This window comes from Sphingobium sp. SG1 (genome assembly GCF_057063145.1).
The window spans coordinates 223,893-279,672 of sequence record NZ_JBVVOJ010000006.1; the positions used below are offsets into that span (position 1 = coordinate 223,893).

Here is a 55,780-nt window from a genome sequence, read left to right on the forward strand (position 1 = left end):
GGCATGGCAACCGGCCGGATCGCGCTGGCCGAATTCCTGCTGCTGCTCGGCGCCACGCTGGTCGGCACGATCATGGCGCTGATGGGGATCGGCGCGCTGCTGAGCCCGATTCATGCGCTGGCCGATACGCTGCGCCCCGACAGTCCGGAGGCACCGGTCCTGCCCGAAGTCGGCGACGTGATCCGCACCCTCTATGCCGGCGTCCACCGCGCCGCGACATCGACCCGCGCGCAGATGGACGAATTGCAGGTGGCGGCGCATGAAGATCCGCTGACCGGCATCGCCAACCGGCGCGGCCTGCTGGCGCAGATCGACGAGCTGCCGGTCGAAAAGCGCCAGGGCTGCATCGCGATCATCGACATCGATCATTTCAAGCAGGTCAATGACCGGCTGGGCCATGACGAGGGCGACCGGGTGCTGCGCGATTTCGCCACCCGCCTGTCGGCCCAGATCCGGCGCATCGACATGGTCGCGCGCTGGGGCGGCGAGGAATTTGCCGTCTTCTTCCAGCATTGCATCGAGGATGAGGCGAGCTGGTCGCTGGCGCGCCTGGCAGAACAGATTCGCGAGCATCCGCTGGGCGATGTCGATGGCCGCCCGATCACCTTTTCCGCCGGCATCTGTCGCTGGAAGGGCGAGGAGATGGACGAGGTGCTGCGCCTTGCCGACCAGGCGCTGTACGAAGCCAAGGCCAATGGTCGCAACCAGCTGCGCCGTGCCCGGCCGGAGCGCACCGCCGCCTGATTCTGCGCCGCGCCAGGGCGGCAAGGAACCGACCTGCCCGGTCATGCGCTTACCCCTTGCGAGAGCGGTGCAACCGTATCGAAAGGGGTGTGCATGGCCAAAATCTGGATCCAGCCCGGACAGGACGCGCTGGCGGAACGCTATCGCGCCGTCCGCGCCCTGACGCAGGCGCTGGCGACGCCCCTGTCCGACGCGGATGCCACGGTGCAGTCGATGCCCGAAGCATCGCCCGCCAAATGGCATCTGGCCCATGTCAGCTGGTTCTTCGAAACCTTCGTCCTGCGCGATCATGTCGAGGGCTATCGCCCCTTCGACGACCGCTTCGCCTATCTGTTCAACAGCTATTATGAGGCCGAAGGGCCGCGCCATGCCCGGCCGATGCGGGGCATGCTGACCCGGCCGAGCCTGAACGACGTGCGCGCCTATCGCGCCCATGTCGATGCTGCGCTGCTGGCCGCCATGCCACATCTGCCGGAGACCGCCTGCACGCTGGTAACGCTGGGGCTGCAGCATGAGCAGCAGCATCAGGAATTGCTGCTGACCGACCTGCAGCATCTTTTTTCGCTCAATCCCATCGCGCCCGCCCTGTTCGATGCACCCAGGGCGATGCCCGCGCCGGTCCCCGGACCGTTGCACTGGATCGAGGGACGCGAGGGGCTGGTCGAGATCGGCGACGACGGCAAGACCGGTTTCGCCTTCGATTGCGAGGGGCCGCGCCACAAGGTCTTCCTGCGCCCCCATGCTTTGGCCCATCGGCCCATCACCAATGGCGAATGGATCAGCTTCATCGAGGATGGCGGCTATCGTGATCCGTCTCTGTGGCTGTCGGATGGCTGGGCCTGGGTCCAGGCGGAAGGGATAGAGGCGCCGCTCTACTGGCAGCGCGGCGAGAAGGGCTGGACCCGTTTCGGCCTGGACGGACGCCAGCCGGTCAATCCCGCCGCCCCGGCCTGCCATATCAGCCTGTATGAGGCAGACGCCTATGCCAGTTGGGCGGGCGCGCGCCTGCCGACCGAGGCGGAATGGGAAAGCGCGGCGCTCAACATCGCGCCGACCAGTGGCGAGCAACTGGACGGCGCCGCCTGCCCGCGCGCCCGCGCCGCCGAAGACGGCACCAGCCTGACCCAGATGTTCGGCGATGTGTGGGAATGGACCGGCAGCGCCTATCGCCCCTATCCCGGTTTTCGCACCGCCCCCGGCGCAGTCGGCGAATATAATGGCAAGTTCATGTCCGGGCAGTTCGTGCTGAAGGGCGGCAGCTGCGCCACCCCGCGCGGCCATGTCCGCGCCAGTTACCGCAATTTCTTCCACCCCCATCAACGCTGGCAGTTCACGGGACTGCGGCTGGCCAAGGATCTGTAAGCCCCATGCTGCTGACGCACGACATGCCCGCCGCCCGCGCCATCGACCCGGCATTCCGCCGCGACATATTGGCCGGCCTTGCCCGATCGCCCAAGGCGACCCCGCCCATCTGGTTCTATGATCGGCGCGGATCGGAATTGTTCGAGAATATTACCGACCTGCCCGAATATTATCCGACCCGCACCGAAACCGCGCTGCTGGCCGGACATGGCGATGATTTCGCTGCCGCGATCGGCCCCGGCCGGGCGGTGGTGGAATTCGGCGCCGGCAGCGCGCGCAAGACGCCGCACCTGCTGCGCGCGATCAATCCCGCCGCCTATGTGCCGATCGACATCAGCGGCGATTTCCTGCGCACCAGCAGCGCCGAATTGGCGAGCGTCTTTCCCGGCCTGCCGGTGCTGCCGCTGGTCGGCGACTTCACCGGCACATTGGCCCTGCCCGACGCGATCGACGGCCTGCCGCGGCTCGGCTTCTTCCCCGGCTCCACCATCGGCAACAGCGAGCCGGACACCGCCGTCGACCTGCTGCGCGCGATGCGCCGGCTGCTGGGCGACGAAGCGATGCTGCTGATCGGGATGGACCGGATCAAGGATCGCGACCGGCTGATCGCCGCCTATGACGATGAAGCCGGTGTCACCGCCGCCTTCAACCGCAACCTGCTGGTACGGATCAACCGCGAGTTGGAGGGCGACCTGCCGGTCGATGCCTTTGCCCATCGCGCCATCTGGAATGACGAGAAGGCGCGGATCGAGATGCATCTGGAAGCGACCGAGCCGCTGCATTTCCATGTCGCGGGCCAATGTTTTCACATGAAGGCCGGCGAGACCATTCATACCGAGAGCAGCCACAAATATGGCGCGCGCGATGAACGGCTGCTGCTGCGCGCGGGCGGGTGGGAGCCCATGGCCGAGTGGATGGACCCGGACGGCCTGTTCGCGCTGGTGCTGGCGAAGGCGGGGTAGAATCTGCCGGGGAATTTCACGCGACAGTCGAAGTTCACAGTGTCGTGGGGCTGATTCCGGCCAAATGCGCCGGCTATGCGCCTGCCCCGCGCCGGTGAAGCGACAGGGACGCGACAATCGGGTCAGGGCGACGCGCCTTCGACGCGACACGGACGCGACAGCGAGGCGACAGTGAAGCGACACTGGGCGGCTGGAGCGCAACGGCGCGGGGTGGGACTGGGGCACGGCTTCCATTGCCGATGGTAGATCAGAGAAAGGCTGAGTAGGAAAGCGAGGGCGAAACTCTTGTTTCGACCATTCCCGTCATGCGGGGGTTTTGACGGTTGGCGGCCATGAGCGGACCCGTTCCCCCTCCCGCAGGCGGGAGGGGGTTAGGGGGTGGGCTGGACGTCGCGAAAGCCCACCCCGCTGCGACTAATGCGCTGCGCGCATAAGTCTCGCTGCCCCTCCCGCCAGCGGGAGGGGAATGGTAGGAATCCACCCAACTCCACCATCCCAGCGGAATGACGCCCCCAGCCTATTCCGTCGCGAGCAGCAGGTCGCGCAGGTCGTGCAGGCTGGGCAGGACGGCGCTGGCCGCCAGGACCAGTTCCTCGGTCGGCGGCAGGAGGTCGGGGATCATCACCGTCGCCATGCCCGCCGCCACGCCGGCGCGGACGCCGGCATGGCTGTCCTCCACCGCGACGCAATCGGCCGGATCGACGCCCAGCCGCTCAGCCGCCAGCAGATAGGGCTGCGGGTCGGGCTTGGGCCGGTCAACGTCATTGCGGGTGACGACGGTCTGGAAATAAGGAAGCAGCCCGGCCTTCTCCAGCCGCTGCTGGGCATAGGGGGCCATGGTCGAAGTCGCGATCGCCATCGGGATGCCGGCCCTGGCGAGATGATCCAATATCACCTCCGCGCCCGGCCGCAGCGGAATGCCCGCCTCCAGCGCGGCGACGAACAGCGCGTCGCTGTCGGCATAGAATTGATCGACCGGAAAGTCCGGCCCCATGCGGTCGGCCAGCATCCGCAGATTCTCGTCGCGGTGGATGCCGACCATCGATAGCAGCATCTCGTCCGACATCGGCCAGCCCATCGTCGCGCCGGTGCGGGCGAAGGCGTCGCGATGCGCGGCCTCCGTATCTAGCAGCGTACCGTCCATGTCGAAGATGACGGCGCGGATCGGGTTGGGCAGCGCGGCGGCGGCTTGCGGCGGCGCGTCGGAAAGGGATGCGGTGCTTGCCATGCCATTCATATGGTGTGTGCGCTGCAATATTTCCATTGCAAAGCGCGCCATCGGGGCTGCAATTTTCCCATTGCAGCCGCGTCCTATTCGACGACCTGCGCGGTCCAGACGGGTATCCAGCGCCAGGCACCACGGCATTCGCCCATGCTGGTCGCTTCGGTCAGGCGGAAGCGGCTGCCATCCCAGACATAGGTCTGGCTGGTGCCGCAATCGCCGATGCCGCGCCCCTTGGCGAAGCTTTGCAACAGCGACTTTTCGGGCGCCCAGCCGGCATTGACCAGGGTAGGATGGCCGATCTCCTCCGTGCCCCAGCCGGGTGCATAGTCGAACGGCGCGAAGCGGAAGCTGCGGCGGCCCGGAATGCCGCTGGCGATCACCGGCACGGTAGTAAAATTATAGGCGCCAGAGCCGCAGGGAACCAGGATCAGCGTGTCATTCTTTGACAGGCGATGCAGTTCGGACTGGCCATTGGCCATCTCGTCGGTGCAGCCGGTGAACTTGCCGAGCGCGGTCCGCTCCTCGCGCCACAGCGCGGCCGGGGCATCGCCCGCCGCGATGATCGCGCGATGGATCGCCGGCGTCGGCGGCGCGACGCGCACGGCGAGCGGACCGAGCGGCCCGGTCGCGACCAGCGCTGTGGTGGTGCCGGCCCGGCCCTGGCGCGCATCCATGTAGCGGATCGCCGCGCCCGCACCCGCGAGCGAGGGACGCCCGAGCGACCGGTTGCCGGTGCGCACTTCCATCGTGCTGCCGCGCGCCATCGCGATCGCCAGCGCCGACGCCTGCGGCCCGCGCAGGGTGGCGTCGCCATCGCGCGCGGGCACCGTCGCGACCTTGCGGCCATCGACCAGGAAGCTGACGTCGGAGGAACCCTTGGCATCGCGGCTGACCCAGACTTCGGCCGCGGCATCGGGACCGGCCGAACGGGCGACGCCGACCATCACCGGATTGTCGGGCCAGTCGCCACCGGGCAGCAGCGACACCGCCTCGCACCGGTTGCGATTGTCGCAACCGATGGTCCAGTCCTTGTAGGTTTCAAGCGTGCCAGGCTTGGGCGCGGGCGCGTTGGTCTGCGCCGTTGCCATGCCAATGGTGCCGATGGCCGTTAAGACGGCCGCGAAAAATCTAAGTTCCCCCATCGGTTAACCATAACCGATTTGTTAAGCCGGGGGTAGGGCCTCTGTTAAGTAATCGAAATGATTTGGTTAAAGGCTTAACATCAACCCGGCCAGCGCGGCGCTCATCAGATTGGCCAGGCTGCCGGCGACCAGCGCCTTCAGCCCCAGCTTGGCGATCATCGGCCGCTGATTGGGGGCAAGGTTGCCGGTCACCGCCATCTGGATCGCGATCGAGCTGAAATTGGCGAAACCACATAGGGCAAAGGTGATGATGGCGATGGTCGAGGGCGAGAGGCCGTCCTGCACCTGGCCAAGGTTGATATAGGCAACGAATTCGTTGAGCACGACCTTGGTACCGAACAGGCCGCCGGCTACCTGCGCCTCGTTCCACGGGATGTTGAGCAGATACATGACCGGCGAGAAGACATAGCCGAGCAGTTGCTGGAAGCTGAGTTCGGGATAGCCGAAGATGCCACCGATTCCGCCGAGGATGCCGTTGGCGAGCGCCACCAGCGCGACGAAGGCCAGCACCATGGCGCCGACGGCGACGGCCAGCTTGACGCCGGTCTGGGCCCCCTGCGCCGCCGCCATGATGATGTTGGCGGGCTTTTCCTCGTCATGGGTGGCGACGGGCATGGGTTCGCCCGGCGTGGTTTCCGCATTCAACACCGCCGCGACCGCAGCTGCACGGCGCGTTTCGGGCAGGTGGATATCATCCTCCAGCGGCAGTTCCGGTTCGCATTCCGGTTCGTCGGGCATCATGATCTTGGCCATCAGCAGGCCGCCGGGCGCCGCCATGAAGCTGGCCGCGAGCAGATAGTCGATCTTGATCCCCATCGAGGCATAAGCGGCGAGGATGGTGCCGGCGACGCCCGCCATGCCGCTGGTCATCACCGCGAACAGCTGCGGCCCGTTGAGGCCGGCGAGATAGGGACGGATCACCAGCGGGCTTTCGCTCTGGCCGACGAAGATGTTGGCGGCGGCGCACAGGCTTTCCACCTTCGACACGCCCGTCACCTTCTCGATCGCGCCGCCGACCCAGCGGACGATGAACTGCATGATGCCCAGATAATAGAGGATCGACACCAGGCTGGCAAAGAAGATGATCACCGGCAGCGCCGCGATGGCGAAGCTGGCGCCGCCGATTTCGGGCTTCGCCAGCGGGCCGAAGATGAAATTGGTCCCCGCCTGCGCATAGCCCAGCAGATTGGCGACGCCATGCGACATGCCCGCGATGATGGCGCGTCCGGCCGGCACATAGAGCACCAGCAGCGCGATCCCCGCCTGCAGCAGGAAGGCCGCGCCGACCACGCGCAGCCGGATCGCGCGGCGGTTGGAAGAGAGGGCAAAGGCAATGGCAAGAATCAGCAATATGCCGGCGAGGCCGATAAGAAGATGCATGAAGCGCTTTCGCGGGAATGGGCAAACCGCGCGACTATACAGGGCCAGCGCGCGGAAACCAGCAGGGAATCCCGCCCCGCGATATAAATGAGATAACCTCGCTTTTTGTCGGCAAATCGATCAGAACCATGACGACACAGAAGATGCGATGGGGAGAGGCGATGCTGATGGAAACTGACAAGCCCGGTGCCGCTACGGAATGGCGGCGTCATTATATGCTGCCGATCGCGGCCGCGCTCGGCTATGCCACCAGCGTCATCCATATCTATGGGCTTGGCCCCTATATCCAGCCGATCAGCGACCAGTTCGGCTGGACGCGGACGCAGGTGACGGTGGGCCTGACCCTGTCCACCCTGGTCCAGGCAGTCTTTTCCGTGCCGATCGGCCTGATGGTCGACCGGCTGGGGCCACGCATCTTCGGGCTGGTCGGCGTGCTGCTGACCTGTGGCGCCTTTGCCCTGCTGGGCACGGCGACCGGCAGCCCCGGCCAATGGTATCTGCTCTGGGCGCTGCTGGCGCTCGCGACCCTGCCGGTGCAGGCGACGATCTGGACCAGTGCCGTCGCCACCCGTTTCGAGGCGTCACGCGGCCTGGCCTTTGCCATCACCCTGTGCGGCGCATCGATCGCGGTCGCCATCTTTCCGCTGATGGGCAGCTGGCTGATCGGCCAATATGGCTGGCAACGCGCCGCGCCGATCCAGGCGGCGATCTGGGCGGCGTGCAGCTTCCCGCTGATCTTCCTCTTCTTCCGCGGCGCGCGAGATCGGCGGCGCGGCGAGGCCGAGACGGCCACCGCTGCGGCACCCGCAGTCGGCGCCACACTGGCCGAAGGGGTGCGATCCTCCATCTATCATCGCCTGCTGCTCGCCAGCCTGCTCTTCACCTTCACCATCATCGCGCTGGTCGTGCATTTCTTGCCGATCCTGACCGATCGCGGCGCGGACCCGATGCGGGCGGCCGGCATAGCCTCGGTCGTGGGCCTCTGTTCGATCATCGGCCGGCTGGCGACCGGACTGCTGCTCGACCGGTTCCGCGGATCGCTGGTCGGTGCGGGCGTCTTCCTGCTGCCGGCGGCTGCCAGCCTGTTGTTGCTGGGCGCGGGGAATAATGTCGCGCTGCTGATCGCGGCGGCAGCGCTGATCGGCCTGACACTGGGTGCGGAGGTCGATGTGATCGTCTATCTCACTACCCAGCATTTCGGCCTCAAGACCTTTGGCGGCCTTTATGGCGGGCTGCTGATGGCACTATCGGTCGGCACCGCCACCGGGCCATTGGGCGCGTCGGCGATTTTCGACCGCTTCGGCAATTATGCGCCCTTCCTGTGGATAACGCTTGTCCTGATGGTCGGCAGCAGCCTGGCGCTTGCCAGCCTGCCGCGCCCGGCCTTTGCCCGGCCGCGCGGCCATTGAAGGGACCATTGACATAAAGCGCTACAAAGCCGCCACGTCGAGACATCGCGGGGATATATGGCGCGCCTAGTCCTGCCCTTCTGACAGTCCACAGACGACAGAAGGGTAGAGCGAGATGATGCAGGATGGCGCGCATGACGACCATGGCCATGGCCTGGCCGATGACCTGGCGCAGATGCGCAAGCTGGCCGGCGAGGCGATGGGCCGGCGCCGCACGTTGCGCCTGCTCTTTTCGGCCGGCAGCGCCGCGCTGATCACCGCCTGTGGTGGCGGCGGCAGTGACAGCGATAGTGACACGTCGACCGCCACGCCGACGCCCACCCCTACCCCGACGCCAACACCCACGCCGACCCCGACGTCGAGCAGTTGCATCGCCGATCCGGAGGAAACCAACGGCCCCTATCCGGCGGACGGGTCCAACAGCAGCAATGGCAGCGTCGTCAATGTGCTGGACGATACCGGCATCGTGCGCACCGACATACGGTCGAGCTTCGGATCGTCGAGCGGCACCGCCGAGGGCATCTATATGCAGCTCACCATCACGGTGGTGAACGTCAATGGCAGCTGCGCGCCACTGGAAGGCTATGCCGTCTATATCTGGCATTGCACCCGCGACGGCCTCTATTCGCTCTATACCGTACCGGGCGAAAATTACCTGCGCGGCGTCGGCGTCACCGATGCCAATGGCCAGGTGACCTTCACCAGCATCTTCCCCGGCTGCTATGACGGGCGCTTCCCGCATATCCATTTCGAGGTCTATCCCAGCCTGGCCAAGGCGACCAGCTATGCCAATCGCGTGCTGACGTCGCAGTTCGCGATGCCGACGGATGCTTGCAACACGGTCTATGCGACCAGCGGCTATTCCAGCAGCAAGACCAATTTCGCCAAGATCACCACCAGCAGCGACAATGTGTTCGGCGACAACACGTCGGCCCAGGTCGCGGCGATGACGCCCACCATGACCGGCGATACGACCAATGGCTTCACCGGCACGGTGACGGTCGGCATCGCCATCTGACAGGAATTATGCGGATGACTTTGCAGGGATCGCCTTCAATCGATATGCTGACCGCCAATATGGACGGATCGCGCATATTGGTGGTCGACGATGATGCGGACATCCGCATCCTGTTGTCGGATTTTCTGGAGCAGCATGGCTTTGCCGTGACCGCGGTCGCGGACGGCGTGGCGATGGATCAGGCGCTGGCGGCGCAGACTTTCGACATCGCCGTGCTGGACGTGATGATGCCGGGCGAGGACGGGCTGTCGATCCTGCGCCGACTGGCCGCGAACGGCGACCTGCCGATCATCATGCTGTCGGCGATCGGCGGCGATATCGACCGGATCGTCGGGCTGGAAATGGGGGCGGAGGATTATCTGCCCAAGCCGTGCAATCCGCGCGAACTGCTCGCCCGCGTCCGCACCGTGCTGCGCCGCAATCGCCGCCAGACATCGGAACCGCAGGTGCCCGCCGGGCAGCGGCTGCGCTTTGCCGGCTGGCAGGTCGACATGGGCGTGCGCCTGCTGACCGACCCTGACAATGTCGTCGTCACCTTGACCGATGGCGAGTTCCGCCTGCTGCGCGCCTTCATCGAACATCCGCGCCGGGTGCTGAGCCGCGACCAGTTGCTCGACTATTCGGCCGGCAGCGACGCGGAAAGCTATGACCGGGCGATCGATGTCCAGGTCAGCCGCCTGCGCCGCAAGCTGGAACGTGGCGAGATGGGCGACGAACTGGTCCGCACGATCCGCAACGAAGGCTATATGTTCACCGCCGAGGTCCGCCCGGCGTGAGCCCGGCGATGCTGCCGGGCGCCGGCGAGCGGGGACGCTACAATCCCTCGATCCTGACCCGGATCGTCTTTCTGGTCGCCGCCACCCTGTTGCTGGCGCTGGGCGCGATGATGCTGGTCGCCTTTCGCGGCCCCCCGCCCCATGCCCGGCCGATGATGCTGGTGGAGGCGACCGGCCTGCTGCGCGGCGGCACCCAGCCGCCCGGAAGCTGGCAGATCAGCCGCTATCAATCCGATCGCGCCCCCGCGCCCGACGCGGGGCAGGAAAGCAACCGTGCGGGGGCCGAGCGCATTGCCGGCCTGCTGGGCGTGCCCGCCAATGCGGTGGCGTTGATCCAGGAACGACCGCCGATCGGCATGCCGCGTCCCGGACCGGAGATCGAGCCCCGGCCCGACATGGGGATGGAGTTCGACCCCGGCCGGATGATGCTGCGCGGTAGTTTTGCGCTGGCCGTGCGCGAGGATGGCAGGAACTGGTCGGTGCTGCTGGGGCGGCAGGGGCCGAACTGGCGCTGGTACGCGATCACCCTGTCGCTGATGGCGGGCATCTTCATCCTGCTGCTGCTGCCGGCCTATTGGGTGGCGCGGCGCATTACCCAGCCGATCCGCCTGCTGGCCGAAGGGGCCGCGCGCGAGCGGCCGGAACGCGCCGAGCCGCTGCCGATCGGCGGCCCGCCCGAAGTGCGCGCCATGGGCATCGCCTATAATCACATGCGCGCGCGGATCGCCGATTATGTGTCGGAACGCACCGCCATGCTGGTGGCGATCGCCCATGACCTGCGCACGCCGATGACGCGCCTGTCCTTCCGCCTGGAACAATTGCCCGATGGCCCGCGCGCCAAGGCGCAGGCCGACGTGCAGGAAATGCGGGCGATGGTCACCGACCTGCTCGATTTCATGCGCGAAGGGACCGAAGGGCGCCAGCGCGCGCGCATCGACCTGTCGGCGATCGTCGAGACGCTGGCCGACGATCTGGCCGACATGGGCCATGATGTCGTCGTCACCGCCAGCCAGCGCGCGGTGATAGAGGGCGACGCGCTCGCGCTGCGCCGCTGCATCGGCAACATGGTCGAGAATGCGGTGCGCTATGGCGGATCGGCGCGGGTCAGCCTGCGCATCCAGGGCGCACGGGCGATCGTCGATGTCGAGGATTCCGGCCCCGGCGTTCCGCCCGAGATTCTCGACCGGCTGTGCGAGCCCTTCTATCGCGGCGAAGCGTCGCGCAATCGCGAGACCGGCGGCGTGGGCCTGGGCCTGTCGATCGCCCGCACCATTGCCGAGGGACATGAGGGCAGCATCGGCTTTGCCAACCGGGCCGAGGGCGGATTGCGCGCCACGGTGATCCTGCCGCTCGACCGCTAAAGCATCATCCCCTTCAGTTCCTGCAGCACCATCGCAGTCGGCATCGACAGGAACATCGCCACCAGAAAAGGTGCCAGCGTCGACGCGATCAGGATCAGCAGGCTGCGCAGGTCGACCGGCAGGAAACGCATGGCATAGACGTTGGAGACCACGCCATAGAGGTCGGCCGCCGCCGAAAAATCCGGCGCGGAGAGAAGATCGGGCTGTTCCTTCGCGCTGCCATCGAACCAGCGATCCTCGAACGACCGACCCAGCGCCACCGCCAGCGCGCCATAATGCATCGCGTTGCGCCGCCAGGCCCGCGCCATGACCGGGCGGAACACGCCCAGCGGCGCAACGCACAGCAGCAGCACCAGCGCCACCGTGCCACCGATCAGGAAGCCGCCGGTCATCGGCGTCGCAGCGCCCTGGAGATGGACGTTGGCGAAGCGGCCCGCGGTGATGCAGCCGATCCCCAGCGCAAAGGTGCCGAAGGCCCGGACCGACTGGGCCAGAAAGCCCAGGCCGCCGGCATTGTCGGGATGGGCGACGACCAGCCGCAGGTCCATGGCCGCGACCTTGTGCAGCAGCCGCGTCCAGATGAGGATGCGCCAGAGCCAGCCCATGAGCAGCGTCAGCAACAGCGGCAGGCTGACCAGCATATGCCACCAGCCGGCCGCCGATAGCCGCCCCGGCCCGGCGATGGTCCAGGCCGGCAGGCCATGGTTCGAAATGCCGGTCGCGAACAGCCACAGGATGATCGCATAGGCGGCGAGCAGCACCAGAAGTTCGGCGACCGGCGCACGCACCGCCGCGCGCGCCCTGGCCAGTTCAGCCTTCAATCCGTCCCCGGCATCGGGCGGGATCAGCCCGGAAATGGCGAAATGGCGCACCACCGCGCCCAGCCGCCGCGCGGTTTCGACATGGGCGACCAGCAGGAGCGGCACGGCAAAGGCGAAGCGGGCATGCGCCCCGACGTCGCGCAGGAAATGGCGCAGGTCGCCGGCCCGGTCATGGCCCGGCAGGACGAGGATGAGCAGCAGGAGCGGCAACCAGCCGATCGCCAGCGCAAGCAGGGCGCGGGCGCGCACCGTGGGCAGGGCCGGCACCGACAGACGGACAAAGCCAGGCAGCCCGCGCGGCGGCCCCCATTCGAACAGGTCGTGCCCTTCGGCGTCCGCTTCGTTGGTCACTTGCACGCCCTTCCGCTTCGCCTCGGCCCATGAGAACCGCGACGATAGGAAGCATGCCCTTCCCGCCTATCGGGATTTATGCTGAGCCGACCGGAAAATGGCGGCCGTCACGGGTTGGCGGACTTGCCGTCCTTCTTGGCCTTGTGCGCCTTGAGCAGAGCATCGATCTCGACGATCCGCTCGCGTTCCGGCGTGCCCTTGGGCAGGCCCTTGAGGCGGCATTCGGCCCATAATTTGCGCCGCTCGGATTCCAGCGCCTTGAGATAGAGATCGGCCATTGCAGCCTCCTGGATAAAGGAAAAGGGCCGGCGCCTCGCGACACCGGCCCTTTCATATCTTGTCTAGCCGGAAATCAGGCGGCCTTAATAGGGCCACCCTGATAAATCAGGCGGCCTTCATATGGGCCACCCTGATAAATCAGGCGGCCTTCGAACGGCTCATGCGCTTGCGCTCGTTCGGGTCGAGGTAGCGCTTGCGCAGACGGATGGTCTTGGGCGTGACTTCGACCATTTCATCGTCGTCGATGTAAGCGATCGCCTGTTCCAGCGTCATCTTCTTCGGCGGGGTCAGGCGGACGGCGTCGTCCTTGCCGCTGGCGCGGAAGTTGGTCAGCGCCTTCGACTTCATCGGGTTGACTTCGAGGTCTTCCGGCTTGGCGTTTTCGCCGATGATCATGCCTTCATAGAGGGCTTCGCCCACGCCGACGAACAGGATGCCGCGATCTTCCAGCGGACCCAGCGCATAGGCATTGGCTTCGCCGGCGCCGTTCGAGATCAGGACGCCATTCTTGCGGCCTTCGATCTTGCCCTTGTGGGGGCCGTACTTCTCGAACAGGCGGTTCATGATGCCGGTGCCGCGCGTGTCGGACAGGAATTCGCCATGATAGCCGATCAGGCCGCGCGAGGGCGCCGAGAAGGTGATGCGGGTCTTGCCGCCGCCCGAGGGACGCATGTCGGTCATCTCGGCCTTGCGGATGTTCATCTTGTCGACGACCGTGCCCGAGAACTCATCGTCCACGTCGATGACGACGGTTTCGTACGGCTCGGTCTTGCCGCCATTCTCGTCTTCGCCGAACAGCACGCGCGGACGCGAGATGCCGAGTTCAAAGCCTTCGCGGCGCATGGTTTCGATCAGAACGCCCAGCTGAAGCTCGCCACGACCGGCGACTTCGAAGCTGTCCTTGTCGTCCGATTCCGTCACCTTGATGGCAACATTGGATTCGGCTTCGCGGGCCAGACGATCGCGGATCATGCGGCTCGTCACCTTGCTGCCTTCACGGCCGGCCATCGGCGAGTCGTTCACGGCAAAGCGCATCGACAGGGTCGGCGGATCGATCGGCTGCGCCTTGATCGGGGTGCTGACCTGCGGGTCGGAAATGGTGTTGGCCACAGTCGCGACAGTGAGGCCGGCGAGCGAGATGATGTCGCCAGCCTTGGCTTCCTCGACCGGCACGCGGTCCAGGCCCTGGAACGACATGATCTTCGACGCGCGGCCGGTTTCGATCACGTTTCCTTCGGCATCCAGCGCGTGGATCGGCTGGTTGACCTTGACCGTGCCCGACTGGACGCGACCGGTCAGGATACGACCCAGGAAGTTGTCGCGGTCGAGCAGCGTCACGAGGAAGCTGAACGGCGCGTCCTGATCCAGCGACGGCGGCGGGACATGGTCGACGATCTTCTGGAACAGCGGCTCCAGCGTGCCTTCACGGCGCTGCGAATCCTCGCTGGCATAGCCGTTGCGGCCCGATGCGTAGAGGACGGGGAAGTCGAGCTGTTCGTCGGTGGCGTCGAGCGTCACGAACAGGTCGAACACTTCGTCCAGCACTTCCTGGATGCGCTCGTCGGGACGGTCGACCTTGTTGACGACGACGATGGGCTTCAGACCCAGGGCCAGAGCCTTGCCGGTCACGAACTTGGTCTGCGGCATCGCGCCTTCCGACGAGTCGACCAGCAGGATCACGCCGTCGACCATCGAGAGGATGCGCTCCACTTCGCCGCCGAAGTCGGCGTGGCCGGGCGTATCGACGATGTTGATGCGGGTGCCGTTCCATTCGACCGAGGTGGGCTTCGCCAGAATGGTGATGCCGCGTTCCTTTTCCAGGTCGTTCGAGTCCATGGCGCGCTCTTCGACGCGCTGGTTGTCGCGGAAGGTGCCGGACTGGCGGAAAAGCTGGTCGACGAGCGTGGTCTTGCCATGGTCGACGTGCGCGATGATCGCGATATTACGCAGGGACATGTCTTGCCTTTGGGATATGGGGCTCCCCTGGCCGACACAAGGCCGCGCAGAGGCTTCGGGCGCGCCCCTACAGGAAATGACGCGATGCGGCAAGGGCAGCGGAAGGATCGATCAGAGCGCAGATGAATATCCTGTCATGTTATGATGTTTCCCTTGCCCCGCTGTGGCAGCCGCCTATGACACCGCGTCAGGTTCGCACCCTGAAAAGAAAAGGACACCCCATGCGGCTGACCGCCACCCTTGGCTTTGCTTCCCTCCTCGCCCTTTCCCTGTCCCACCCCGCCCTCGCCCAGAAGGATGGCGCGTCCGACGCCGCCAAGCAGCATGCCGAGCAGACGGCAGACGAGATCGCCAAGAACTGGGCCAGCGCACCGGTCGAGGAAGTGACCAAGACCAGCAAGGGCACGGCGAGCGTCGACGGCAAGTCGATCGCCTACACCGCGACCGCCGGCACGCTGACCATCCGCGATGCGCAGGGCAAGCCGACCGCCAGCGTCTTCTACACCGCCTATACCGCGCCGGGTAAGCATCGACCGCTGACCTTCTTCTACAATGGCGGTCCCGGTTCGGCCTCGCTGTGGCTGCGCATGGGCAGCTTTGCGCCCGATCATGTCCGCACCGGCAATCCCGAGGCGGTCGCGCCCGCGCCCTTCGATGTCGGCCCCAATCCCGACAGCCTGATCGGCAGCACCGATATGGTGTTCCTGGACGCGGTGGGATCGGGCTATTCGCGGCCGCTGGGCGATGCCAAGGGCGCCGACTTCTATGGCGTCGACCAGGATGTCGATGCCTTTGCCAAGGCGATCCTGCGCTACACCACCAAGAATGGCCGCTGGGGCGACCCCAAATATATTTTCGGCGAAAGCTATGGCACCACCCGATCGGGCGCGCTCGCCTATCAGCTGGAAGACCGCGGCATGGCGCTGAACGGCGTGATCCTGCTGTCATCGATCATGAATTACGGCATCCGCCAGTCGGGCTTCGACACCATCCATATCGGCTATCTGCCCAGCTATGCGGCGACCGCCTGGTATCATGATCGCGTGCCCGGCGGCCGCCCGGCCAGCCTGGAAGCCTTTGTCGAGGAAGCACGCCAGTTCGCCAACGGTCCCTATGCCGCCGCGCTGCTGAAGGGTCAGGACATCAGCGCCCAGGAAGAGGACGCCGTCGCCCAGCAGATGAGCCGCTTCACCGGCCTGTCGGTCGATTATCTCAAGCGCGCCAATCTGCGCGTCAGCCTCAGCCGCTTCCGCAAGGAATTGCTGCGCGACGGACGCGAGACGATCGGCCGGTTCGACAGCCGCTACAAGGGGATGGACGAGGATGCGGCGGGCGAGGATCCCGAATATGATCCGTCGGACACCGCGATCAGCGGCCTCTATGTCGGCAGCTTCCTGGATCAGCTGACCAACAAGCTCGGCTATCAGACCGACCTCAGCTATCGGCTGAGCGCGCGGGAGGGCGGCGCCTTCAACTGGGACTGGAGCCATGAGCCGCCGTCGGGCCGCAAGCAGAATGTCGCCGATGTCACCGCCGACCTCAGCACCGCGATGCGCATCAACCCGCATCTGCGTGTGCTGTCGCTGAACGGCTATTATGACATGGCGACGCCCTTCTTCTCGACCGAGCGCGACCTGAAGCACATGATGCTGGAGCCGGCGCTGCGGCCGAACCTGCAGTTCAAATATTATCCGGCGGGCCACATGGTCTATCTGAACCCGGAAGCGCTGCACCAGATGCGCCTCGACATGGAACGCTATTACGCCGAGGGCAAACGCTGACCTGATTTCCCGTCGTCATTCCCGCGAAGGCGGGAACCCATCTCCTGACTTGGCGCATAATTGCATCGTCGGGAGATGGATCCCCGCTTGCGCGGGGATGACGGCGAGGGTCAGTAGCGCAGCTTCGGATACCAGTCGGCCGGCCGCCCCTGCGGCGTCAGGTCGAGGATCGACCAGAGCGCGGCGATGTCGGGCGCGTCGCGAGGATCCTGGCCGGGGTCGGCCATTTCGCGGCCCATCTCGCTCATCCAGAAGAGCCGCACCTGATCCCCGTCGCGGCGATAGACGATCAGCGCGGGATATTCGCCGTCAGGCTGGAGCAGGTCGAGATCGCGGGCATAATCGTCGCCGATCGTCTGGATGAAGTCGGTGTTGCGCCAGCCCCGCTCCTGCGCGAAGGCGAATTGCCGTTCGACCGGGCTGCGCGACAATATCTTGTAGGCGACGCGCTGCTTGATATCGCTGGCATTGCCATCGACCGCGCCGATCCAGTTGGTACACATCGGGCAGGGCCGCTCGCGTTCCGGCCCAAACATCCAATAGTAACTGACCAGCACATCCTTGTCGCCGAACAGGTCGATCAGGCCGACCTCGAAGCTCTGCTCGTCCTTGAAGCGATAATCCTTCGTGATCAGCGGGCCGGGCGGCAGCGCCTGGCGCTGGGCGGTCAGGCGCGTCATGTGGCGGCGAAATTCGATCTCCGCCGCCAGCAGTTGCTGCCGCGCCTTGGCATAGTCCGCGCTTTCGCCCGGAAATGCCGGTTGGCGATGCGCCGCCATGTCGGCGGCCGCTGTCAATTGTTCGTCCATGGTCACTCTCCTCCCGCGCCGAACGCAGCGCGGGAGGAGAAGGTTCAATGGTCGCTGGCGGCGAAGGCGCCGATGCCGGTTTCCGCCCGCACCCGCTGGGCCGGATAGCCGGCCTTGTCGACGGCCGCGCGGGGCGAGCGGTCGAGCCGGGAGATCAGCCAGATGGCGATGAAGCCGGCCGGGACCGAGAAGATCGCCGCCGAGCTATAGGGGAAAGGTGCCGGGCCGAGGCCGAAGGTGGTGGTCCACACCGCCGGTGACAGGAGCGTCAGGACGAAGGCCGTCAGCAGTCCGATCGTGCCGCCCCAGGCCGCGCCACGGGTGGTGCAGCCGCTCCACAGCAGCGACAGGATCAGCACCGGAAAATTGCCCGACGCGGCGAGCGCGAAGGCGAGGCTGACCATGAAGGCGACATTCTGCTTCTCGAACAGCAGCCCCAGCAGCACCGCCAGCGCGCCCAGCGCCAGCGTGGTGATCCGCGAGACGCGCAGTTCGTCGGCGGAGTTGGCCCGCCCCTGTTTCAGCACCGTGGCATAGAGGTCATGGCTGACCGCCGAGGCGGCCGACAGAGTGAGCCCCGCCACCACTGCCAGGATGGTCGCGAAGGCGACGGCCGAGATGAAGCCCAGGAAGGCATTGCCGCCGACCGCATGAGCGAGATGGATCGCCGCCATATTGCCGCCGCCGCGCAGCGTGCCGTCGGCCATCTTGTAGCCGGCATCGGTGCCGACCAGGATGATCGCGCCGAAGCCGATGATGAAGGTGAGGATATAGAAATAGCCGATCCAGCCGGTCGCCCACAGCACCGACTTGCGTGCTTCCTTGGCATCGGGGACGGTGAAGAAGCGCATCAATATGTGCGGCAGGCCGGCCGTGCCCAGCATCAGCGCGAGGCCGAAGGAGATGGCCGAGACCGGATCCTTGATGAAGCCGCCCGGCGCCATGATCGCCCGGCCCTTTGCCGCGGCTTCGGCGGGGGGTGCACCGGCGGCCTGTGCCGTCGCGCTCTTCACCTCGACCGCGCGGGCGAACAGCGCTTCGAGCGAGAAGCCGAACTGGGCCAGCACCATCAGCGCCATGAAACTGGCGCCGCCGAGCAACAGCACCGCCTTGATGATCTGCACCCAGGTGGTCGCGCGCATGCCGCCGAACAGCACATAGAGCATCATCAGCGCGCCGACGATCACCACCGCCACCACATAGGGCAGGCCGAACAACAATTTGATGAGCTGCCCTGCGCCCACCATCTGGGCGATAAGGTAGAAGCTGACCACCAGCAGGGTGGAGATGGCCGCGAAGCTGCGCACCGGCGGCTGGGCAAAACGGTAGGAGGCGACATCGGCAAAGGTGAAGCGCCCAAGGTTGCGTAGCCGCTCCGCCATCAGGAAGAGCAGGATGGGCCAGCCGACGAGGAAGCCGGTGGAGTAGATGAGGCCGTCATAGCCGTCGGTGAAGATCTGCGCCGATATGCCGAGGAAGGAGGCGGCGGACATATAGTCGCCCGCCATCGCGAGGCCGTTCTGGAAACCGCTGATGCCGCCGCCCGCGGTGTAGAAGTCCGACGCGGTGCGGGTGCGCGCGGCCGCCGCCTTGGTTATCCACAGGGTGAGGCCGACAAAGGCGACGAACATCGCGATCGCCACCCAGTTGATCGGCTGACGCTGCGCCTCCCCCTCCAGCGCGGCGGCGAAGGTGGGGGCTGGAAGCAGAGCAAGGGCGAGCGCGCCGGCAAGCCGCGCCCTCATGCGCCATGATCCTTCAGGATCGCGGCCATCTGCGCGTCATGATGGCGGTTGGCATAAGCGACATAGAGGCCGGTCAGCGCGATCGCGAGCAGGATGAGGCCCAGGCCGATCGGAATGCCGATCGAGGTCACGCCATCGCCGATTGGGGTACCCAGCAACGCCTTGTCGAAGGCGATCAGCGCCAGATAGCCGACAAAGGCGGTGAAGATGATCGCCGACAGCCACCAGCCCAGCCGCGCCCGCCGCGCCACCAGTTCGCCATAACGGGGATCGGCCGCCACCGCCGCGATCATCGCGGCCTGTGGATCGGCCGGGGCATGCCCTTCCTGCTGCGTCATTCACTCTCCTCTGGTCTTTGCGCCATGCTAACCAGACGTCCCCCGATTGCAATGGCATGGCCCGAGCGCCTATATCTGCACGGAGAGAGACTTGCGGCCTTACTGTTTTATGCACATATGACAGCAAGGCCGATCTGGCCCCTGGGAGATGACATGGCTTCGACCGCGCCGACCGCGACCGCTGATACGCTGAACCTCACGCCGCCCGACCCGGTGCCGGTGGTCGCGCCCGAAAAGGCGGCGGGGCTGGTGCCGATCGACGAGGAAAAGCGATCCAAGCTGGACGAGAAGGTCGACGCCTTCATCGACGATCTGGTGGCGCAGGACGCCAATTCGCCTGCCTTCGGCCAGCGCGTCGACCAGCTGACCAATATGGGCCGCAAGGAAATCGCCGAGGCCGCCGGGCACAGCAACCGCTTCCTCGATCGGCCGGTGCGCGCGATGGACAGCGACAACAAGGTCGGGGCCGATCTGGCCGAACTGCGCCGCACGGTGGAGGATCTGGACCCCGGCAAGCGCGGCAGCCTGACCGCGCCCAAGAAGCTGTTCGGCATCATCCCGTTCGGCAACAAGATGCGCGACTATTTCGACAGCTACAAGTCGAGCCAGACGCATATCAATTCGATCCTGGGCAGCCTTGCCAGCGGCAAGGACGTGCTGATCAAGGACAATGCCGCGATCGACGTGGAACGCCAGAATATGTGGCAAACCATGGGCAAGCTGGAGCAGATGATCCACATCAGCAAGACCATGGACGCGCGCCTCGAGGCCAAGGCGCTGGAGCTGGATTCGACCGATCCGACCAAGGCCAAGGCGATCCGCGAGAGCGCGCTCTTCTACATTCGCCAGCGCACCCAGGACCTGCTGACCCAGATGGCGGTCACGGTGCAGGGCTATCTGGCGCTGGACCTGGTGAAGAAGAATAATGTCGAGTTGGTGAAGGGCGTGGACCGCGCCAGCACCACCACCGTCGCCGCGCTACGCACCGCCGTGACCGTGGCGCAGGCGCTGGTCGGCCAGCGACTGGTGCTGGAACAGATCACCGCGCTCAATACCACCACCGCCAATATCATCGATTCGACCGGCGAACTGCTCAAGAGCCAGACCGCGCAGATTCACGAGCAGGCCGCCAGCAGCACCATCCCGATCGAGACGTTGCAGCGCGCCTTCCAGAATATCTACGACACGATGGACAATATCGACACGTTCAAGCTCAAGGCGCTGGAGAATATGAAGACGACGGTCACTGTGCTGTCGAACGAGGTGGAAAAGTCCAAGGGCTATATCGCCCGGTCCGAGGGCCAGGCCCAGGCCGCCAAGGAAGCGCGCGCGGAAAACCCGCTGCTGAGCGCGATCGAGGGATAAGGATGCGCCCCACCCTGCCCCTTTTCCCGGAGTTGATGGCATGAGCCGGTCCGACCGCGTGCTGGCCGATGCCGAGGCGGTGCTGCGCCGCCATAGCGAGCGCGGCAAGAGCCTGACCAGCCGCGCGCGCGAACGGCGCAACGCATCGATCATGCGGCGGCTGGGCCGGATCGCCGGCGCTGCCTTCGCGATCATCATCGCCGCCATGGTCGCGGGCTGGTTCATGCCGCTGGGCACCAGTGGCGTGATGATCGTGCTTGGCCTGCTGCTGGTCACCACGCTGTTCTTTGCGCTGCTGCCGGTTGAACGGGCAGTCAGCCCGGACAAGCTGGCGGACACGGCGCTGACCGCCCTGCCGCTGAAGACCGAAATCTGGCTGGAAAATCAGCGCAAGGCCTTGCCCGCGCCGGCGGTCAGCCTGGTCGACAGCATCGGCGTCAAGCTGGAGACGCTGGCGCCGCAGCTCGAACGGCTGGGCGAACAGGATCCGGCCGCGCACGAGATTCGCAAGCTGCTGGCCGATCATCTGCCCGAACTGGTCACCGGCTATCAGTCGATCCCCGCGCCGCTGCGCCGCGAGGAACGCAATGGCCGGGTGCCCGAAAAGCAGCTGATCGAGGGGCTGTCGGTGATCGACGCCGAGATCGGCCGGATGAGCGAGCAGCTGGCGAGCGGCGATCTCGACAAGCTGGCGACCCAGAATCGTTTTCTGGAGCTGAAATATCAGGAGGCGAAGGAACTTGGCGCCTAGCGCCGTCTTCCTTCCTGCATGATCCACCTCACCCTCATCATCGTCGATTTCCTGACGGGCCTGCTGGCCGCCGGGGCCTGGGCGCTGGCTTCGGCCGGCGGCGCGATCGCGGCCGTGGTGGGCGGCGGCGTGCTGGGTCTATCCTTGTTCCGCCGCTGGCGACGGCGAGGCTGATGATGCGCCAGAGCCGGCACGTCACGATAGCGAAGACGTGACATTCCATCAGAAGAGCTGATCATCACATCTGAAGCGGTCCAAACAGGATGCGCAACAGCCACTTCCGCGATCAGCGTTTCTTAGGTTCAGACGGTGCGCTTACGTAGCGGTGGGTAATGTTGAACGCGCCGCCGCCAGGATCATGCCCCCCTGCGCATCAGATAAATGTCCATGATCCAGCCATGCCGGGCCCGTTCCTGCACGCGGAGCCCCGCGATCCTGTCCCGCACGACCGCCAGTGGCCCTTCGACCAGGAGTTGATGCTCCATGCCGAGATAGGCCCCCCACCAGATATGGATGCCGGCGGGATCGAGCGCGTCGAAGGCACAGCCCTGATCCAGCATCACGGCGACGCTGTCACCGTCGGCCGGCCAACCATCGTCGCGCAGCCGGCGCCCGGTCGTGATGACCACCGGCGCGCCCAGCCGGTTGAGGGGGATGGCGTGGGCCGCGGTCAGCGCCTGCAGGCTGGTGATGCCCGGCACGACGCTTACCCGGATCGCCAGCCCCTTCTCCGCCAGCCGGTCGGCGATCCGCAGGCTGCTGTCATAGAGGGAGGGATCGCCCCAGACCAGCAGGGCAAGGCGGCCGCCATCGGGCAGGTGGCGTGCGATCTGTCCGGCCCAGGCCTGCGTGATGGCATCGTGCCAGTCGTGGACGCCGCCAATATAGTCGCCGTGCGCATCGCGCACGGGCAGGTCGAACTCCACCACCCGCACCGCCCGCGTCAGCACGGCCGCGCAGATGGTGCGGCGCAGGTCGACAAGGTCGGACTTGGCGCTGCCCTTGCGCGGCAGGAGGATGAGGTCGGCGCTGTTCATCGCCCGCACCGCCTGGGCAGTCAGATGATCCGGATTGCCGGTGCCGATGCCGATGAGGTGCAGGTCGATCATCATGCGCTCGCGATCATGTGGAAGAAGGAACCGCTGGCCCAGCCGCGCCGCGAGCCGGTCTCCGCGACCGCCGCACCATCGGCATCGCTCACCCGCATCAGCGGCGCGTCATCTTGGCCCACGATGGTCGAATAATGGAACTCATGGCCACGCAGCATGGTGCCGGCGCGCAGCCCCGCGACAGGCGCCAGCAGCTCCGCCCGCCGATAGCCCAGATGCAGCCGGCGATCCGCATGGCTAGTGACAAGGCCGAGCAGCCCGGCCATGCGATGGGCGGTGCCGTCCCGGTCGATCAGCGCATCCCCCAGCACCATATAGCCGCCGCATTCGCCATGGACCGGCCGATCCTCGGCATGGCGGCGCAGACCCGTCAGGAAGTGCTGCGCGCCGGCGATGGTCCCGGCGTGGAGTTCGGGATAGCCGCCGGGCAGCCAGATCAGGTCGGCATCGTCGGCTGGCGCCTCATCGGCCAGCGGGGAGAAGGGCATGATCTGCGCCCCGGCCTGTCGCCAGCCCTCCAGCAGATGCGGGTAGAGGAAGGAGAAAGCCACGTCCTTCGCCACCGCGATCCGTTGCGCCGGGGGATCGGGCAGGCGCCCGCCGGCCCTGACGCCGTGCGCCCGTGCGGCGTCCCGAACCGCGGCGAGATCGACCCGCTCCCGCATGAGTGCGCCATGGCGCTCCAGCGCCTGATCGAGCCCCTCCTGCTCGCCGGCCTGCACCAGCCCCAGATGCCGCTCGGGCAGGCTGAGGTCCGCGTGCCGGGGCAAGGCACCGAACACCGCAATGCCCGCCGCCGCCAGTCCCGCGCGCGCCAGCCGTTCATGGCGCGGGCTCGCTACGCGATTGAGGATGACGCCCGCAATCGTCACATCGGGATCGAAACGGGCAAAGCCGAGCGCCGTCGCCGCACAGGATTGCGCCTGTCCGGATATGTCGAGCACCAGCAGCACCGGCCAGCCCATGCGGCGCGCCACGTCGGCGGCGGTGCCATGGCCGGCCGCACCCCGACCCGCCACTCCGTCGAACAGGCCCATCGCCCCTTCGGCCACGATCATGTCGGCATCGCCGGCCTCGGCTGCCACCCGGTCCAGCAGCGCGCCGTCCATCGCCCAGCTATCCAGGTTGAAGGACGGCCGGCCACAGGCGGCGCGATGGAAGGCCGGGTCGATATAGTCCGGCCCGCATTTAAGCGGCTGCACCGTCACGCCCGCGTCGCGCAGCGCGCGGAGCAGGCCGAGCGTGACGGTCGTCTTGCCGGTGCCCGATGCGGGCGCCGAAACGAGCAGGCCCGGCACCGTCACTCGGACGACCCGGCGTAGCGCGATCCGGCATGCTGGGGCCGGAAACGCCGGTCATAGCCCTGCGCGTAGAGGCTGCTTTCGGCAAAATCCGCCGCGTTCAGCGCCGGGCCGACCAGGATGATGGCGGTGCGCTCCATGCTGCCCGCGACAGCCTCCTTGATCGACGAGAGGGTCGCCCGCACGATCCGCTGGTCGGGCCAGCTTGCCCGCCACACCACCGCGACCGGGCAGGCCGCGCCATAGGCAGGGGTGAGATCGGCGACCACCTGCGCCAGATTGTGGATCGACAGATGGATGGCCAGGGTCGCGCCCGTCACCGCGAAATTGGTCAGGCTCTCGGCCGGCGGCATGGTGCTGGCCCGCCCCGGCGTGCGCGTCAGGACGAGCGACTGGGCCAGTTCAGGCAGCGTCAGCTCCACCTCCAGCGCCGCGGCCGCCGCAGCGAAGGCCGGCACGCCGGGCGTCACGGTGAAGGGGATGTCCAGCGCCCGAAGGCGGCGGATCTGCTCGCCCATGGCCGACCAGACCGAAAGGTCGCCGGAATGGAGCCGCGCCACATCCTGCCCGGCGGCGTGGGCGGCGGTGATCTCCGCCATGATGGCGTCCAGGTCCATGGGCGCGGTGTTGACGATGCGCGCGCCGGGCGGGCAATGGCCCAGCACGTCCGCCGGGACCAGCGATCCGGCATAGAGGCATATCGGGCTGGCCGCGATCAGATCGCGGCCGCGCAGGGTCAGCAGGTCGGGCGCGCCGGGGCCGGCGCCGATGAAATGGACGGTCATGATGATGCTCCTTGAGCGATGGCGCAGGTCGCCATGCGATCGGGGGAAAGGCTGCGGGCTGCGCGCAGGCGGGCGCCTTCCCCCGCGCCGGCCAGGGCACAGGCTTCGGCGACGCTGCCGGTGCCGCGCGCGCCCAGCGAGGCCGGCGATCGGGTGATGGTGGGCAGGGACGCGAGGCGATCGGCCGCAATGGGGATGAGCGGCAGGGCCAGTTGCGCGGCGAGTTCCGCCATTCCCTCGGCCTTGTCCGCCGGGGTGGCGAGATGGGTGACATCCCGCCCGCCGCCGGCCGACACCAGCGCCGCCCGCAGGGACTCGGTGGTCGCGCCGGCACGGAAACCGAAGCCCGCGACGATCATAGCGTGACGCTCCACTGCACCACCGGAAAGCGCGACCGCCAGCCATGGCGATTGCCGAGCGGCGCGGCGTCGGCCAGTTCGATGCGCAGCAGGCTGCCGCCCCGCCGCCCGTGCCAGAGCGCCAGCAGCGCCTCCGACTCCAATGTCACGGCATTGGCCACCAGCCTTGTGCCGGGTGGCAGCAGCGCCTCCAGCCGTTCCAGCAGCGCCTGCGACAGACCGCCACCGATGAAGACCGCCTGCGGCATCAAGCCATCGGGCAACATGGCCGGCGCACGACCGACCATCAGCTCCAGCCGATCCACGCCCAGCGCACGGGCATTGGCGCGGGCGCGATCCGCACGGGCCGGATCGGCCTCCACCGCGCAGGCGCGATTGGCCGGATGGGCCAGCAGCCATTCGATCGCGATCGACCCCGACCCCGCGCCAATGTCCCACAGATAGTCCCCCGGCCGGGGCGCCAGCGCCGACAGGGTCAGGGCGCGCACCGGCGCCTTGGTGATCTGTCCGTCATGGTCGAACAGCGCGTCGGGACGACCGCTGGCGACGGTCAGGACGGGGCCGTCACCGGCGACCTCCAGCCCGACCGCCACGGGATGAACGATGTCGGCCGGTATCGTCGCCCCCGCCTCGATCGACCGGATCCGTTCGCGCGGGCCGCCGAGGCATTCCAGCACATGGAGGCGCGACGCGCCAAATCCCCTGGCCGACAACCAGGCGCCAAGTCCCGCCACCGCCGCCCCGTCGCGCAGCAGCACCAGCGCCCGCGCGCCCGGCGCGAGGTGCGGACGCAACCGATCCAGCGGCGCGGCATGCAGGCCCAGGCACGCGACATCCTGTATCGCCCAGCCCAGCCGCGCCGCCGCCAGCCCGAAGGTGGAGGGCGCGGGATGCGCGCACCATTCATGCGCCGCCAGATGGCGCGCGATGCTGCTGCCCGCGCCGAACCAGAAGGGGTCGCCCGACGCCAGCACCACCACCGGCCGCCCACGATGCGCCAGCAGCCGCGCGATCCCTTCCGCGAAGGGCACTGGCCATTCGACCATCGGCGCGCTAATCCCGCCCAGCAGCGCAAGGTGCCGGGCCGGCCCCATGACCAGGTCCGCCGCCGCCAGTGCCGCGCGGCTTGCCGCAGACAGGCCGTCCATCCCGTCCTCGCCGATGCCGACGATCGTCAACCAGGGGGGAGAATTAGTGTCATCCATGCCCAACATCCTGCTGCTGGGCGGCACGACGGAGGCAAGCGCGCTGGCGGTCCTGCTGGCGGCGCGCGGCATGCGCGCGACCTTCAGCTATGCAGGACGCACGGCCAGTCCGCGGGCGCAACCCTTGCCCGTGCGGGTCGGCGGCTTTGGCGGGGTGGCGGGACTGGTCGCGCATCTGCGTGCGGAAGGCATCACTCATCTGGTCGACGCCACCCATCCCTTTGCCGCGACGATGAGCGCCCATGCGGTGGAGGCTGCGCATGAGGCGGGGATCGCCCATGCCGCACTGACCCGTGCGCCCTGGACGCCCAGCGCCGGCGATCGCTGGACCACGGTGCCGGACATGACAGCGGCGGTGGCCGTGCTCGACGGCCCGCCTCAGCGGATCATGCTGGCCCTGGGGCGCATGCATGTGGAGGAGTTCGCCGCCCAGCCTCAGCATCATTATCTGCTGCGCTTCGTGGATGCGCCGGACGCGGTGCCGCCCCTGCCCGATCATGCCCTGATCGTGGATCGCGGCCCGTTCACGGTGGCGGACGACACAAGCCTGCTGCGGGATCATCGCATCGACCTGATCGTCGCCAAAAATGCCGGCGGCACGGGCGCGGCCGCCAAGCTGGACGCCGCGCGCGCGCTGGGCCTGCGCGTGCTGATGATCGACCGCCCCCCGTTGCCCGACCGGCAGGAATTCCACCGGCCCGAGGATGTGCTCGACTGGATCGCTCATCCCGCCGCCTCGTCGGGGATGCCGCGCGGCGTGTAGAGGATCGGCCCGCGCGCGCGCTCGATGATGCGGGTCCGGCTCGACCCGACGATCACCATGGTGCGCATGTCCGCCATGTCCGCCCGCGCCTGCCCCAGCGGCACGATATGCAATGTCTCCTGCGCGGTGGTCACGGCGCGGGCGAAGAGGATCGGGCGTGCATCGCCACAAAGTTCCCCCAACAGCGCCAGCGTGCGCACGAACCCTTCCGGCCGGGACGCCGAGCGGGGATTGTAGAAGGCCATGGCGAAATCCGCCTCCGCCGCCAGCCGCAGCCGCTTTTCGATCAGGGACCAGGGCTTGAGATTGTCCGACAGGTTGATCGCACAGAAATCATGGCCAAGCGGCGCGCCCGCACGCGCCGCAGCAGCCAGCATCGCGGTGATGCCGGGCAGCACGCGAATGTCGATGTCGCGCCAGTGGGCAGGTCCGGCCTCCAGCGCCTCGAACAGGGCGGACGCCATGGCAAAGACGCCCGGATCGCCCGAGGAGACGACGACGACCCGCCGCCCCTGCGCCGCCAGCTCCAGCGCATGGGCCGCCCGGTCCAGTTCCACCCGATTGTCCGAAGGATGCAACGCCAGCCCCGCACGCGGCGCGACCCGCGCGACATAGGGGATATAGCCCACCACGTCGGTCGCGGCAGCCAGCGCGGCGTCGACCTCCGGCGTCACCAGCGCTTCGTCCCCCGGCCCAAGCCCCGCGATCGCGATCCAGCCGCCCTCTCCCGCCGCAAGATTCATGGCCGGCGCCCTTGGCCGTGGATCAGCAGGATCGAGAAATAGGGCGTGACCCTGTCGACATCGGCCAGCCGGGTCACGCGCTGTTCCGGCATGGCGGCATGTTCGACCAGCCATGCTTCATCGCTGCGCCCGGCCGCCGCCACCGCGCGGCGCAGCTTGGCGAGGTGCCGGCCGATCTTCATCACCACCAGCGCGTCGGTATCGCGGATGCGGCGGACCAGTTCCTCTTCCGGCAGGGTTGCCATCGCGACGGTCAGCACATCGTCACCCCAGGTGATCGGCAGGCCGGTCGCATTCCACGCGCCCGACATGCCCATGATGCCGGGGACCACTTCGACCGGGACCAGCCCCGCCAACCGGCTGTGCAGATGCATGAAGGAGCCGTAGAAAAAGGGATCGCCCTCGCACAAGACGACCACATCCTCGCCCGCCTCCGCGATCGCCAGCAGCCGGCCGGTGCAATCGGCATAGAAGGCGGCAAGGCAGTCGTTATAGCGCGGATCGGTGACCGGAATTTCGGTCGTCACCGGATATTCCATCGCCAGTTCGATCGCATCGTCCCGCAGCATGCCCTGCGCGATGCGGCGCGCCTGCCCCGGCCGGCCGGCCTTGCGGAAATAGGCGACATGCCGCCCGCTCCGCACCAGCCGGTCGGCGCGCACGCTCAGCAAGTCCTGCGCGCCGGGGCCGAGGCCCACGCCATAGACGGTGCCGCTCATTCCGCGCGGCTCGCCAGCGCATTGATCGCCGCGACCGTAATCGCGCTGCCGCCCAACCGCCCGTCGACGACGCAGCAGGGCACGGGCTGCGCCGCCCATAAAGCGGCCTTGGATTCCGCCGCGCCGACGAAGCCGACCGGGCAGCCGATGATCGCTGCGGGACGCGGACAGGCCGGATCTTCCAGCATGTCGAGCAGGTGGAACAGCGCCGTGGGCGCATTGCCGATGGCAACCAGTGCCCCGGCAAGATGCGGCCGCCACAATTCCAGCGCGGCGGCGGATCGGGTATTGCCCATCGCCCGCGCCATGTCCGGCACGGCGGTGTCGTGCAGGGTGCAGAGCACGGCATTGTCGGCGGGCAGGCGCGCGCGCGTGACCCCTTCCGACACCATGCGCGCATCGCACAGCACCGGCGCCCCTGCGATCAGGGCCTGCCGCGCCGCCGCTGCAAAGCCCGGCGAAAAGCGGATATGGCCCGCAAGGTCCACCATGCCCGCGGCATGGATCATGCGCACTGCGACCGGTTCCTCCTCGGCAGCAAAGCGCCCGAGGTCGGCTTCGGCGCGGATGGTGGCGAAGGACTGGCGATAGATCGCCGCGCCGTCCCTCTCATAATCATGGGGCATCAACAGGCTCCGAAATGGGCAAGAAGGTCGGTGGCGGTGAGGTCAGGACGGACGGGCGCCGATCCTGCGCGGGCATGGAAGGCCAGGTCGTAGCGCCCGTCCCGCCCCGTCAGCACGACATCGGCCGGCATCGAACTGGCGCAGCCCTTGGCGCAGCCGGAGACATGAAGGCGGCCCGCCACATGGGGCGCCAGCCGGCGGGCGAGATCGCGCGTCTCCACGCTCGCCTGCGGACAGGCAGGTGCGCCGGGGCAGGCCTCCACATGGATCAGCGGGTCGGCCGCGTCGGCGCACAGGCCGGGCAGTTGTCCTTCGGCCAGCAGCATGCGCCACGGGGTCAGCCGCATGGCCGGCGCGTCGAGAAAATGCCGCGCATCGATCCGGCCGAAGGGAAGGCCATAGGCCAAGCCGCCATCCCATGCGCCGGGGACCAGTCGCGGGCGTGGCGACGCCGCCTCTGTCGTGCCCGTTGCCCAATCCGCCAGGGGCGCATCATGCCGGGCCATGCGCCCCGCGCGCGCGCCGTTGCTCTCCACGAACCATCGGGCGAGCGCGAGCAGCGCATCCGCTTCGCCGCCGCTGTCCACCGGCACGCCTTGTGCCCGCCCCTCGGCGCGCAAGATCAGGCCGCCGTCCCGCGCCCGCTCGATGCGAAAATCCCCCGCTTCGCCGGACAGGAGCGGCGCGGCGCCGGCATCGATCACGAAGCCCATCTTGCCCGGCAAGTCCGGCAGTTCGTCCAGGCGATCGAGCAACTGGCTGGCGATGCGATGGCTGTCGTCGCCTTCGCGCCAGTCCGGCGCGACCATCATCATACGCGCGCCCTCGCGCCGGGCATCGCGGTCCACCAGGCCCAGGTCGAGCAGGCGGTCGAGCAAGGGGCGCCAGCTATCGTCGCGCACACCACGGATCTGGAGGTTGGCGCGCCGGGTCATGTCGATCAGGCCGTTGCCATGGGCGATCGCCGCTTCGCCCAGCGCCGCCAGGTCGGCGGCCGAAAGACGACCGAGGCGCGGCTTCACGCGCACGATCAGCCCGTCGCCCGCCGCCATCGGGCGCCAGGCGTCAGGACACCAGCCCCGAACGGCCGGTCCGCGGGCCACCGCATGGTTCGCGGTCGCCCTATCCCTGCCCGCGCCGGTCTGGCTCACAGGCACATCCTCCGCGCGCCGGGACGCAACCAGGCGGGGCTTGCCGGCATCGCCGGTCGGCGCGAGGCGGCAGGCAGGCGCGACAGGCGCCCGACACCACGCGGCCGTGCAGCCCCAGCCACACGCTTCGCCGCCCAGACGGAAGAAAGACCGTGCCATGACCAACCCCTGGGTCAGGACAAGAGCGACCGAAACGCCGGCAGGTCTCCTGGCTCGCGGGTCGTTGCGGGATGCACGCCTTCCCGGACGCTCTGTCCAGTGGCTGCCCTCATGGGCTCGTGCATCGCGCTATCCGCTTACAGTTGCAGGGACAGCCGCGGAATAAGGGGCCAGGCCCCCGCACCGCATTCCCGATTAAGTTCCTTGCGGAACACCGGCGTCAGTTATGCAATGCACCAGCATGAACCGGCGCACCGATGATGCCCTAGTCGAAACATCGGGCTTCGCCAAGATATGGAATATAGACAGACAGGACCGCCCGGACGCATATCCGTGTCGACCTCGATCATCTGCGCCAATATCAAATGCGCCACAGGGTAGAAATAAGCGAAGAGGATGAGGTGACGTACAGTACGCCCCATCCAGCTATCACGGGCGCATCGCGCAGCGACGGTATCCGGTGCACCTATCGGCGTGGGCACGGCAGGATATTGCGCTCAAGCCTGAGCTCGAACATGCATTATCAATCGCATCTTTGTAGTGTCGCTTTGTAGAAAAAGAGCCGTAAAAGCGACTTTCGTTCAAAAAATTACGAACAAACCGTGACTCAGGAAAGTCGTGGCGGAGAGGGAGGGAAGCGTTGAAGCTACCCCGATTTCGCGTGATTCGCGCCTGCCGATGGCAGCATCGTTATCAGGCTGGAGCGCCTGGGTGTAGCCCTGGTTCGAGGGACGCGCCCGGATTCGAACCGTTGCGATGTCTTGCAGCGATCATCCGCGCGACGATCCTGCTGGACCGGCAATGATTTCTAGGGAGGCAAGGGCGTTCTAGGACATGGGCTCACGCGCCCTCGTCCCGTTCCTGCGCGGAACGTCTCGCGTTGATTAAGTCCCCGCGAGATTATCGGCTGAAAGCCGTATGAAATAAGGTTGGTTTTCAGAAGGTGTTGTTCTAATCGGCGCCCCGCGCATTTCGCGCTATGGGGGTAATATTGTTTATTAAGAAATATACTGCTGTAGCGATTGCTGCTGCAATCGCATTTCCTTGCGCTCCGGCTATGGCAAATGATGTCATGATCGAGGCCAATGCTGCTCGCGCTCACGACCGTTGGGGTGGAGAGCTTGGCATTGGCTACACCTTAACCGCCGGACGCTTCGCTCTGCGTCCTATAGTGGGTGCCTTCATCTACAAGGGCGACAATGATCGCTATTATGAGGATACTTTCAGCAATGGTCAGACTCGCTGCCGGGATAGTCAGACGGGGCAGTTCGCGAAAGACAGCGAGTGTGACGATACGGCAGTAAAGGCCTACGGCAAGATCGAAGCCACCTATTCGATCCCCCATTTCGCAGAGATTGGCGGCGGGGTTCGCTTTAGCAGTGATAAGGTCCGTCCTTATGGAACGGTTGGATTGCCGCTCGGCCCCCGCTTCAGCATCAAGGGTAATGCCGGACCCAAATATTACGCGCTAGGCATCAAGGCTGGCTTTTAAGTGTGGAGGCCGCGTTGCTTCGACAGTGGCGCGGCTTCTCGTTGACGCACTATAAATGGAACATGTGGCCGCCCTGGTGTCGATCGGTGGTCGGCCTGGCGATTATGATCGGGGCGATTGCTCAGACGGGGCATGATCGCGGATGATATCGAGGGGCGTCTATTTCATCGCCCGTGATATGGTTCGCAGGCGATGCCATCGCCGTCACCGTCCATATGGGGGCCGTAGCCGGGCTGCCCGATATATAGCGGCGCGGCACCGGCAGCCCTGGCGGCCCGACAGTTCCGGTATGACCAAGATGAACCTGCTGATGCGACGGGGCGAGAGGCCGGAAGGCTCCCTGATCCGCCTGCTGGCTGCTGGGCATCGAGATCGTCCGCGCTGGTGCCTCGGTCATAAGCCAGGGTCTGCTCGGGAATCGGTCCCGCGATGGGCTGGGGATCATCGTTCCTGGTGGCTGCCGGTGTCGATGGCATCACAGAGGTCCGATCCCAGGCATGGAGCGCGAAGGCTGCAATCAGGCCAAGTCCGACTGCACCTCCCAAGAGCTTCACGATGCCGAGGCGTTCTCCACGCGTCCGCTTCGCCTGGTAATGTTCACCGAGGGTGATCGGGACGGCGCGGAAGGGCTTCTTGAATGACATTGCGCGACGATATCTCTCGCCGGTGAATCAATCGTTCTCATCATGCCGCCAGGGCGCGGTAGACGCTAGCCCGGCCGATCTTGAGCCGCTTGGCGATCGCGGTGGCGCCGAGCCCCTGGTCGCGAAGTTCCTTAATGGTAGCGGGATCGATGGTGGCGGGTCGGCCCTTGTAGGCACCGCGCGCCTTCGCCGCTTCGATGCCACGGCGCTGGCGAGCTTTCCCGAAATATTTCTCTACAGAGCCCACCAGACCCAGAATCGTCAGCATGACCTCGGCCATCAGGTCTTCACCGTTCATCTCGATGCTGGGATCGACGATCCGCAGGACGGCTTTCTTGCCGACCACCCGTTTGGCGATCGAGAGGAGGTCAGCGGTATCGCGGGCAAGCCTATCGGGATGCAGCGTCATCAGGACATCGCCAGGTTCGAGCAGGCGCAAGACGGCTTCAAGTTGATCGCGGCCTGCCAGTGATGACCCGTTTCCAACATCGCTGAATACGACGACGGCGCCGAGTTCTTCCAGGCGGTTCTTCTGGGTCGAAACATCCTGGCCGTCATCCGTGCTCACCCTGGCGTAGCCCAGCACTCGTCCCATCGGCGCTCCTATGTCTCGTATGGCTCTAAGGCATTCAAATCAGACGTGTATTATACCAGGAAATCGACCCAAACGGGGCGGAAAAGATGTGCCGTCGCGTGTGTCGTTGGTGGTTACCCGAATGAGGCGGTGATCGGCATGCGATGGTTCTGTCGGAATATGGAGTGCCCGCCCGATGCGCGCGATGCGCTTGCATCGTCCGCGAGCCAGGCCTCGTCGGGCGCTATCGCTTCCGATCTCGGCCTGGGCCTTTGAAATCACCATGAACTCGAAATACGCACCTTATAGCCACGTCGGAGGGGGTGAGATGAGAGCCGCCAGAGGCGGCCTGATGAAAGGGGGATATAAGGTGTGAATCATACATATTATGAGGAATACACCTTACGCCCCCCTAGGGGGCTCCAGGTCACTCCGCCCCTGTGAAGTTAAGGTGCGTATCTCCCGATCCCTAATCGCGACGGGTCACTCGACCAAGCGAAGCGGCAGGCGAGTGGCCCGATCGCCCGCGACCGATGGGCGCGCGTAGCGCGATCAGCGTGCGCGCGATCAATCCTCCAGGAAGAATATGATGCACGACTATCCGTTCTCATCTCCTGGCGAGACGGTGCCGGGCTGCTGCATCGCCAAGGGGCCAGACCGGCCAGGAAAACGGGGGTGTCGGACAGTTCACGCGCCAGGAACGAAAGAGTGGGATTGATCGCCCGATGACTGGTGGCGATCTGCGCGCCATTTCTTGTCCTCGACGGGCATAAATAATGGATGCAGAAATTTCCTTTCTTGATGGCACGAGGCCTTCAGGCCGGTGTGTGCGATGATTCAGATTTCCACGTCGTAAAGTTCCAAGTCGGTGTCATGGAATGCGTCGAGTGGCTGGGCGATGAACTCATTTTGGGCTGCCACGAACGCGGCATTCGTTGTCGGCGGGTTCATCGCAGCGACCGCAGTCAGGTCTCAATTGGATTTTTCGAAGCGGCGATCGCCGACCAATTTCGTTCGGCGGCTTTGCGGTTCGGTCGATGATCGCCGTCGGGGGATCAACGCTTCGTCGATCGTCTACCCTTCTTTCGCTGTCGTTCAGCCTGGTCCTTTTCGCTGACGAGATTTTCCTCCGGCGCGGCTTGCGCGAAAAATCCAAGAGGCTGGTAAGGCTTCATCCCTCGGCTGCACTGGCGCTCAATGCTCGCCTCGATTTCTGCCGATGATGCGCCAGGGCGCTCAATATGAAGTCTGGCGCGCATTTCGCGCTTGATGTTGGTGAGCGATCCGATGCTGGCCTCGCGTTCGTTGTCCTTCTGCATCCCGCGTATGGATTTTTCGATAAATCGGCTTTCGCTGCCATGAGGTATCCATGGCACTTTTCTTTGTCCTTTCATGGACTTAAATATAACAAAATCGCCTGAATCCGTCATTATTATTCGAGTGGAACGGCAGGACGATACGACCTTTATCGTTGCTGAGGCTCGGTAGGTCGATGTGCGAAAATAACACAGCGCGCACGATCGATGTTCCGCCGAACACTGGCGTGCCATCGTTCGATTTCATGCCCTGGAGAGGCGAGTGCCAGGTTGGCGCTAAGTGCGATCAGAACAACACCGGATTTTTTCACCCTGTATCTTGACCGGGTGATAAAACTCCCTATCAATCCATCATAGGGTGATATGCCCCGGTATGGAGTCGATCATATGCAGCCGTATAGTCCCGACAAATTTGCCAGCGTCTATAACACGCCTCTGGGAGAGAAACTCTGGTTGCTGCTCAACCAAGGCGACAACATTGCACGGATGCAGACCGCTAGCGACCTCGATCAACCTGCCCTAAAGCCCATGGAGGACATTCTTCTCCAGGAGATCGGCGAACCCATGCTTGATGATCGCGTGAAGCAGATGACCGGCCATATGGTCCGCCAGATCATGGAGAGCAATGGCTATGTCCACGACACCAGCGACATCAAGCTGGCATCAGTGCCCTTCTATAAAGCGAGCCGTTATCGCCGCGCCGACTATGTCAGCCTCTACCTGTTCAAAAGCTCGAAGAACCCGCGCCAGATCGGCCTGACCAACACTCGCGATGGCACGAAACTGCCTGACACCCCGGACGGAGGGCGGTGGATGTTCGTCAATACGATCTCTTCGCCCCTCAAGGCTGCGGTTGGCTATGACCTCGATCTCAAGAGCGCCGTGAAAGCTGTCGCCGATCGCGGATACCATCTTCACGAATATCGTCGCGCAATGCGTGGCGCCTGACCCAAGGATAGGAGATCAGATATGAGCGATACCGAGATGATGCCTTGGGAAAAGGTTGCCGACCCAAGCTATTTCCGAAAGGTCATGGGGAACATCGTCGCACTCGGATTAGGCCCGAAAACCCTGGCCCAGCCTATGTTCGGTTCGGCCTGACTGGTATCGGCCACGCGCCCAATTACCAGGTCGAAAACGCTGATGGCACGATACACTGCTTCCGTGGCATGGGACACGGTGAGGCAACAGATGCGGGTGACGAGTTCGCCGCCGCCAATCTTTCGATCGAACGGTTCAGCTATATCGATGTCCAGGCCATGCTTGCGCGATTGGCGAGTGAAGGGCGATAACTTCTGAACTGCCTGAAGAACCGTTCGGCCAGTTCATGTTCCCTGATGTCGCAGACGCAGTGTTCCGGGCTGTCGAGGAAAGGCGGGATCAGATCGTAGCGGCGGCCGATGCTGGCAAACCACCGGTTGCGATGCTGATCCCTGATCTCGATGATCTGATCTCGGAGGGCTTCTATTGGCGAAGGGCGGAAGCCGCTATCCTGGAACTGCTCAGGCCGAACTTCGAGATTGCAGGCAAGAAGCCAGTCAACCTGACCGGTCTTCCGCGTGGTCGCTGTTACCGGCGCAGCACCAGCCCGGCATCCTGATCTCCTCCAGAATTAACTTCTTTTGGGATACGGTCTCCTGGATGGTTAAAGGCACGATTTTCTGAGGGGTTCGACGGATCGGGATCATAAAAGGGTATTGAAATGGTCTAGTAAGACGATCGACAGCCAGGCTGATCAAAATAGCCGCCGATCTAGAATAGCATTCGACAGCCGCCGTGCCTCAACCGCCAAGTGAGCGAAGCTGGGACTCAACCCTGGCAATCTGACCACGAATTTGTGCGGCGGTGCGAACTTCCCCTTTCTCGGTCATCCGCCCCAGATCGTTGTGCAGGGATTGAAGCTCGTAGCGAAGGTTATCGACTTTCGCGTCAGCGCTCGCTTGTCGGACTTCGCGCGCTTCCTGGGCAATTTGAACGTTCAACTGGTGTTCAACTTCGGCCTGCTGTTCCACGAAACGTGCTTTTGCGTCGGTGTCTGCAACGAGGCGTTGATCGATCTCTTCAATCACGTTCAGAAATAGGTGCTCCACCCTACCACTATAATGGAACCACGCTAGGGCAATGATCATGACCCAGAACGACGTGTGCAATCGCTCCGTGTCCCACTCGATAAGTGAGGTGATGAGCGAGAATGCAAGAAAGGCGGCTGCAATCCCTGCCCACTTCCGGTGCGTTCGTGACTTTTCAACATAGACAGCCGCGTTGTGGCGCTTCTGCGCATCATTGAGGCCACGAAGCTTCCTCAGAAAATGGCTGTCAATCAGCTTGGCTTCCCAACCCTCCGCGTTCCACACTCGATCCACGATATATCTGCGCATGATCGCGATCTGCCCCCCATTTTTTTGAGAACGGTCATCCGCTAGACCACCGTAACCCGTTGAATACGTCACCTATATGTGAAAATCGCATATGGTGATTTCGCATATAGCTGGAGTGCTCCTCTTGTCGAGAGCACTATCATGGGCCGAACGGTCTATTCCGAACCAAGCCTAAAGCTGGGGGCGGCCCTTGCTGAAATCCGCCGCGAAAAAGGCGTGCTTCAAGAAGAATTGGCGACGCGCCTGGGCAAAGATCAAAGTCTAATTTCGAATATCGAACGCGGACATCGTCGCATCGATGTCCTCGAATTTTACACGATCGCACGTGCGCTGGACATCGAACCCGCAGACATGTTCGCCCGCGTGACCGAAGGCTTTCCGCACAAAATCGAAGTGTAGCGATGCGGTTGATCTACTGGCGCGCAACAGACTACCGCTTACCAACTGAAAATCGATCGCCCGAAGCGACGCAACGCAGCCATGTCGTCCTCGCGTGCCTTATGGGCTCGGTGCTCCACAATCCCGTGCCGCCCGGCCAGCGCTTCCACAGCTTCCTTGATATCGGCAGGAATAGATCGATTCCGGACCACATATGCGCCATCCAGGTGCCAAAGCCCATCGCGGCGCTCGAATCGGACCATTGCCAGGCGACCATCAGCGTGTCGATATTCCCCGAAAGCGCTTTCGCCCGTCAGCGTCCCGACGAGATAATGCCGTGAACAATTACGATATCGCAATGCAGCTTCCCGAAGCTCAATTCCGTCCCTAATCGGGCGGAAACCACATTGCGCCGGGATCGGACCCGGCGGAAATGGCAACCGCAGCATCCATCGCTGGACGATACTTTCGATCGATGCCGTCGAACGAACCAAAGCCGACGCCAGACTGGGTCGGTCGATGCCATTCTGCACCATGAGACGGACCGCTTTGACAAGGTCGCTTGCCTGGTCCTGACCATGGAGCCGGGCGACAACCCGATGATCGCAAAGGTCGGCTGGCATCATCTCGATCATCGTCAAACAACTTGGAGACAACGATTCCATGCGCTGAACCGCCGCAATCACATGGGCGGGGCCAGTCGCGAGAGCGCGATACAGGCGTTTGTAATAAGCTGCGTCATGCGACTTGGCACCGCTCTTTGCGAGGGCGCGCCGCAGGCCGCGCGGCACCCGCTGGAACGCAGCCGTCAAAATTGTGCGATGATCTGCTCGTGCAAGAAAGGTCGCGACTTCGGCTCTATCCGCTTCCTTGATATTCGACACCGCCAAGAAGGCAGCAGAAACATGCCGCCGTTCAGTGCTGGCGCGCAAAAGGGAACCGACGAAACCAGGGTGCGCAAGATCGAGTGCGACTGCTTCGTTGAGCAGCCAGCCATCAAGCGGGGTAATGCTGTGCATAATGATACTCCGTAAAGGTCATATCATTTGCCGGTCTCCTCATTCGTCTTTAGATCGCTTCCATAGCATTGCGGAGCCAGAAAGTCATTATTCTTTTCATATAGATATCAAACACGAAGAAGAGCGCGGGCATTGGTATTGCCATCTTGCCCGACTGGCGCTCCTGCGGCGCTTGCATTAATCAGAGACACAAACGCCGTGAGTTTCGCGTGGATGACCCGCTATGCCGCATTACGCCGCGAATTTTTCCGCGCATCGTTATCCATGTGCAATGTCAGGCCATAGCGCAAAGCGCCGAACATCCCGCTCGTGTCGAGTAACCCGTAAAGCCGCCGGTTCATGAGAAGAATATGACGCTCGCGCCCCTGGCGTCGAAAGCGCAAGTTACGGCCGCATGACTGATTGATTTCATCAATATGGGTCATCAGGACCAAGTCCCGACGCCCGATCCAGGCATTGAGCGCCTGCAACTCCTCATACTGACTTTGCGACATAAAGGTCGCGGTTTGCAGGATATTCCTGCCAATCAATCGATTGGAACCACGTGCAGCCATATGGGTGAGCGCTTCGATCTCAAACTGGAGGTCAAGGCCGCCGCTCTTGTTCGAGACAGCACTCCAGTCCTGGCCGCTGTCAGCACGGAGCATAGGAATGCGGTCCTGAAGGATAGCGGGGAGATTAGCGGCAGTCACGTCCCGTTCGACCTGAAGTTCCACTTCATCCGGCGGCACCCCATTCGTCTCGAAATTGAGCACATGAATTTCGGGATGTGCCGCCTGCGCGACAGCCGTCGGGACGAACTCTGTCGTGAGAAGGATGATCCGAGGGGCGACGTGGTGAACGCCGTCACGCCACCATTTTCGCGGCCTGACATGCCAGGTCTTGCCATGACGGCGGCTGTAGATGTCCTTTTCAGGATCGTCGCAAGCGCGAACGGCATATTCTCCGGTGTCAGCGGTGGTCACTGCGGTCCAATCCTGAATTCCCATAAGTCGCCTCGCCTGGTTGAGGTCAATTTCCTGACCGTCAGGCCACCCGTGCTTTTCTGCGTGATCTTCGATAGCTTTCATTTGGAGCGAGAAATGGTTCTCGCGCCAGATCGCGGGGTTTTCCGATCGCAGCAGTTGGACCCAGCCAAGGGTCGAAGCAGGCGTCAAATCGACAAACGTGGCGGTCTTGATTTCATCGTGAATCAAGAACGCAAGTTTGGTCTCTTCGAACTGCTGTTCCTGGTCTGCCTCTTCGTCCCAAAATGTGCGGCTCCACAATCGGCGAGTGCGATTACGATCGGCCCATCGGTGCGCGACATCGTGGACTGTGAAGACAACAGGTTTGGCATTGCCGACCTGGTGCCAAAGATCGGCATGGCGCCTCCGCATTGCTTTGATGATCTGTGACTGCTTGCGTTCAACCTCCGACCAGATGGACTGGAATCCCGATTTTGCTGCGTCGGCGAATTTGATCTCAGCAATGCCGATTTCTTCGCAAAGCTCCTTATACACGCGGGAGAAGCTCGGCCACACAACGCCAACGATGCCGTCATGCCCGAGGGAATTGAATTGATCGCATTTTTCCTGCGCATTTTTGTAATCGGCGAAGGCATACAGGGCGAGGCCGGGCCGATTGATCCGGCTCATGATCTCGGGGTGGCGGCTCATGATCGAACTCGTCTTTGCGACGCCCTCCGGCCCACGCAACAGGCAGATTCTTTCCCGCTCAATCAGGTCAGGCAGGTAAGTTTCGAGAGCCATACGCACGGTAGCGCCGTCCGACGCAGCGCGAGTGGATCGGTAGAAATCGGGTTCGAATCGCGCTCTATCTTGCCTACCATCGTCCCGGCCGCATTCATTGCCATTCGCCGCCTGGGCTGCCGACAATGTCATGGCGTCCAAGTCTGCTTCGCGCCGGTAACGTGTGACCCAGATGTCCATCATCTGTCCCAGTGGGAAGATCAGCGCTTCCGGCGGATCGACATGGTGAGAGCCGTTGATCTGGATCGTCGTATAGTTCTCCAACATCACGGACGACGGATTCTTGTCGAGCGGAGAATTGAAGAAGCGCGCCACCCAAAGATCGCGTCCGGTATCGAACGTCAGATCATGCAGGCTGGGATAGCCAGGATAGCTTTCCCGCAGCCTTTCCTCGCAGTATCGAATTTCCTCTGTTGAGAAGGTGCTTCCGATGGTGGAAGTGGCAGAAATACCGCTCGATCCTCGTGACCGTCCACGCGCAAAATGGGTCGGCGACAGGAACAGCCTAGTAGCTCCTTTGGTCGCCTTGTCGCGAAACCGTTCCCACAGCACGAGTTGGGGGACGGCAGTGCCTTTCGGGATGCCAAGCAAGTTCGTCTCGTCCAAAATGCGTTGTCCCCCAGGCAGACGGCGATAAGCGACCGGGGATTTGAGTGACGTGTCGGGCGTCGTGGGTGTCCCATCCGCCCTGACCGAAGGAGCGAGTAAGCCACACACCCTCGCGTTGTATGAAGTCACACCCTCGAAGCTGCGCTATTTCGCCCACGCGCGCCCCTGTATAAGCACATAAGAACGGAACCCAACGTCGCGCGCGCCGGTGGGCTTCAGAGACATTCCCATGATCTCCGCCGAGTGCTGCCCGTAGGATCGTTTTTGCCTCAACGTCCGTGAATCCTCGCTCACGCAAACGTGCGGGCTTCGCCACCCGCACCGAAATGCCGGTCACGGGGTTCGTTGATATCTTCCGGTTTTCCGTAGCCCACCCAAACACAACCTTGAGGCCAGCGAGATAGACCTCCCGCACGCTGCGGCCGGAGATGCCAGATCGAAGTAGCTCTTCCTTCCAACGAACGATATCATCCGCCGACACCTTCGCCGCATCATCATGGCCGACCCATCTCTTGAAATGAGCGAATACAGGCCTCCAGCGCTTGATCGTCGAAGCAGCAGGTTTCCGTTCGAGCAGATAGCCGTTGATGATCGCCTCGAATGGCACCTTTTTGGGTGCTGGCGCTGGATCGATCCGGCGAGCCTGAGAGATCATTACCGGCTTCGACGGTGACGCAGCATCTTCGTCAAGCCGCCCCTCACGCGCAGCCTCGATCCGAGACTGAAACCTGACGATCACCGAAGCGGCCCGACGATTAGCCTCTGATCGAGACACCCGTCCCAATCGTCGAGTGAGATTGGATTTTCCGATGATCGACTGAAGCGTTTTCGGGACGGTCATGCGGACCTCGAAACCACCATCTGTGGTCGCCCGGAGATATGTCATCGATCTCATTCTGTAGCACCGTTGTGTAGCGGTTGAACGCTCGGTAGCCGTGGATCAGGAAGAAATCGTTTTATCTCACAATCTTACGGGAAGATTGGCGGAGAGGGAGGGATTCGAACCCTCGGTACCCTCACGGGCACGCCGCATTTCGAGTGCGGTGCATTCGACCACTCTGCCACCTCTCCGCAGAAGACCGGAAGCATTGAACCGCAAGGGAAAATGCCGCACCGATCGGGTCGAGGGGCGCCCATTAGCGAATGATTCCATCCTTGCCAAGCACCCTTTTCGGTATTTTTCTTGTCTCCCTGCGCGGGCACCCTAAATTGGTCATATGAAAGTCACGATTCAGAATATCGGTACCGGCATCACCGCCCCGCCGGTCGTCCATGCCCGCTTCAGCATCGGCGATGTCCTCAAGCATCGCAGCTTCGGCTTTCGCGGCGTGGTGTTCGACATCGACCCGGTCTTCGCCAACAGCGAGGAATGGTATGAATCGATCCCCGAACATGCCCGGCCCGACAAGCAGCAGCCCTTCTACCACCTGCTCGCCGAAAATGGCGAGAACAGCTATGTCGCCTATGTCAGCCAGCAGAATCTGGTGGCCGACGATAGCGAGGAGCCGGTCGATCACCCGGCGATCACCGGCCTGTTCGGCGATTATGCGGATGGCAAATATCCGCTGCGCCCGCGCCATCGGCACTGAGCCGCACTGGCGGGCGGCGCTGGGCCTTGCCCTGCTGCTCGCCGCGACCGGGCCGTTGCAGGCTGCCCCGCTGCCGAGGCAGGCGCCGGACAAGGTCGCGGTTCCCAATGCCGACCCGACCTTCCCCTTCTCCAACGAGATCGCCGCCTTTGCGAAAGCGGAAGCGGCCGGCCCGCCGGTCGCCGACGCCACGCTGTTCCTGGGCAGTTCCAGCATCCGCCTGTGGGACATAAAGGGCAGCTTCACCGATATCGGCACGGTCAATCGCGGCTTTGGCGGCGCGACCACGCCCGACGTGCTCCATTATTACAAGCGGCTGCTGCCCAAGGCCAAGCCGCGCTCTATCATCGTCTATGTCGGCGAGAATGACCTGGCCGCCGGCGCCACGCCGGACAAGGTCGCTACCGACGTGCTGACCCTGCTCCGCCAGCTTCGCGCCGACTATCCCAGGGCGCATATCGCCTATCTCTCGCTCAAGCCCAGCCCGATCCGCTGGACGCTCTGGCCCCAGATGGCGGCGGTCAACATGACCGTTTCGGCGCGCAGCAAGGCGATGAAGTTCGATTATCTCGATGTCGGCCGCCCCTTGCTCGCCACCGACGGCCTGCCCGATGCATCGCTGTTCCGTGCCGATGGTTTGCACATGAATCCGCGCGGTTACGAGCGCTGGACCAGGCTGGTCGACGCCTATCTGGACCATGCCGTGCTGGCGGATGCGAGCGCCGGCCGCGATTCCTGACCGTCCTGCCGGCCAGTTTAAGATTGATCCAAGCGCCAGCAACATTATTACCAGCCGCTTGATCGATCGACTGGCGAAGGGAAAAGAGCAGTGACAACCGATTCGGCCAAGGCCGTGCCGATGGCGGAGCTGACGCTACGCGGCGTCATATTGGGCGCGCTCATCACCCTGCTGTTCACCGCCGCGAACGTCTATCTGGGCCTCAAGATCGGCCTCACCTTCGCCACCTCGATCCCCGCCGCCGTCATCTCCATGGCGGTTCTGCGCCTGTTCGCGACCGGCACGATCCTGGAAAACAACATCGTCCAGACCATCGCATCGGCCGCCGGCACGCTGTCGGCGATCATCTTCGTGCTGCCGGGCCTGGTCATCATCGGCTGGTGGCAGGGCTTCCCCTATTGGCTGTCGGCCTGCACCATCGCGCTGGGCGGCATATTGGGCGTCATGTATTCGGTGCCGCTGCGCCGCGCGCTCGTCACCGGATCGGACCTGCCCTATCCCGAGGGTGTCGCCGCCGCCGAAGTGCTGAAAGTCGGCGCCGGTTCGCGCGAGGGCCTGGAAGAGAATAAGCGCGGCCTGGCCGCCATCGTCATGAGTTCGATCGCCGCCGCCGGCTTCTCGATCATCGCCAAGACCAAGATCCTGGCGGAAGAAGCCGCCACCTTCTTCAAGCTGGGCGCGGGCGCCAGCTCGGTCTCGACCAGCTTCTCGATGGCGCTGATCGGCGTCGGCCATCTGGTCGGCATCTCCGTCGGCGCCGCCATGTTCGTCGGCCTGCTGATCAGCTGGGTCGGCATCGTCCCCTATCTCACCAGCCCGCTGCCCGCCGGCGCGGACCTGGCCGACCTGGTCGGCACCACCTTCCGCATGAAGGCCCGCTTTATCGGCGCCGGCACGATCGGCATCGCTGCGATCTGGACCCTGCTCAAGATCCTCGGCCCGATCATCAGCGGCATCCGCTCCGCCCTCAACGCCGCCAAGGTCCGCAAGTCGGGCGACGCCGGCACGCTGGACATCACCGAACGCGATCTGCCGATCGGCATCGTCTTCGGCACCATCCTCGCCTCGCTGGTGCCGATCGCGGTACTGCTGTGGATCTTCGCCCAGGGCGGGCCGATCGCCGCCAATCCGGTGCCGATCATCGGCCTGACGCTGGCCTATATCCTGGTCGCCGGCATCGTCATCGCGTCGGTCTGCGGCTATATGGCCGGCCTTATCGGTGCGTCGAACAGCCCGATCTCGGGCGTCGGCATCCTCGCCGTGCTGGGTGCGTCGCTGATCCTCGCCGCCATCTATGGCTCGGGCCATCCCGAACAGAGCCAGGCGCTGATCGCCTATGCCCTGTTCACCACCGCGATCGTGTTCGGCGTCGCCACCATTTCCAACGATAACCTCCAAGACCTGAAGACCGGTCAGCTGGTCGGCGCGACGCCGTGGAAGCAGCAGATCGCACTGGTGCTGGGCGTGCTGTTCGGCGCGCTGGTGATCCCGCCAGTGCTTGACCTCCTGAACAGCGCCTTCGGCTTTGCCGGCGCGCCCGGCGCCAAGGCGACCGCCCTGCCCGCGCCGCAGGCCGCGCTCATTTCCGCGCTCGCCAAGGGCGTGCTGGGCGGCGATCTCGACTGGGGCCTGATCGGCTTTGGCGCCGGCATCGGCGTGGTCGTGGTCGCGCTGGACGAACTGCTCGGCAAGACCGGCAAGATGCGCCTGCCTCCGCTTGCTGTCGGCATGGGCATCTATCTGCCGATGGCGCTGACCCTGCTGATCCCGGTCGGCGCGGTGATCGGCCATTTCTACAATCGCTGGTCGCTGCGCCAGGCGAACCCGGAATTTGCCGAGCGCATGGGCGTGCTGATGGCGACCGGCTTCATCGTCGGCGAAAGCCTGTTCGGCGTCGCCTTTGCCGGCATCGTCGCCTCGACCGACAGCGACGCTCCGTTGGCGCTGGTCGGCGAAAGCCATTGGGCGGTGCCGCTGTCGGTGCTGATCTTCGCCGGCGTGATCGCCGCCCTTTATGCGCGCCTGCGCCACTGGGCGACCGCACCGCTCGCCTGACAAGATGAGATGGGGCGACCGACGCCAGGTCGCCCCATTCTTCAAAATCCTACGACAATAGAATGGATATGGGCCGGCCTGCGGCTCGAAACTCTATGTCCGGCGGTTTAATTCTCCAGCATCACCCAAAGGCTGGAGAGCCCACGTGCCGCCCGAATTCCTGATTGCCATCATCTTGTGTATCGGCGCCGTCTTTTTCATCGACCATATGGCGCGGCTCGAAAAAGGCGGCCGGCTGCACCATCGTGGCGGCCTGTCCCGGCGCAGCGGCCGGCGGCGCGACTGAGCGCCCTATAATGTGGCCCCTGCATCACGTCACATAAGTTAAATTTTTCAGACTTTTAACTGCAATCATATTGCCATGAAGCCGTAAGGACTCATCGCCAATGGCCTCCCCAACCGAAGGGGAGCATTCACCATGAAGACCTTGTTCCGTGGCGCGAGCCGCGCCGCGATCATCCTTGCCACCGCCATGCCCGTCGCCGCCCTGGCCGGCACCATCAGCGGCACCGTGTCCGACGGCACCGGCACCCGCGCGCTGCAGTCGACTCAGCTGCGCATCGTCGAAAATGGGCGCATTGCCGAAGCCGGCCGTGACGGCTCCTACCGCTTCCCCGACGTCGCGCCGGGCACCTACACGATCGAAGCCCGCTACACCGGTGCCGATCCGGTGCGCACTACCGTCGTCGTGCCCGCCACTGGTGACGTCGATGCCGACATCCGCATCGGCTCGAACGTCGACGCGTCGATCATCGTCGTCGGCCAGGTCGCCAACCAGGCGTCGACGCTGTCGCGCCAGCGCGCGGCCGACGGTGTCGAAAGCGTCCTGACCCGCGACGCGATCGGCCAGTTCCCCGACCAGAATGTCGCCGAATCGATCCGCCGCCTGCCCGGCGTCAACATCCTGAACGATCAGTCGTAGGCCGCTTCGTTTCGGTTCGCGGCCTCGACCCGGAACTCAACGCCGCGTCGATCAACGGCACCCGCGTGCCGGCGCCGGAAAGCGATGTCCGCTCGGTCGCGCTGGACGTCATCCCTTCGGAACTGATCGAATCGATCGAGATCAAGAAGTCGCTGACTCCGGACATGGACGGCGACACCATCGGTGCCTCGATCGAAATCCAGACCACCAGCGCCTTCGACCGCAAGAAGGATCTCTATTCGGTCAAGCTGGAAGGCAGCTATAACGACTATGCCGATGCGCTGACGCCCAAGGGCAGCGTCGATTTCTCGACCCGCATCACCGACCGCTTCGGCATCGCCGGCGGCTTCAGCTATTACAAGCGCAAGTTCGAGAGCGACAATATCGAGGCGGCCGACTGGAACCAGACGGACGATGGCATCGCCTATGCCGAGGAGCTCCAGTATCGCGACTATGACGTGCAGCGTAAGCGCCTGGGCGGCTCGCTCAGCCTCGACTGGCTGGCGACGGACACCACCAAGCTCTACGCGCGCGGCCTCTACAGCCAGTTCGAGGATCAGGAATATCGCGGCGACGTGATCTTCATCATGGATGAAGAACCCGCATCGGGCACTGCCACCTCGGCCCAGTTCAGCGACGAGGACGGCCGCATCGAAGTGCGTCGCCGCATGAAGGACCGGTTCGAGAAGCAGCGCATCAAGTCGCTGACCCTGGGCGGCGAAACCAATACCGGCCCCTGGAAGCTGACCTATTCGGGTAGCTGGTCGGAAGCCAGCGAGCGCGAAAATGGTTCGATCGATCCGACCCGCTTCCGTGCCCGCTTCGATGGCGACGGCGTTGACGTCGGCTTCGACTATTCCAACCCGATGAAGCCGACCTACACCGTCACCGGCAACACCGACGCCTTCTACGACCCGTCGGAATATGGCTTCAACGAGCTGGAACGCACCACGTTGTCGGACTCGAAGGATCGCGAATATACGATCAAGGGCGACATCAGCCGCGCCTTCGCCACCGATGGTGGCACCTTCACCGTCCAGACCGGCATGAAGGCGCGTTGGCGCAAGAAGAGCTATAATCTCCAGTCGGATGTCTATGACGGCTATGACGGCGATTACACGCTGGCCGACGTGCTCGGCGGCCAGACCTATCGCATCCAGGACATTCTGCCGCAGGCAAGCCATACCGGCCCGACCAATTTCTTCTATGACAATCAGGCCAATTTCGAGCTGAACGAGTTCGACACGCTGCTCAACTCGACCACGTCCGACTATTCGGTGACCGAAGACATCCTCGCCAGCTACCTGATGGGCCGCTGGGACAGCGACACGCTGCGCGTCATTGCCGGTGTGCGTATGGAGCAGACCCGCAACGACATTCGCGCCTTCCAGACGCTGGCGACCGGCGACGAGGTCGAGGATATCACGATCACGCCGACCCGCTTCGTGCGCAACTATACCAACTGGCTGCCCAGCCTGACGGTCCGCTACGAGCCGGTGACCAACCTGGTCTTCCGCTTCGGCGGCTATAAGAGCCTGGTCCGTCCGAAGCTGTCCAACCTGGCACCGCGCTTCGACATCAACGAGGATGGCGAGGCGACGCTCGGCAACCCGAACCTCAAGCCCTATAGCGCCTGGAACATCGACGCGTCGGCCGAATGGTATTTCGGCACCAACGCGGCGCTGACAGGCGGCTTCTTCTGGAAGTCGATCAAGGACTTCGTCGTCGAACAGACGATCGAGGAAGCGGGCACCATCTATGGCGTCGACTACAATCAGCTGACGACCTACATCAATGGCGACACGGCCAAGATCAAGGGCTTCGAATTGTCCTATAGCCAGGTCTTCAGCTTCCTGCCGGCGCCGTTCGACGGCCTGCTGCTGAACGCCAACTACACCTATACCGATGCCAAGGGCACGGTGCTGACCGACGGCGACATCGCCGATCCGCGCAAGGTGCCGCTGGCGGCTTCATCGAAGAACACGTTCAACATCGTCCTGGGTTACGAAAAGGGGCCGATCTCGCTGCGCGCTGCGGGCACCTATCGTGACAAATATCTGGATGAGCTGGGCGGCAAGGCCGAGGATGATCGCTATGTCGACGATCATTTCCAGCTCGACCTGAGCGCGAAATATCGCGTCGCACCGGGCGTCCGGGTCTTTGCCGAGTGGATCAACGCCACCAACGAGCCCTATTTCGCCTATCAGAACTATGCCGGTGCCAAGCGCCTGCTGCAATATGAGGAATATAACTGGACCGCGAAGTTCGGCGTCACCGCCAGCTTCTGATCCCGTTCGATTTCCCCCGCTTGCCGGTCGCGCCCTTGCGCGGCCGGCAAGTCCCGTTTTCCCGGAAAGGACGCCCATGTCCCGACTGTTCCTGACCATGCTGCTGATGGCGAGCGCCGCGCCGCTCTCCGCCCAGCCGACCGCCAGCCCGCCCGTGCCCCGCTCTGCCGGCACGCCCTATGCGGCACGCACCCTGCCCGACCGGATCATGCTGACGCCTGCTGCCGATCCGTCGCGCGGCATGGCCGTCGCCTGGCGTACCGATGCCACCCAGATCGCCAGCGAAGCGCAGATCGCCATCTCCGTCGACGGCCCGACGCTGGAGGAAAAGGCCAGGACCGTGACCGGTCCCGTCGGCACCGCGAAGGACAGCGCCAATGGCCCGGCCCTCTATCACCAGATCCGCTTCGACAATCTGACGCCCGACACCGTTTATGCCTATCGGCTGAAGGGCAGCGCGGGCTGGAGCGAATGGCTGCAATTCCGCACCGCGGCGGCTGAGGCCAGGCCGTTCCGCTTCCTCTATCTGGGCGACATCCAGAACGGCATCCTGACCTATGCCAGCCGCGTCATCCGCCAGGCTTTCCACGCCAATGGCGGGATCGAGCTGGTCGCCCATGCCGGCGATCTGGCCGCACAGCGCGACGACCTCGACCATGACGACGAATGGGGCGAATTCAATCAGGCGGCCGGCTATAACTGGTCGATCGTCCCGCAACTGCCCGCGACCGGCAATCATGAATATGTCGATGTGGTGAAGCCCGACGGCAGCGAAAGCCGCAAGCTCGGCCCCTATTTCCCGCTGCAGTTTGCGCTGCCCGCCAATGGCGTGCCGGGCCTCAAGACCACCTATTTTGTCGATTATCAGGGGGTGCGCTTCATCGTGCTGGACGGCACGTCGGCGATCGACCTCGGCACCATGGCGCAGCAGACCGCATGGCTCGACGCCACCCTGGCGTCCAGCAAGGCGAAATGGAATGTCGTGCTGTTCCACCAGCCCGTCTTCACCTGCGCCCGACCGCAGGACACGTCCGAGGTGAAGGCCGCGTGGAAGCCGGTGTTCGACAAGCGCAAGGTCGATCTGGTGCTGCAGGGCCATGACCATTGCTACAGCCGCCTGACCTCCGAAGCCGGGCGCGAGGCATCGGCGCAGGCGCGGGCCAATGGCACAATCCAGGGGCCGGTCTATCTCGTCTCGGTCACCGGCTCCAAAATGTACGGCCTCAACGACCGTGCCCGCACCCAGCCGGACAAGACGGCGGAAGCGACCGAACTCTATCAGGTCGTGGACGTGGATGGCGATCGTCTGAAATTCCGCACCTATACCGCGTCGGGCAAGCTCTATGACGGCTTCGACCTCACAAAGCGGGCGGACGGCAATCATCTGACCGACACCAGCGAACCCACCATCGCGGTGCGCACTTGTACCGGCAATATCGGCCCCGATGGCGGCAAATGCGTCGCGCGCGGCAAATGAGGAATATCGTGATGAAGCCCTTAGCCCTGTCGTTCACCAGCCTGCTAGCGCTGGCCGCCTGCACCACCGCCGAAACGGAAGTGCCGGTCGAAGTGCGTATCGCCAATGCGACCCCGGCCGTGAATGTCACCGCGCGCGGCGAAACCACGCCGGTCGGCACGCCCAATGCCGACGCGGCAGACGATCCGGCGATCTGGCGCAATGCCGCCAATCCCGCGCAAAGCCTGATCGTCGGCACCGACAAGAAGGCCGGCCTCTATGTCTATGGCCTGGACGGCAAGACCCGCGATTTCCTGGACGCCGGCCGGGTCAACAATGTCGACCTGCGCGATGGCGTCAGCGTCAATGGCCAGACCGGAATCCTGGTCGTGGCGTCGGACCGCAACGATGTGGCGAACGCCAAGCTGGCGCTGTTCCGGCTCGACAGCGTGACAGCGAAACTGACAGCCCTGGGCAAGGTCGATGCCGGCAAGGGCGAGGCCTATGGCATCTGCCTGTACAAGGCGCCGGAGGCGACCTACGCCTTCATCGTGCTGAAAGACGGGACGATCAATCAGGTCGCGATCGATGCGTCCGGCGCCACGCCGACCGGCCGGATCGTCCGCAGCATGAAGCTTGGCACCCAATCGGAAGGTTGCGCCGTGGATGACCGCACCGGCATCCTCTATGTCGCGGAGGAAGATGTCGGCCTGTGGCGCTTCGACGCGCGCGCAAGCGGCTCCACAGCTCCCACGAAGATCGCGGCGGCGGACGGCAGGAATCTGGTCATGGATGCCGAAGGCGTCGCCATCGCCCCGATCGGCGCGAAGGACGGCTATGTCCTCGTCTCCAGCCAGGGTGACAATGCCTATGTCGCCTACCGCCTGTCGGATGACGCCTATGTCGGCCGCTTTCGCGTGGTCGACGGCGCCATTGGCGGGTCGGAGGAAACCGACGGCATCGAACTGATGCTGGGCGATTTCGGCCCGGCCTATCCCGGCGGGCTGTTCATTGCGCAGGACGGCCATAACGCGGCGGCGGCGCAGAATTTCAAGCTGGTCGCCTGGGACGACATCGCCAGGGCATTGAACCTGCCGAACTGACCGAAACCGGACGGGGCGGCCGCGATGCCGCCCTTCCTCATTCTATCGCGCCCGCAAGGCGGCCAGCGCCGCCCGTGTCGACAGGGTCAGCGGCTGCGGCAGCGCATCCAGCGCAAACCAGCCGCATGCCGCCAGCGCCTCCGGCTCCATCACCACCGGATCGCCCTGCGCGTCCTCGACCAGATAGACTGGCGCGACCCAATGGGTGCCGCGCGCTTCATCGATCTGGTCCGTCAGGCACAGCAATTCACGCGCCCTGATCGTCAGGCCCAGCTCCTCGAAAATCTCGCGCTCGGCCGCGGTGGCCATCGTCTCGAACAGGTCGACCTTGCCGCCCGGCAGGCCCCAATGCCCCGCCTCCGGCTCGCGCCGCCGCTGCACCAGCAGCAACCTGCCATCGCGCAGGATCGCCGCGCCGCATCCGACCCGCGGTTCTGTCTGATTCATGCTCTTCCCATTTGGAAAGGGCGGCGGATCGCTCCGCCGCCCGATGCCGTTACTTCTTCGCCGCGAACCAGGCCGCGGTCGGCGCCTTCAGGCGGCTACGCGTCTCGATCCGGGTCTTGATCGCGGCGATCGAGCGATCGACCACCTTGCGCGATTCCGGCGTCAGATACTGGGTCGCATAGGCGTCCAGCTTGGTCACCATCGCCGGGTCGGCCGATCCGCCGCCCAGACGGGCCAGCGCCTGGCTGCGGGCCGACACGTCGATCAGCGCCTCATATTGCGCCTTGTGCGCCAGCACATAGTCGACCGCCAGCATCGGATGGGCGACGCCCACCTGGCCGATGATCGCCGCGCTGGTGGTCTTGCCCGGCTCATCGGTCAGGGCGAGATCCAGAGCCTGCTGCCCCAGCTTCTCGTCCTTCGCCTTGCCGAGCAGCGCGTAGAGCGTGCTCTTTTCGAGGTCGCTCTTCGCGCCCTTGGCCATCACGCGCAGCTTGTCCCAGGTCGCCTGGTCGGCATTCTGGGCGATGATGCCCAGCCAGACATTGCGCAGCGGCCCGTCGAGCGCGGCCGGGTTGGTCGCCAGCGCGGCGAAGCGGCGGTTGGCCTCGGCCACCACGCCCTTGTCGCCCATGCTGCCCAGCGTCGCGACCAGGCTGGTGCGCAGCACCGGCACCTGCGGCCCTTCGCCGGCCTTGGCATCATAGCCGATGGCCGTCAGCGCCGGGGTCAGCTTGGCCGAGGCATAGGCCGCGACCTTCGCCTGGGCGGCGGCATCGCCCTCCAGCATGTCATAGCTGCTCTTCAAATAGCCGGGCACTTCCGCCAGCACGGCCGGGCTGCCATTGACCGGCACCGCGTCGACCAGGTCGAGCGCCAGGCCGATCGGCTGGTATCCGCCCAGCGCCAGCTGGAAATTGTCCGCCATCAGGCCGGTCTGGTCCATGCTGGAGAGCTGGCTGAAGCCCTTGGCTAGTGCCTGGATATTGGCGGCGGGATAGAGCGAGCGATAATAGCCGGTCTGGCCCGCATTGATCACATAGGCGCCACAGCCCGGCAGCGTGATCTGGCCATTGCCCTGCAGGATCAGGCGCTGCGGCTCGCCGCCCTGCACCTGCGCCTTGACCGGCACATTCCACTTGAGTGGCGCCTTGTCCTTGGCGTCGCGGCTATATTCGCCCTGGCTCAGCGTCAGGACGGTGTTGCCGCCCTGGCACTGGGCGCTCTCCACCTTGACCAGCGGGATACCCGGCTGGCTGGTGAAATCATGCGCGATGCTGACCAGGCCCTTGGCGCCCGCGCCCTCGACCGCCTTCCACAGATCATCGGTGACGGTGTTCCCGTAAGCGTGGCTCTTCATGTAGGACTGGATGCCCGCCTTCCACGCATCCTCGCCGGCATAGCCTTCGAGCATGGTGATGACCGCCTCACCCTTCTGATAGGTGATGGCGTCGAAAGCCTGATTCACCTGATCGACGGTGGTGATCTTCTGCACGACCGGGTGGGTGGTCTTGAGCGCGTCGAGGCTCATCGCCCGTTCGCGGCCATCGACGCGCGACAGCAGGGCTTCCCATTCCGGGTTCAGCTTGTCGGTGACCTTGGTCGCCATCCAGCTCGCAAAACCCTCGTTCAGCCAGAGATCGTCCCACCAGGCCATGGTGACGAGATCGCCGAACCACTGATGCGCCATTTCATGCGCGGCCACTTCATAGATGGCGCGCTTGGTCTCTTCGGAGGTGAAGCGCGGATCGACCAGCAGGGTGCGCTCGAATGTGAAGATCGCGCCCCAATTCTCCATCGCGCTGAAGAACTGGCTCTGGCCGGGGCCCGCGACATTGTCGAGCTTGGGCAGCGGGAAGGGTACGCCGAAATAATCGTTATAATAAGGCAGGATCGCCGCCGACGCATCGAGCGCCAGCTGCGCCTTGCCGGTATTGCCCCGGCCGGTGATGACTCCGACTTCGGTATTGCCCGCCATCTTGGTCGCGCGATCCAGTTCGCCTAGGCCAAAGAAGAGCAGGTAGGAGGACATTTTCGGGCTGGTGCCAAACGTCACCAGCTTCTTGCCACCGCCGATGTCCTTGGTCGCCTTGACCGGCATGTTGCCGACCGCCAGCTGGTCCGCCGGGACCACGGCGGAAAGGTCGAACGTCGCCTTGTAGCTCGGCTCGTCGAAGCTCGGCACGAAACGGCGGGCGTCGGGCGCCTCGAACTGGGTGAAGAGCGCGCGCTTCGCGGCGCCCGCATTGTCGGTATAGTCGAGCGCGAACAGGCCGTTCGCCTGCTGGTTGATGATGCCGGCATAGACCATGGTCAGCTTGTAGCTGCCCGGCTGCACCGGCTTGCCGAAGTCAAGGCTGACGGTCTGGGCATCGGCATCCACCTTGGCGGTGCCGGTGATCGCCTTGCCCTTGGCCGGGGTCAGGGTGACGCTTGAGACGGTCAGGTCGGCCGCATTCAGCACCAGCCGCGGCATGGCGGTGGCGACGCTGACGTCGATCGTCACCTTGCCGGTGAATTTGAGGTTCGCCGCATCGGGCGTCACTTCGATCGCATAATGGCTGGGCGCGGCGCCACGGGGCAGCTGGGTGGTGACGCCGGCGGCGGGGCCGGCAGGCGCGGTCTGGGCCAGCGCGGGCGCCGCGATCGCCAGCGGCGCGGCCGCCATCAGGAACGGCAGGATTTTCGACAAGGGCATGGGGGAAGCAACTCCGATACGGCTTGGATGGCGCAATGAGACATAGTCACGCGCAACATGCAAACCGGATCGGCCCTTTCCCGCGGAGGGTCAAGTGAACTATCCGCAAGAGAATGTCGTTGGTCGAAGCCTGTTGTGCGTTCGTCCAACAAGAAGGCGGACCAGCGTCCTGTTCCGTTCGCTTCGAGCCCGGTCGAGAAGCGACAAGCGCCTCTGTTTCTCGACAAGCTCGAAACGAACGGCCGTATGCTTCAGCCGCGGCCGCGATAGCCCGGCACGTCCTGCGGCGGCAGCCACAGGCCGGCGGGCGGTTCGCCCGACTGCCAGAAGACGTCGATCGGGATGCCGCCACGCGGATACCAGTAGCCGCCGATGCGCAGCCAGATCGGCTGCATTTCGGTGAACAGCCGCTCGCCGATGCCGACGGTGCAATCCTCGTGGAAGCCGGCATGGTTGCGGAAGCTGCCCAGGAACAGCTTGAGCGCCTTGGATTCGACGATCGTCGCGCCGGGCGCATAGTCGATCACCAGATGGGCGAAGTCGGGCTGGCCGGTCACCGGGCAGAGCGAGGTGAATTCGGGCGCCGTGAAGCGCACCAGATAGGGCTTGCCCGGACGGGGATTGGGGACATAGTCGAGGACGGCGTCCTCGGGCCGCTGCGGCAGGGTGCTGGCGCGGCCGAGATGGAGCGGGGTATCGGTCATGAGGGCGCATGTAGTCGATTACACGCAATTTGTCATCGGTCCGGCGCGCAAGGCCATCCGTTCATCTGGCGTTCAGCAAAATTTCTGCCTTGGCAGGGCCATGGGGTCTATGCGTTTCTTCCTTTCCGCCCTGCCGCTGCTGGCAGTCACACCCGTGCTGGCACAGCAAGCCACCGGCAGCGATCCGGTCGTCAATCTGCAGCGCGCCGCACCGCCGCCGCCGGCCGATGACCCGCGCCGTCAAGGCCCGGAACTCGACGTATTCCGGGGCACGGCGACGCCAACCCCGACGCCCACTCCGTCGCTGCCGCCGATCGTCGCCCCCACGGTGACGCCGGCGCCGACCCAGCGCACGCCAGCGACCACGACTGCCCCTGCTTCGCAGCGCCCGGCACCGACGCCAGCGCCGACGCGCACCGAAACACCGCGCAACGCGCGCGCGACGCCCACGCCCGCCCCCACCGAACACCCGGCCGCGCGCGACACCACGCCGGCGCAGCCCAGCCCGGCTCCCGCTGTGGCGGAACCGGACAATGCCGCCAACGCAGTGGAAACGCCGCCGCCGGCCGTCCTGCCCGCGCCCGAGCCGGTCACGGCCGACAACAGTGTCACCACTGCAGAACCCGCGCCGGAAACCGAAGCGCAGGGGCTGAGCTGGCCCTGGATCGCCGCCGCCATCGCCGCGCTCGCGGTGATCGCCGGCTTCCTGCTGATGCGGCGCCGTCGTGCGGCGGAGGACGTCGACACCGCGCCGGCGAGCGCGCCACCCCCGGCCGCGCCCCGGCCAGCCCTGGCCCCCGTCGCGCCGCCCCCGCCTGCTCCCGCGCCCATCCCGGCGCCCACGCCAGCGCCAGCCCCCGAACCCGCGGCATCTGCGCCGGCCAGCGACGCCAGCGATCGTCCCTGGATCGACCTCGGCCTCGACATCAGCCTCGCCCGCTCCTCGCTGATCGGTGTGACCATCGGCTATACGCTGCTGCTCCACAATCGCGGCGATCGCCCGGCCCGCGACATCATGGTGCGCGGCATATTGGGCAATGCGGGCGCGCAGCAGGATGCGTTGCTGCGCCATTTCTTCGGTGGCGAGACCGGCATGCCGCTGCATTCGATCGTCTCGATCGCG

General features: G+C 64.8%; 54 protein-coding genes, 1 tRNA gene, 1 pseudogene and 1 riboswitch (2 of these 57 only partly in view). Of the genes and pseudogenes, 27 read left to right on the plus strand and 29 right to left on the minus strand.

What is annotated here, in order from left to right; genetic code table 11:
* The 3 genes from AC0KVN_RS15515 to egtD all read left to right on the plus strand — a co-directional run.
* A protein-coding gene (locus AC0KVN_RS15515) for a GGDEF domain-containing protein (RefSeq protein WP_004210153.1) crosses the window boundary here: on the plus strand, window positions 1-744 show its 3' portion. 111 nt of this gene lie to the left of the window's left edge; the window shows 744 of its 855 coding nt (coding positions 112-855); its start codon lies beyond the left edge, outside the window; it ends in the stop codon at window positions 742-744.
* A 93-nt stretch (window positions 745-837) separates the two neighbouring features.
* A complete protein-coding gene (gene egtB, locus AC0KVN_RS15520; RefSeq protein WP_435567212.1) occupies window positions 838-2,106 on the plus strand; it encodes an ergothioneine biosynthesis protein EgtB in 1,269 nt (422 codons plus the stop codon).
* Between the two features lie 5 nt (window positions 2,107-2,111).
* Complete coding sequence (gene egtD / locus AC0KVN_RS15525) at window positions 2,112-3,068, plus strand: L-histidine N(alpha)-methyltransferase (protein WP_435567213.1); 957 nt, start codon at window positions 2,112-2,114, stop codon at window positions 3,066-3,068.
* Between the two features lie 517 nt (window positions 3,069-3,585).
* On the opposite strand, the gene AC0KVN_RS15530 is transcribed toward egtD, so the two are convergent.
* The 3 genes from AC0KVN_RS15530 to AC0KVN_RS15540 form a co-directional block, all read right to left on the minus strand.
* On the minus strand, window positions 3,586-4,296 hold the full coding sequence (locus tag AC0KVN_RS15530) for an HAD family hydrolase (RefSeq protein WP_435567214.1): 711 nt from the start codon (window positions 4,294-4,296) through the stop codon (window positions 3,586-3,588).
* Window positions 4,297-4,379: 83 nt separating this feature from the next.
* Entirely contained in the window at window positions 4,380-5,435 is a 1,056-nt protein-coding gene (locus AC0KVN_RS15535) for a DUF1176 domain-containing protein (protein ID WP_435567215.1), read from the minus strand.
* A gap of 66 nt (window positions 5,436-5,501) precedes the next feature.
* Complete coding sequence (locus AC0KVN_RS15540; protein WP_004210148.1) at window positions 5,502-6,815, minus strand: NupC/NupG family nucleoside CNT transporter; 1,314 nt, start codon at window positions 6,813-6,815, stop codon at window positions 5,502-5,504.
* Window positions 6,816-6,943: 128 nt separating this feature from the next.
* On the opposite strand from AC0KVN_RS15540, the gene AC0KVN_RS15545 reads away from it, so the two are divergent.
* From AC0KVN_RS15545 to AC0KVN_RS15560, 4 genes are all read left to right on the plus strand, one after another.
* A complete protein-coding gene (locus AC0KVN_RS15545; RefSeq protein WP_483656203.1) occupies window positions 6,944-8,224 on the plus strand; it encodes an MFS transporter in 1,281 nt (426 codons plus the stop codon).
* A gap of 115 nt (window positions 8,225-8,339) precedes the next feature.
* Window positions 8,340-9,242, plus strand: coding sequence for a dioxygenase family protein (locus AC0KVN_RS15550; protein ID WP_037515759.1), 903 nt, complete (start codon window positions 8,340-8,342; stop codon window positions 9,240-9,242).
* A 14-nt stretch (window positions 9,243-9,256) separates the two neighbouring features.
* On the plus strand, window positions 9,257-10,018 hold the full coding sequence (locus tag AC0KVN_RS15555) for a response regulator (protein WP_247594401.1): 762 nt from the start codon (window positions 9,257-9,259) through the stop codon (window positions 10,016-10,018).
* Window positions 10,015-11,379: a sensor histidine kinase gene (locus AC0KVN_RS15560; protein WP_483656204.1), complete on the plus strand. Its 1,365-nt coding sequence runs from the start codon at window positions 10,015-10,017 to the stop codon at window positions 11,377-11,379. Before AC0KVN_RS15555 ends, AC0KVN_RS15560 begins: the two co-directional genes overlap by 4 nt.
* On the opposite strand, the gene AC0KVN_RS15565 is transcribed toward AC0KVN_RS15560, so the two are convergent.
* The 3 genes from AC0KVN_RS15565 to typA all read right to left on the minus strand — a co-directional run bounded on the left by AC0KVN_RS15565 (window position 11,376) and on the right by typA (window position 14,786).
* Entirely contained in the window at window positions 11,376-12,551 is a 1,176-nt protein-coding gene (locus tag AC0KVN_RS15565; RefSeq protein ID WP_435567218.1) for a hypothetical protein, read from the minus strand. The two genes, AC0KVN_RS15560 and AC0KVN_RS15565, sit on opposite strands and share 4 nt — an antisense overlap.
* Before the next feature lie 107 nt (window positions 12,552-12,658).
* Window positions 12,659-12,829, minus strand: a complete 171-nt coding sequence (locus AC0KVN_RS15570; protein WP_004210141.1) for a hypothetical protein — start codon at window positions 12,827-12,829, stop codon at window positions 12,659-12,661.
* Between the two features lie 139 nt (window positions 12,830-12,968).
* Window positions 12,969-14,786, minus strand: coding sequence for a translational GTPase TypA (gene typA, locus AC0KVN_RS15575; RefSeq protein ID WP_004210140.1), 1,818 nt, complete (start codon window positions 14,784-14,786; stop codon window positions 12,969-12,971).
* Between the two features lie 221 nt (window positions 14,787-15,007).
* Between typA and AC0KVN_RS15580 the strand changes: the two genes are divergently transcribed.
* Window positions 15,008-16,567: a S10 family peptidase gene (locus AC0KVN_RS15580; protein WP_435567219.1), complete on the plus strand. Its 1,560-nt coding sequence runs from the start codon at window positions 15,008-15,010 to the stop codon at window positions 16,565-16,567.
* 110 nt (window positions 16,568-16,677) lie between these two features.
* On the opposite strand, the gene AC0KVN_RS15585 is transcribed toward AC0KVN_RS15580, so the two are convergent.
* From AC0KVN_RS15585 to AC0KVN_RS15595, 3 genes are read right to left on the minus strand one after another with little or no spacing between them, the layout of a single operon-like run.
* Complete coding sequence (locus AC0KVN_RS15585; RefSeq protein WP_435567220.1) at window positions 16,678-17,376, minus strand: DUF899 family protein; 699 nt, start codon at window positions 17,374-17,376, stop codon at window positions 16,678-16,680.
* A 44-nt stretch (window positions 17,377-17,420) separates the two neighbouring features.
* Window positions 17,421-19,121: a cation acetate symporter gene (locus tag AC0KVN_RS15590; RefSeq protein WP_435567221.1), complete on the minus strand. Its 1,701-nt coding sequence runs from the start codon at window positions 19,119-19,121 to the stop codon at window positions 17,421-17,423.
* The gene (locus AC0KVN_RS15595) at window positions 19,118-19,459 is read right to left on the minus strand and encodes a DUF485 domain-containing protein (RefSeq protein ID WP_435567222.1); all 342 of its coding nucleotides are present in this window, start codon (window positions 19,457-19,459) and stop codon (window positions 19,118-19,120) included. The genes AC0KVN_RS15590 and AC0KVN_RS15595 overlap by 4 nt, the downstream gene beginning before the upstream one ends.
* Before the next feature lie 153 nt (window positions 19,460-19,612).
* Here AC0KVN_RS15595 and AC0KVN_RS15600 point away from each other — a divergent pair, with 153 nt between their 5' ends.
* From AC0KVN_RS15600 to AC0KVN_RS15610, 3 genes are read left to right on the plus strand one after another with little or no spacing between them, the layout of a single operon-like run.
* Window positions 19,613-20,824, plus strand: coding sequence for a toxic anion resistance protein (locus AC0KVN_RS15600; RefSeq protein ID WP_097385387.1), 1,212 nt, complete (start codon window positions 19,613-19,615; stop codon window positions 20,822-20,824).
* Between the two features lie 40 nt (window positions 20,825-20,864).
* A complete protein-coding gene (locus tag AC0KVN_RS15605; RefSeq protein ID WP_435567223.1) occupies window positions 20,865-21,575 on the plus strand; it encodes a hypothetical protein in 711 nt (236 codons plus the stop codon).
* 18 nt (window positions 21,576-21,593) lie between these two features.
* Entirely contained in the window at window positions 21,594-21,749 is a 156-nt protein-coding gene (locus tag AC0KVN_RS15610) for a hypothetical protein (RefSeq protein ID WP_004210133.1), read from the plus strand.
* 182 nt (window positions 21,750-21,931) lie between these two features.
* On the opposite strand, the gene cobF is transcribed toward AC0KVN_RS15610, so the two are convergent.
* Genes cobF through cbiE form a run of 5 tightly spaced genes read right to left on the minus strand, consistent with a single transcriptional unit; the run spans window position 21,932 to window position 26,334 of the window.
* Entirely contained in the window at window positions 21,932-22,684 is a 753-nt protein-coding gene (gene cobF / locus AC0KVN_RS15615; protein ID WP_435567314.1) for a precorrin-6A synthase (deacetylating), read from the minus strand.
* Window positions 22,684-23,988 carry a cobyrinic acid a,c-diamide synthase CobB gene (locus AC0KVN_RS15620; protein ID WP_435567224.1) on the minus strand — a complete coding sequence of 435 codons (1,305 nt, stop codon included), beginning with the start codon at window positions 23,986-23,988 and terminating at the stop codon, window positions 22,684-22,686. The genes cobF and AC0KVN_RS15620 overlap by 1 nt, the downstream gene beginning before the upstream one ends.
* Window positions 23,985-24,770, minus strand: a complete 786-nt coding sequence (cobM, locus tag AC0KVN_RS15625) for a precorrin-4 C(11)-methyltransferase (RefSeq protein ID WP_435567225.1) — start codon at window positions 24,768-24,770, stop codon at window positions 23,985-23,987. Before cobM ends, AC0KVN_RS15620 begins: the two co-directional genes overlap by 4 nt.
* On the minus strand, window positions 24,767-25,129 hold the full coding sequence (locus AC0KVN_RS15630; protein WP_374549027.1) for a cobalamin biosynthesis protein: 363 nt from the start codon (window positions 25,127-25,129) through the stop codon (window positions 24,767-24,769). Before AC0KVN_RS15630 ends, cobM begins: the two co-directional genes overlap by 4 nt.
* Window positions 25,126-26,334, minus strand: coding sequence for a precorrin-6y C5,15-methyltransferase (decarboxylating) subunit CbiE (gene cbiE / locus AC0KVN_RS15635; protein ID WP_435567226.1), 1,209 nt, complete (start codon window positions 26,332-26,334; stop codon window positions 25,126-25,128). Before cbiE ends, AC0KVN_RS15630 begins: the two co-directional genes overlap by 4 nt.
* On the opposite strand from cbiE, the gene AC0KVN_RS15640 reads away from it, so the two are divergent.
* Window positions 26,333-27,097: a cobalt-precorrin-6A reductase gene (locus AC0KVN_RS15640; protein ID WP_435567227.1), complete on the plus strand. Its 765-nt coding sequence runs from the start codon at window positions 26,333-26,335 to the stop codon at window positions 27,095-27,097. The genes cbiE and AC0KVN_RS15640 overlap by 2 nt on opposite strands.
* Here AC0KVN_RS15640 and cobJ read toward each other — a convergent pair.
* Genes cobJ through AC0KVN_RS15660 form a run of 4 tightly spaced genes read right to left on the minus strand, consistent with a single transcriptional unit; the run spans window position 27,058 to window position 30,237 of the window.
* On the minus strand, window positions 27,058-27,840 hold the full coding sequence (gene cobJ, locus AC0KVN_RS15645; protein WP_435567228.1) for a precorrin-3B C(17)-methyltransferase: 783 nt from the start codon (window positions 27,838-27,840) through the stop codon (window positions 27,058-27,060). The genes AC0KVN_RS15640 and cobJ overlap by 40 nt on opposite strands.
* Window positions 27,837-28,559, minus strand: a complete 723-nt coding sequence (gene cobI, locus AC0KVN_RS15650; protein ID WP_435567229.1) for a precorrin-2 C(20)-methyltransferase — start codon at window positions 28,557-28,559, stop codon at window positions 27,837-27,839. The genes cobJ and cobI overlap by 4 nt, the downstream gene beginning before the upstream one ends.
* Entirely contained in the window at window positions 28,556-29,185 is a 630-nt protein-coding gene (locus AC0KVN_RS15655) for a precorrin-8X methylmutase (protein WP_136186747.1), read from the minus strand. The genes cobI and AC0KVN_RS15655 overlap by 4 nt, the downstream gene beginning before the upstream one ends.
* Window positions 29,185-30,237: a cobalamin biosynthesis protein CobG gene (locus AC0KVN_RS15660; RefSeq protein WP_435567315.1), complete on the minus strand. Its 1,053-nt coding sequence runs from the start codon at window positions 30,235-30,237 to the stop codon at window positions 29,185-29,187. Before AC0KVN_RS15660 ends, AC0KVN_RS15655 begins: the two co-directional genes overlap by 1 nt.
* Before the next feature lie 280 nt (window positions 30,238-30,517).
* A riboswitch (cobalamin riboswitch) is annotated at window positions 30,518-30,729 on the minus strand.
* Window positions 30,730-31,486: 757 nt separating this feature from the next.
* On the opposite strand from AC0KVN_RS15660, the gene AC0KVN_RS15665 reads away from it, so the two are divergent.
* Window positions 31,487-31,987, plus strand: coding sequence for a hypothetical protein (locus AC0KVN_RS15665; RefSeq protein ID WP_435567230.1), 501 nt, complete (start codon window positions 31,487-31,489; stop codon window positions 31,985-31,987).
* Between the two features lie 164 nt (window positions 31,988-32,151).
* Here AC0KVN_RS15665 and AC0KVN_RS15670 read toward each other — a convergent pair whose 3' ends face one another.
* Complete coding sequence (locus tag AC0KVN_RS15670; protein WP_435567316.1) at window positions 32,152-32,463, minus strand: excalibur calcium-binding domain-containing protein; 312 nt, start codon at window positions 32,461-32,463, stop codon at window positions 32,152-32,154.
* Between the two features lie 21 nt (window positions 32,464-32,484).
* Here AC0KVN_RS15670 and AC0KVN_RS15675 point away from each other — a divergent pair, with 21 nt between their 5' ends.
* Window positions 32,485-32,628 (plus strand): hypothetical protein, encoded by a 144-nt coding sequence (locus AC0KVN_RS15675; RefSeq protein WP_435567326.1) that lies wholly within the window; start codon window positions 32,485-32,487, stop codon window positions 32,626-32,628.
* A 43-nt stretch (window positions 32,629-32,671) separates the two neighbouring features.
* On the opposite strand, the gene AC0KVN_RS15680 is transcribed toward AC0KVN_RS15675, so the two are convergent.
* The gene (locus AC0KVN_RS15680) at window positions 32,672-33,226 is read right to left on the minus strand and encodes a recombinase family protein (RefSeq protein ID WP_435567231.1); all 555 of its coding nucleotides are present in this window, start codon (window positions 33,224-33,226) and stop codon (window positions 32,672-32,674) included.
* A 759-nt stretch (window positions 33,227-33,985) separates the two neighbouring features.
* Between AC0KVN_RS15680 and AC0KVN_RS15685 the strand changes: the two genes are divergently transcribed.
* Entirely contained in the window at window positions 33,986-34,246 is a 261-nt protein-coding gene (locus AC0KVN_RS15685; protein WP_435567232.1) for a hypothetical protein, read from the plus strand.
* A gap of 14 nt (window positions 34,247-34,260) precedes the next feature.
* Here the strand turns inward: AC0KVN_RS15685 and AC0KVN_RS15690 are convergent, their stop codons facing one another.
* A complete protein-coding gene (locus AC0KVN_RS15690; RefSeq protein ID WP_435567233.1) occupies window positions 34,261-34,635 on the minus strand; it encodes a hypothetical protein in 375 nt (124 codons plus the stop codon).
* A 273-nt stretch (window positions 34,636-34,908) separates the two neighbouring features.
* On the opposite strand from AC0KVN_RS15690, the gene AC0KVN_RS15695 reads away from it, so the two are divergent.
* The 3 genes from AC0KVN_RS15695 to AC0KVN_RS15705 all read left to right on the plus strand — a co-directional run bounded on the left by AC0KVN_RS15695 (window position 34,909) and on the right by AC0KVN_RS15705 (window position 36,121).
* Complete coding sequence (locus tag AC0KVN_RS15695) at window positions 34,909-35,469, plus strand: hypothetical protein (protein ID WP_435567234.1); 561 nt, start codon at window positions 34,909-34,911, stop codon at window positions 35,467-35,469.
* A gap of 21 nt (window positions 35,470-35,490) precedes the next feature.
* Window positions 35,491-35,622 carry a hypothetical protein gene (locus AC0KVN_RS15700; protein ID WP_435567235.1) on the plus strand — a complete coding sequence of 44 codons (132 nt, stop codon included), beginning with the start codon at window positions 35,491-35,493 and terminating at the stop codon, window positions 35,620-35,622.
* A gap of 226 nt (window positions 35,623-35,848) precedes the next feature.
* Window positions 35,849-36,121, plus strand: coding sequence for a hypothetical protein (locus AC0KVN_RS15705; protein WP_435567236.1), 273 nt, complete (start codon window positions 35,849-35,851; stop codon window positions 36,119-36,121).
* Window positions 36,122-36,302: 181 nt separating this feature from the next.
* Here the strand turns inward: AC0KVN_RS15705 and AC0KVN_RS15710 are convergent, their stop codons facing one another.
* Complete coding sequence (locus tag AC0KVN_RS15710; protein ID WP_435567237.1) at window positions 36,303-36,899, minus strand: hypothetical protein; 597 nt, start codon at window positions 36,897-36,899, stop codon at window positions 36,303-36,305.
* A gap of 141 nt (window positions 36,900-37,040) precedes the next feature.
* On the opposite strand from AC0KVN_RS15710, the gene AC0KVN_RS15715 reads away from it, so the two are divergent.
* Window positions 37,041-37,298, plus strand: coding sequence for a helix-turn-helix domain-containing protein (locus tag AC0KVN_RS15715; protein WP_435567238.1), 258 nt, complete (start codon window positions 37,041-37,043; stop codon window positions 37,296-37,298).
* Between the two features lie 38 nt (window positions 37,299-37,336).
* Here the strand turns inward: AC0KVN_RS15715 and AC0KVN_RS15720 are convergent, their stop codons facing one another.
* The 4 genes from AC0KVN_RS15720 to AC0KVN_RS15735 all read right to left on the minus strand — a co-directional run bounded on the left by AC0KVN_RS15720 (window position 37,337) and on the right by AC0KVN_RS15735 (window position 41,727).
* Entirely contained in the window at window positions 37,337-38,296 is a 960-nt protein-coding gene (locus tag AC0KVN_RS15720) for a hypothetical protein (protein ID WP_435567239.1), read from the minus strand.
* A gap of 221 nt (window positions 38,297-38,517) precedes the next feature.
* Window positions 38,518-40,653 (minus strand): hypothetical protein, encoded by a 2,136-nt coding sequence (locus AC0KVN_RS15725; RefSeq protein WP_435567240.1) that lies wholly within the window; start codon window positions 40,651-40,653, stop codon window positions 38,518-38,520.
* Window positions 40,553-41,551 (minus strand): DUF6538 domain-containing protein, encoded by a 999-nt coding sequence (locus AC0KVN_RS15730; protein ID WP_435567241.1) that lies wholly within the window; start codon window positions 41,549-41,551, stop codon window positions 40,553-40,555. The genes AC0KVN_RS15725 and AC0KVN_RS15730 overlap by 101 nt, the downstream gene beginning before the upstream one ends.
* 86 nt (window positions 41,552-41,637) lie before the next feature.
* Window positions 41,638-41,727 (minus strand) — tRNA-Ser (locus AC0KVN_RS15735).
* Between the two features lie 146 nt (window positions 41,728-41,873).
* On the opposite strand from AC0KVN_RS15735, the gene hspQ reads away from it, so the two are divergent.
* From hspQ to AC0KVN_RS15770, 7 genes and pseudogenes are all read left to right on the plus strand, one after another.
* A complete protein-coding gene (gene hspQ / locus AC0KVN_RS15740) occupies window positions 41,874-42,245 on the plus strand; it encodes a heat shock protein HspQ (protein WP_435567242.1) in 372 nt (123 codons plus the stop codon).
* A complete protein-coding gene (locus AC0KVN_RS15745) occupies window positions 42,202-42,984 on the plus strand; it encodes a GDSL-type esterase/lipase family protein (protein ID WP_435567243.1) in 783 nt (260 codons plus the stop codon). Before hspQ ends, AC0KVN_RS15745 begins: the two co-directional genes overlap by 44 nt.
* Window positions 42,985-43,104: 120 nt before the next feature.
* Window positions 43,105-45,039, plus strand: coding sequence for an OPT family oligopeptide transporter (locus AC0KVN_RS15750; protein WP_202600257.1), 1,935 nt, complete (start codon window positions 43,105-43,107; stop codon window positions 45,037-45,039).
* 145 nt (window positions 45,040-45,184) lie between these two features.
* Window positions 45,185-45,325, plus strand: coding sequence for a hypothetical protein (locus AC0KVN_RS15755; protein WP_017499045.1), 141 nt, complete (start codon window positions 45,185-45,187; stop codon window positions 45,323-45,325).
* A gap of 132 nt (window positions 45,326-45,457) precedes the next feature.
* A pseudogene (locus tag AC0KVN_RS15760) lies at window positions 45,458-48,249 on the plus strand (TonB-dependent receptor).
* Window positions 48,250-48,325: 76 nt separating this feature from the next.
* On the plus strand, window positions 48,326-49,726 hold the full coding sequence (locus AC0KVN_RS15765) for a purple acid phosphatase family protein (protein WP_435567245.1): 1,401 nt from the start codon (window positions 48,326-48,328) through the stop codon (window positions 49,724-49,726).
* Between the two features lie 11 nt (window positions 49,727-49,737).
* Window positions 49,738-50,808 carry a phytase gene (locus AC0KVN_RS15770; RefSeq protein ID WP_435567317.1) on the plus strand — a complete coding sequence of 357 codons (1,071 nt, stop codon included), beginning with the start codon at window positions 49,738-49,740 and terminating at the stop codon, window positions 50,806-50,808.
* A 42-nt stretch (window positions 50,809-50,850) separates the two neighbouring features.
* Here AC0KVN_RS15770 and AC0KVN_RS15775 read toward each other — a convergent pair whose 3' ends face one another.
* From AC0KVN_RS15775 to queF, 3 genes are all read right to left on the minus strand, one after another.
* The gene (locus AC0KVN_RS15775; protein WP_435567246.1) at window positions 50,851-51,255 is read right to left on the minus strand and encodes an NUDIX hydrolase; all 405 of its coding nucleotides are present in this window, start codon (window positions 51,253-51,255) and stop codon (window positions 50,851-50,853) included.
* Between the two features lie 49 nt (window positions 51,256-51,304).
* On the minus strand, window positions 51,305-53,953 hold the full coding sequence (locus AC0KVN_RS15780) for a M1 family metallopeptidase (protein ID WP_435567247.1): 2,649 nt from the start codon (window positions 53,951-53,953) through the stop codon (window positions 51,305-51,307).
* A 251-nt stretch (window positions 53,954-54,204) separates the two neighbouring features.
* A complete protein-coding gene (gene queF / locus AC0KVN_RS15785; RefSeq protein WP_004210067.1) occupies window positions 54,205-54,657 on the minus strand; it encodes a preQ(1) synthase in 453 nt (150 codons plus the stop codon).
* 109 nt (window positions 54,658-54,766) lie between these two features.
* On the opposite strand from queF, the gene AC0KVN_RS15790 reads away from it, so the two are divergent.
* Window positions 54,767-55,780: the 5' portion of a hypothetical protein gene (locus tag AC0KVN_RS15790; protein WP_435567248.1), read on the plus strand. 294 nt of this gene lie beyond the right edge of the window; the window shows 1,014 of its 1,308 coding nt (coding positions 1-1,014); the start codon lies at window positions 54,767-54,769; the stop codon falls past the right edge of the window.

Bases quoted from the DNA above. Each gene is read 5' to 3' on its own strand.
- egtB (WP_435567212.1), top strand. From the start codon at position 838: ATGGCCAAAATCTGGATCCAGCCCGGACAGGACGCGCTGGCGGAACGC.
- egtD (WP_435567213.1), top strand. From the start codon at position 2,112: ATGCTGCTGACGCACGACATGCCCGCCGCCCGCGCCATCGACCCGGCA.
- AC0KVN_RS15530 (WP_435567214.1), bottom strand. From the start codon at position 4,296: ATGGCAAGCACCGCATCCCTTTCCGACGCGCCGCCGCAAGCCGCCGCC.
- AC0KVN_RS15535 (WP_435567215.1), bottom strand. From the start codon at position 5,435: ATGGGGGAACTTAGATTTTTCGCGGCCGTCTTAACGGCCATCGGCACC.
- AC0KVN_RS15540 (WP_004210148.1), bottom strand. From the start codon at position 6,815: ATGCATCTTCTTATCGGCCTCGCCGGCATATTGCTGATTCTTGCCATT.
- AC0KVN_RS15545 (WP_483656203.1), top strand. From the start codon at position 6,944: ATGACGACACAGAAGATGCGATGGGGAGAGGCGATGCTGATGGAAACT.
- AC0KVN_RS15550 (WP_037515759.1), top strand. From the start codon at position 8,340: ATGATGCAGGATGGCGCGCATGACGACCATGGCCATGGCCTGGCCGAT.
- AC0KVN_RS15555 (WP_247594401.1), top strand. From the start codon at position 9,257: ATGACTTTGCAGGGATCGCCTTCAATCGATATGCTGACCGCCAATATG.
- AC0KVN_RS15570 (WP_004210141.1), bottom strand. From the start codon at position 12,829: ATGGCCGATCTCTATCTCAAGGCGCTGGAATCCGAGCGGCGCAAATTA.
- typA (WP_004210140.1), bottom strand. From the start codon at position 14,786: ATGTCCCTGCGTAATATCGCGATCATCGCGCACGTCGACCATGGCAAG.
- AC0KVN_RS15580 (WP_435567219.1), top strand. From the start codon at position 15,008: ATGCGGCTGACCGCCACCCTTGGCTTTGCTTCCCTCCTCGCCCTTTCC.
- AC0KVN_RS15585 (WP_435567220.1), bottom strand. From the start codon at position 17,376: ATGGACGAACAATTGACAGCGGCCGCCGACATGGCGGCGCATCGCCAA.
- AC0KVN_RS15590 (WP_435567221.1), bottom strand. From the start codon at position 19,121: ATGAGGGCGCGGCTTGCCGGCGCGCTCGCCCTTGCTCTGCTTCCAGCC.
- AC0KVN_RS15595 (WP_435567222.1), bottom strand. From the start codon at position 19,459: ATGACGCAGCAGGAAGGGCATGCCCCGGCCGATCCACAGGCCGCGATG.
- AC0KVN_RS15600 (WP_097385387.1), top strand. From the start codon at position 19,613: ATGGCTTCGACCGCGCCGACCGCGACCGCTGATACGCTGAACCTCACG.
- AC0KVN_RS15605 (WP_435567223.1), top strand. From the start codon at position 20,865: ATGAGCCGGTCCGACCGCGTGCTGGCCGATGCCGAGGCGGTGCTGCGC.
- AC0KVN_RS15610 (WP_004210133.1), top strand. From the start codon at position 21,594: ATGATCCACCTCACCCTCATCATCGTCGATTTCCTGACGGGCCTGCTG.
- cobF (WP_435567314.1), bottom strand. From the start codon at position 22,684: ATGATCGACCTGCACCTCATCGGCATCGGCACCGGCAATCCGGATCAT.
- cobM (WP_435567225.1), bottom strand. From the start codon at position 24,770: ATGACCGTCCATTTCATCGGCGCCGGCCCCGGCGCGCCCGACCTGCTG.
- AC0KVN_RS15630 (WP_374549027.1), bottom strand. From the start codon at position 25,129: ATGATCGTCGCGGGCTTCGGTTTCCGTGCCGGCGCGACCACCGAGTCC.
- AC0KVN_RS15640 (WP_435567227.1), top strand. From the start codon at position 26,333: ATGCCCAACATCCTGCTGCTGGGCGGCACGACGGAGGCAAGCGCGCTG.
- cbiE (WP_435567226.1), bottom strand. From the start codon at position 26,334: ATGGATGACACTAATTCTCCCCCCTGGTTGACGATCGTCGGCATCGGC.
- cobJ (WP_435567228.1), bottom strand. From the start codon at position 27,840: ATGAATCTTGCGGCGGGAGAGGGCGGCTGGATCGCGATCGCGGGGCTT.
- cobI (WP_435567229.1), bottom strand. From the start codon at position 28,559: ATGAGCGGCACCGTCTATGGCGTGGGCCTCGGCCCCGGCGCGCAGGAC.
- AC0KVN_RS15655 (WP_136186747.1), bottom strand. From the start codon at position 29,185: ATGCCCCATGATTATGAGAGGGACGGCGCGGCGATCTATCGCCAGTCC.
- AC0KVN_RS15660 (WP_435567315.1), bottom strand. From the start codon at position 30,237: ATGGCGGCGGGCGACGGGCTGATCGTGCGCGTGAAGCCGCGCCTCGGT.
- AC0KVN_RS15670 (WP_435567316.1), bottom strand. From the start codon at position 32,463: ATGCCATCGACACCGGCAGCCACCAGGAACGATGATCCCCAGCCCATC.
- AC0KVN_RS15675 (WP_435567326.1), top strand. From the start codon at position 32,485: ATGGAGCGCGAAGGCTGCAATCAGGCCAAGTCCGACTGCACCTCCCAA.
- AC0KVN_RS15680 (WP_435567231.1), bottom strand. From the start codon at position 33,226: ATGGGACGAGTGCTGGGCTACGCCAGGGTGAGCACGGATGACGGCCAG.
- AC0KVN_RS15685 (WP_435567232.1), top strand. From the start codon at position 33,986: ATGCAGAAATTTCCTTTCTTGATGGCACGAGGCCTTCAGGCCGGTGTG.
- AC0KVN_RS15690 (WP_435567233.1), bottom strand. From the start codon at position 34,635: ATGACGGATTCAGGCGATTTTGTTATATTTAAGTCCATGAAAGGACAA.
- AC0KVN_RS15695 (WP_435567234.1), top strand. From the start codon at position 34,909: ATGCAGCCGTATAGTCCCGACAAATTTGCCAGCGTCTATAACACGCCT.
- AC0KVN_RS15700 (WP_435567235.1), top strand. From the start codon at position 35,491: ATGAGCGATACCGAGATGATGCCTTGGGAAAAGGTTGCCGACCCAAGC.
- AC0KVN_RS15705 (WP_435567236.1), top strand. From the start codon at position 35,849: ATGTTCCCTGATGTCGCAGACGCAGTGTTCCGGGCTGTCGAGGAAAGG.
- AC0KVN_RS15710 (WP_435567237.1), bottom strand. From the start codon at position 36,899: ATGCGCAGATATATCGTGGATCGAGTGTGGAACGCGGAGGGTTGGGAA.
- AC0KVN_RS15715 (WP_435567238.1), top strand. From the start codon at position 37,041: ATGGGCCGAACGGTCTATTCCGAACCAAGCCTAAAGCTGGGGGCGGCC.
- AC0KVN_RS15720 (WP_435567239.1), bottom strand. From the start codon at position 38,296: ATGCACAGCATTACCCCGCTTGATGGCTGGCTGCTCAACGAAGCAGTC.
- AC0KVN_RS15730 (WP_435567241.1), bottom strand. From the start codon at position 41,551: ATGAGATCGATGACATATCTCCGGGCGACCACAGATGGTGGTTTCGAG.
- hspQ (WP_435567242.1), top strand. From the start codon at position 41,874: ATGAAAGTCACGATTCAGAATATCGGTACCGGCATCACCGCCCCGCCG.
- AC0KVN_RS15745 (WP_435567243.1), top strand. From the start codon at position 42,202: ATGCGGATGGCAAATATCCGCTGCGCCCGCGCCATCGGCACTGAGCCG.
- AC0KVN_RS15750 (WP_202600257.1), top strand. From the start codon at position 43,105: ATGGCGGAGCTGACGCTACGCGGCGTCATATTGGGCGCGCTCATCACC.
- AC0KVN_RS15765 (WP_435567245.1), top strand. From the start codon at position 48,326: ATGTCCCGACTGTTCCTGACCATGCTGCTGATGGCGAGCGCCGCGCCG.
- AC0KVN_RS15770 (WP_435567317.1), top strand. From the start codon at position 49,738: ATGAAGCCCTTAGCCCTGTCGTTCACCAGCCTGCTAGCGCTGGCCGCC.
- AC0KVN_RS15775 (WP_435567246.1), bottom strand. From the start codon at position 51,255: ATGAATCAGACAGAACCGCGGGTCGGATGCGGCGCGGCGATCCTGCGC.
- AC0KVN_RS15780 (WP_435567247.1), bottom strand. From the start codon at position 53,953: ATGCCCTTGTCGAAAATCCTGCCGTTCCTGATGGCGGCCGCGCCGCTG.
- queF (WP_004210067.1), bottom strand. From the start codon at position 54,657: ATGACCGATACCCCGCTCCATCTCGGCCGCGCCAGCACCCTGCCGCAG.